This window comes from Sedimentisphaera cyanobacteriorum (assembly GCF_001997385.1).
Taxonomy (GTDB): domain Bacteria; phylum Planctomycetota; class Phycisphaerae; order Sedimentisphaerales; family Sedimentisphaeraceae; genus Sedimentisphaera; species Sedimentisphaera cyanobacteriorum.
The window spans coordinates 2,076,173-2,133,843 of the sequence record NZ_CP019633.1 but is presented as its reverse complement, the minus strand read 5'-3'; the positions used below and the strand labels follow the sequence as shown (position 1 = coordinate 2,133,843).

At 46.8% G+C, this 57,671-nt stretch carries 47 protein-coding genes, 1 tRNA gene, 2 pseudogenes and 1 riboswitch (1 of these 51 cut by a window edge); of the genes and pseudogenes, 14 read left to right on the top strand and 36 right to left on the bottom strand.

The annotated features are described in order from the left end of the window. From L21SP3_RS08715 to L21SP3_RS08670, 10 genes are all read right to left on the bottom strand, one after another. On the bottom strand, window positions 1-791 hold the 5' end (the start) of the coding sequence (locus tag L21SP3_RS08715) for a S41 family peptidase (protein WP_077540646.1). 1,459 nt of this gene lie to the left of the window's left edge; 791 of the gene's 2,250 nt are visible here — the first part of the coding sequence; the start codon lies at window positions 789-791; the stop codon falls past the left edge of the window. 262 nt (window positions 792-1,053) lie between these two features. Next, window positions 1,054-1,602: a flavoprotein gene (locus L21SP3_RS08710; protein ID WP_077540644.1), complete on the bottom strand. Its 549-nt coding sequence runs from the start codon at window positions 1,600-1,602 to the stop codon at window positions 1,054-1,056. Between the two features lie 11 nt (window positions 1,603-1,613). Continuing rightward, window positions 1,614-1,817, bottom strand: a complete 204-nt coding sequence (locus L21SP3_RS08705; protein WP_077540642.1) for a DNA-directed RNA polymerase subunit omega — start codon at window positions 1,815-1,817, stop codon at window positions 1,614-1,616. Between the two features lie 16 nt (window positions 1,818-1,833). Further along, complete coding sequence (gene gmk, locus L21SP3_RS08700; protein ID WP_077540640.1) at window positions 1,834-2,388, bottom strand: guanylate kinase; 555 nt, start codon at window positions 2,386-2,388, stop codon at window positions 1,834-1,836. After that, on the bottom strand, window positions 2,378-3,259 hold the full coding sequence (locus L21SP3_RS08695; RefSeq protein ID WP_077540638.1) for a YicC/YloC family endoribonuclease: 882 nt from the start codon (window positions 3,257-3,259) through the stop codon (window positions 2,378-2,380). The genes gmk and L21SP3_RS08695 overlap by 11 nt, the downstream gene beginning before the upstream one ends. Window positions 3,260-3,361: 102 nt before the next feature. Further along, the gene (gene secG / locus L21SP3_RS08690) at window positions 3,362-3,892 is read right to left on the bottom strand and encodes a preprotein translocase subunit SecG (protein WP_161488160.1); all 531 of its coding nucleotides are present in this window, start codon (window positions 3,890-3,892) and stop codon (window positions 3,362-3,364) included. 122 nt (window positions 3,893-4,014) lie between these two features. After that, window positions 4,015-4,851, bottom strand: coding sequence for a triose-phosphate isomerase (tpiA, locus tag L21SP3_RS08685; RefSeq protein ID WP_077540634.1), 837 nt, complete (start codon window positions 4,849-4,851; stop codon window positions 4,015-4,017). A gap of 55 nt (window positions 4,852-4,906) precedes the next feature. Next, a complete protein-coding gene (pheA, locus tag L21SP3_RS08680; protein WP_077540632.1) occupies window positions 4,907-5,983 on the bottom strand; it encodes a prephenate dehydratase in 1,077 nt (358 codons plus the stop codon). Between the two features lie 374 nt (window positions 5,984-6,357). Beyond that, a complete protein-coding gene (locus L21SP3_RS08675; RefSeq protein ID WP_077540630.1) occupies window positions 6,358-8,238 on the bottom strand; it encodes a DUF4914 family protein in 1,881 nt (626 codons plus the stop codon). Window positions 8,239-8,537: 299 nt separating this feature from the next. After that, the gene (locus L21SP3_RS08670; RefSeq protein WP_227806758.1) at window positions 8,538-8,939 is read right to left on the bottom strand and encodes a DUF2294 domain-containing protein; all 402 of its coding nucleotides are present in this window, start codon (window positions 8,937-8,939) and stop codon (window positions 8,538-8,540) included. 416 nt (window positions 8,940-9,355) lie between these two features. On the opposite strand from L21SP3_RS08670, the gene L21SP3_RS08660 reads away from it, so the two are divergent. The 7 genes from L21SP3_RS08660 to L21SP3_RS08625 all read left to right on the top strand — a co-directional run bounded on the left by L21SP3_RS08660 (window position 9,356) and on the right by L21SP3_RS08625 (window position 22,204). Beyond that, window positions 9,356-11,746: a glycoside hydrolase family 2 TIM barrel-domain containing protein gene (locus L21SP3_RS08660; protein WP_077540626.1), complete on the top strand. Its 2,391-nt coding sequence runs from the start codon at window positions 9,356-9,358 to the stop codon at window positions 11,744-11,746. A gap of 297 nt (window positions 11,747-12,043) precedes the next feature. After that, entirely contained in the window at window positions 12,044-12,472 is a 429-nt protein-coding gene (gene rplM, locus L21SP3_RS08650) for a 50S ribosomal protein L13 (RefSeq protein WP_077541911.1), read from the top strand. Window positions 12,473-12,491: 19 nt separating this feature from the next. Further along, the gene (rpsI, locus tag L21SP3_RS08645) at window positions 12,492-12,989 is read left to right on the top strand and encodes a 30S ribosomal protein S9 (protein ID WP_077540622.1); all 498 of its coding nucleotides are present in this window, start codon (window positions 12,492-12,494) and stop codon (window positions 12,987-12,989) included. Between the two features lie 125 nt (window positions 12,990-13,114). Continuing rightward, the gene (locus L21SP3_RS08640) at window positions 13,115-14,251 is read left to right on the top strand and encodes a 4-phosphoerythronate dehydrogenase (RefSeq protein ID WP_077540620.1); all 1,137 of its coding nucleotides are present in this window, start codon (window positions 13,115-13,117) and stop codon (window positions 14,249-14,251) included. 174 nt (window positions 14,252-14,425) lie between these two features. Next, window positions 14,426-15,595: an aldose epimerase family protein gene (locus L21SP3_RS08635; RefSeq protein WP_077540618.1), complete on the top strand. Its 1,170-nt coding sequence runs from the start codon at window positions 14,426-14,428 to the stop codon at window positions 15,593-15,595. A gap of 215 nt (window positions 15,596-15,810) precedes the next feature. After that, window positions 15,811-19,647 carry an alpha-mannosidase gene (locus L21SP3_RS08630; RefSeq protein WP_077540617.1) on the top strand — a complete coding sequence of 1,279 codons (3,837 nt, stop codon included), beginning with the start codon at window positions 15,811-15,813 and terminating at the stop codon, window positions 19,645-19,647. Between the two features lie 397 nt (window positions 19,648-20,044). Then, the gene (locus tag L21SP3_RS08625; protein ID WP_161488159.1) at window positions 20,045-22,204 is read left to right on the top strand and encodes a LamG-like jellyroll fold domain-containing protein; all 2,160 of its coding nucleotides are present in this window, start codon (window positions 20,045-20,047) and stop codon (window positions 22,202-22,204) included. Between the two features lie 373 nt (window positions 22,205-22,577). On the opposite strand, the gene L21SP3_RS08620 is transcribed toward L21SP3_RS08625, so the two are convergent. The 3 genes from L21SP3_RS08620 to L21SP3_RS08610 form a co-directional block, all read right to left on the bottom strand. After that, window positions 22,578-23,930 carry an SUMF1/EgtB/PvdO family nonheme iron enzyme gene (locus L21SP3_RS08620; RefSeq protein WP_077540613.1) on the bottom strand — a complete coding sequence of 451 codons (1,353 nt, stop codon included), beginning with the start codon at window positions 23,928-23,930 and terminating at the stop codon, window positions 22,578-22,580. 279 nt (window positions 23,931-24,209) lie between these two features. Continuing rightward, a complete protein-coding gene (locus L21SP3_RS08615) occupies window positions 24,210-24,800 on the bottom strand; it encodes a hypothetical protein (protein ID WP_077540611.1) in 591 nt (196 codons plus the stop codon). Window positions 24,801-24,853: 53 nt separating this feature from the next. Then, on the bottom strand, window positions 24,854-25,132 hold the full coding sequence (locus L21SP3_RS08610) for a hypothetical protein (RefSeq protein WP_077540609.1): 279 nt from the start codon (window positions 25,130-25,132) through the stop codon (window positions 24,854-24,856). A gap of 598 nt (window positions 25,133-25,730) precedes the next feature. Between L21SP3_RS08610 and L21SP3_RS08605 the strand changes: the two genes are divergently transcribed. After that, complete coding sequence (locus L21SP3_RS08605; RefSeq protein ID WP_077540607.1) at window positions 25,731-27,542, top strand: peptidoglycan D,D-transpeptidase FtsI family protein; 1,812 nt, start codon at window positions 25,731-25,733, stop codon at window positions 27,540-27,542. On the opposite strand, the gene L21SP3_RS08600 is transcribed toward L21SP3_RS08605, so the two are convergent. Next, on the bottom strand, window positions 27,508-28,548 hold the full coding sequence (locus tag L21SP3_RS08600; protein WP_077540605.1) for an FAD:protein FMN transferase: 1,041 nt from the start codon (window positions 28,546-28,548) through the stop codon (window positions 27,508-27,510). The genes L21SP3_RS08605 and L21SP3_RS08600 overlap by 35 nt on opposite strands. 103 nt (window positions 28,549-28,651) lie before the next feature. On the opposite strand from L21SP3_RS08600, the gene L21SP3_RS08595 reads away from it, so the two are divergent. Both L21SP3_RS08595 and L21SP3_RS08590 read left to right on the top strand, forming a co-directional pair. Continuing rightward, window positions 28,652-30,310, top strand: a complete 1,659-nt coding sequence (locus L21SP3_RS08595; protein ID WP_077540604.1) for a sigma-70 family RNA polymerase sigma factor — start codon at window positions 28,652-28,654, stop codon at window positions 30,308-30,310. Window positions 30,311-30,524: 214 nt separating this feature from the next. Then, window positions 30,525-30,600 (top strand) — tRNA-Asn (locus L21SP3_RS08590). 900 nt (window positions 30,601-31,500) lie between these two features. On the opposite strand, the pseudogene L21SP3_RS08585 reads toward L21SP3_RS08590, so the two are convergent. Further along, a pseudogene (locus L21SP3_RS08585) lies at window positions 31,501-31,728 on the bottom strand (integrase core domain-containing protein); the annotation flags it as partial. Between the two features lie 20 nt (window positions 31,729-31,748). On the opposite strand from L21SP3_RS08585, the gene L21SP3_RS12385 reads away from it, so the two are divergent. From L21SP3_RS12385 to L21SP3_RS08565, 4 genes and pseudogenes are all read left to right on the top strand, one after another. Beyond that, complete coding sequence (locus tag L21SP3_RS12385) at window positions 31,749-32,042, top strand: DUF5372 family protein (RefSeq protein WP_077540602.1); 294 nt, start codon at window positions 31,749-31,751, stop codon at window positions 32,040-32,042. A 222-nt stretch (window positions 32,043-32,264) separates the two neighbouring features. Beyond that, the gene (locus L21SP3_RS08575; protein ID WP_077540601.1) at window positions 32,265-32,726 is read left to right on the top strand and encodes a helix-turn-helix domain-containing protein; all 462 of its coding nucleotides are present in this window, start codon (window positions 32,265-32,267) and stop codon (window positions 32,724-32,726) included. A 110-nt stretch (window positions 32,727-32,836) separates the two neighbouring features. Next, a complete protein-coding gene (locus tag L21SP3_RS08570) occupies window positions 32,837-33,028 on the top strand; it encodes a hypothetical protein (protein WP_123785173.1) in 192 nt (63 codons plus the stop codon). Further along, a pseudogene (locus L21SP3_RS08565) lies at window positions 33,025-33,591 on the top strand (recombinase family protein); the annotation flags it as partial. The gene L21SP3_RS08570 and the pseudogene L21SP3_RS08565, both read left to right, overlap by 4 nt. A 515-nt stretch (window positions 33,592-34,106) precedes the next feature. On the opposite strand, the gene L21SP3_RS08560 reads toward L21SP3_RS08565, so the two are convergent. From L21SP3_RS08560 to L21SP3_RS08455, 21 genes are all read right to left on the bottom strand, one after another. Next, window positions 34,107-35,183: an integrase core domain-containing protein gene (locus L21SP3_RS08560; protein WP_077540599.1), complete on the bottom strand. Its 1,077-nt coding sequence runs from the start codon at window positions 35,181-35,183 to the stop codon at window positions 34,107-34,109. Window positions 35,184-35,202: 19 nt separating this feature from the next. Further along, entirely contained in the window at window positions 35,203-36,720 is a 1,518-nt protein-coding gene (locus L21SP3_RS08555) for a cobyric acid synthase (RefSeq protein ID WP_077540598.1), read from the bottom strand. Continuing rightward, window positions 36,704-37,240, bottom strand: a complete 537-nt coding sequence (gene cobU / locus L21SP3_RS08550; protein ID WP_077540597.1) for a bifunctional adenosylcobinamide kinase/adenosylcobinamide-phosphate guanylyltransferase — start codon at window positions 37,238-37,240, stop codon at window positions 36,704-36,706. The genes L21SP3_RS08555 and cobU overlap by 17 nt, the downstream gene beginning before the upstream one ends. Window positions 37,241-37,261: 21 nt before the next feature. Further along, complete coding sequence (locus L21SP3_RS08545; RefSeq protein WP_077540596.1) at window positions 37,262-37,816, bottom strand: cob(I)yrinic acid a,c-diamide adenosyltransferase; 555 nt, start codon at window positions 37,814-37,816, stop codon at window positions 37,262-37,264. Between the two features lie 12 nt (window positions 37,817-37,828). Further along, complete coding sequence (locus tag L21SP3_RS08540) at window positions 37,829-38,839, bottom strand: FecCD family ABC transporter permease (protein WP_077540595.1); 1,011 nt, start codon at window positions 38,837-38,839, stop codon at window positions 37,829-37,831. A 2-nt stretch (window positions 38,840-38,841) separates the two neighbouring features. Beyond that, window positions 38,842-39,645: an ABC transporter ATP-binding protein gene (locus tag L21SP3_RS08535; RefSeq protein WP_077540593.1), complete on the bottom strand. Its 804-nt coding sequence runs from the start codon at window positions 39,643-39,645 to the stop codon at window positions 38,842-38,844. Further along, entirely contained in the window at window positions 39,638-40,540 is a 903-nt protein-coding gene (locus tag L21SP3_RS08530) for an ABC transporter substrate-binding protein (RefSeq protein ID WP_077540591.1), read from the bottom strand. The genes L21SP3_RS08535 and L21SP3_RS08530 overlap by 8 nt, the downstream gene beginning before the upstream one ends. 3 nt (window positions 40,541-40,543) lie before the next feature. Next, window positions 40,544-41,104 (bottom strand): histidine phosphatase family protein, encoded by a 561-nt coding sequence (locus tag L21SP3_RS08525; RefSeq protein WP_161488158.1) that lies wholly within the window; start codon window positions 41,102-41,104, stop codon window positions 40,544-40,546. Beyond that, on the bottom strand, window positions 41,101-41,880 hold the full coding sequence (locus L21SP3_RS08520; protein WP_077540587.1) for an adenosylcobinamide-GDP ribazoletransferase: 780 nt from the start codon (window positions 41,878-41,880) through the stop codon (window positions 41,101-41,103). Before L21SP3_RS08520 ends, L21SP3_RS08525 begins: the two co-directional genes overlap by 4 nt. Continuing rightward, a complete protein-coding gene (gene cobT, locus L21SP3_RS08515) occupies window positions 41,877-42,887 on the bottom strand; it encodes a nicotinate-nucleotide--dimethylbenzimidazole phosphoribosyltransferase (RefSeq protein ID WP_077540585.1) in 1,011 nt (336 codons plus the stop codon). The genes L21SP3_RS08520 and cobT overlap by 4 nt, the downstream gene beginning before the upstream one ends. A 20-nt stretch (window positions 42,888-42,907) precedes the next feature. Continuing rightward, window positions 42,908-43,690, bottom strand: coding sequence for a prepilin-type N-terminal cleavage/methylation domain-containing protein (locus L21SP3_RS08510; protein WP_077541909.1), 783 nt, complete (start codon window positions 43,688-43,690; stop codon window positions 42,908-42,910). A gap of 12 nt (window positions 43,691-43,702) precedes the next feature. Continuing rightward, window positions 43,703-45,316, bottom strand: a complete 1,614-nt coding sequence (locus L21SP3_RS08505) for a hypothetical protein (protein ID WP_077540583.1) — start codon at window positions 45,314-45,316, stop codon at window positions 43,703-43,705. Between the two features lie 145 nt (window positions 45,317-45,461). Further along, window positions 45,462-46,094: a PEP-CTERM sorting domain-containing protein gene (locus L21SP3_RS08500; protein WP_161488157.1), complete on the bottom strand. Its 633-nt coding sequence runs from the start codon at window positions 46,092-46,094 to the stop codon at window positions 45,462-45,464. Between the two features lie 448 nt (window positions 46,095-46,542). Next, a riboswitch (cobalamin riboswitch) is annotated at window positions 46,543-46,746 on the bottom strand. Window positions 46,747-46,983: 237 nt separating this feature from the next. Continuing rightward, on the bottom strand, window positions 46,984-47,769 hold the full coding sequence (gene istB / locus L21SP3_RS08495; RefSeq protein WP_077540580.1) for an IS21-like element helper ATPase IstB: 786 nt from the start codon (window positions 47,767-47,769) through the stop codon (window positions 46,984-46,986). Beyond that, window positions 47,753-49,252, bottom strand: coding sequence for an IS21 family transposase (istA, locus tag L21SP3_RS08490; protein ID WP_077540578.1), 1,500 nt, complete (start codon window positions 49,250-49,252; stop codon window positions 47,753-47,755). Before istA ends, istB begins: the two co-directional genes overlap by 17 nt. 635 nt (window positions 49,253-49,887) lie before the next feature. Then, entirely contained in the window at window positions 49,888-50,310 is a 423-nt protein-coding gene (locus L21SP3_RS08480) for a pyridoxamine 5'-phosphate oxidase family protein (RefSeq protein WP_077540574.1), read from the bottom strand. Then, entirely contained in the window at window positions 50,303-50,836 is a 534-nt protein-coding gene (locus L21SP3_RS08475; protein ID WP_227806757.1) for a flavodoxin family protein, read from the bottom strand. The genes L21SP3_RS08480 and L21SP3_RS08475 overlap by 8 nt, the downstream gene beginning before the upstream one ends. Beyond that, entirely contained in the window at window positions 50,805-52,310 is a 1,506-nt protein-coding gene (locus L21SP3_RS08470) for an ABC transporter ATP-binding protein (RefSeq protein ID WP_077540570.1), read from the bottom strand. The genes L21SP3_RS08475 and L21SP3_RS08470 overlap by 32 nt, the downstream gene beginning before the upstream one ends. A 366-nt stretch (window positions 52,311-52,676) precedes the next feature. Further along, a complete protein-coding gene (locus tag L21SP3_RS08465; protein ID WP_077540568.1) occupies window positions 52,677-55,223 on the bottom strand; it encodes a GIY-YIG nuclease family protein in 2,547 nt (848 codons plus the stop codon). Continuing rightward, a complete protein-coding gene (locus L21SP3_RS08460) occupies window positions 55,216-56,784 on the bottom strand; it encodes an Eco57I restriction-modification methylase domain-containing protein (RefSeq protein WP_077540567.1) in 1,569 nt (522 codons plus the stop codon). Before L21SP3_RS08460 ends, L21SP3_RS08465 begins: the two co-directional genes overlap by 8 nt. Continuing rightward, window positions 56,768-57,424 carry a DNA methyltransferase gene (locus tag L21SP3_RS08455; protein ID WP_077541907.1) on the bottom strand — a complete coding sequence of 219 codons (657 nt, stop codon included), beginning with the start codon at window positions 57,422-57,424 and terminating at the stop codon, window positions 56,768-56,770. The genes L21SP3_RS08460 and L21SP3_RS08455 overlap by 17 nt, the downstream gene beginning before the upstream one ends. Window positions 57,425-57,671 lie beyond the last annotated feature (247 nt).

Genomic DNA, 57,671 nt, shown 5'->3' with positions numbered 1-57,671 from the left:
ACTTTGATTGTCCGCTTGAGCATAATCAGCTCGATGCCCTCTGCCCTGTTTTCGGCTGTTTCGCAGGGAGAATCAATAAAACTGCTTTTCACAGTCATCTTCTCAAGAAGGTTATCAGCCTTGTCCTCATACTCCTGATTATCTTCATAGAGAGTATTCAGCCAGTAGTAGCAGCCGGTATAAGACTCTGCCCATTTGCCTTTGTCTTCCAGTTCAATCGCCTTGGAGATTGCAGTTTCCTTGAGGTTTTCCATCAGCTCGCTTTTAAGCAGCTCCTCATGCTGCTTGTCTGATGCGTATTCCTTGACATTGCTCATCGCAACAAAGAAATCGATTAGAGCTTCTGTTTCGCTGTCTTTTTCTTCCTCATCCTGGCTGTTTGGAGCGGTCGGAGGAGTTATGTTTTCAGGGCTATCAGAGTCCTGCTCGTCTTCTGCATCCTCTTCTTTTTCTTTTTCCTCAACGTACTGCTCAGCAAATTCATCAAGCTTGAGGATATTTGATTCCTTCCCGTTAAGGCAGTCGTCAATGAGTTCTTGGAGCTCTTGCTGCTTCTCGCTGTATTTGTCTTTGCGGAATTTCTCACGGCTTTCAGAAAACTTCTCATAGCTGCCCAGAAGATTTTCGGCCTTGTCAATGCCCTCTTCCGAGCTGTTTTGAACTATTTTCTCCGCCTTTTTGAAATTTCCTTTTGAAATTGCAATGCAGGCTTTGTTTAAGTCTTCTCCAGCGTATGCAGCTGTAAATAAAATCAGCAGAACCGCAGCAATTATGCTTAATCTGTTTCTCACGATAAAAACCCGAAATTAATGTTAACATTTTACAGAGTATTTTACAGATAGAGCTGTTAATGACAATCAGCTTTTTGAACTTTAAAAAAATGCTTGCGGAGTTTCCGCAGCAGTTATTGTATTATCTATTCAGATTTTCCGGTTCAGTTCGCAGTTTTCTGAAATTAAGCGATTTTTAAACAGCCGAAATCACCGGCTTTTGCGAAAAGTCGGATATGGTTTGTATCAAAGCCGGATGAAAAATAAAACGCAGTTCACTGAGCTACTCGCCCTGCCCCATATGACTGCAAAGCTCTTCCACAATCTCTTCAGGCTCTGTCATTCTGCCTATATTGCTTGTCCCGCAGGCGAGATGGCCGGACTGCGGGCCGATGGTTTTTACGCCAGAATCCTTCAGGAGCTGGATATTCCTCTGGGTTGCAGGATTGTTCCACATATTATTATTCATAGCAGGAGCGATGAAAAGATTTCTGTCCCAGCCTGCGCATAATGCCGAGCTGAGAAGATCATCGCAAATGCCGTGTGTCATCTTAGCAATAATGTTTGCTGTAGCAGGGGCTACGAGAATCAAATCGCTGCTGTTTACAGGATCCAAATGAGTGATAATATTATCTTTCGAATCCCACATAGATGTGTAAACTGGCCCTGCGCTTACCGCCTCAATGAGCTTGGGCTGGATAAGTTTGCAGGCGTTCTCGGTCATAATGGTTTTCAGCGATGCGCCTTTTTTACGAAGCCGAGAAGCTACGTCCGCTGCTTTGTAGGCTGCTATCCCGCCTGTTATTCCGAGAAGTACGTTCTTACCCTGCATAATGCCTTCTTCTAATCTTCTTCTATTTCGTATGTTATCTTATCTTCGAGAATTTCTTCAACAACGATCTCTATCACTGTTTTGTCTGCTGTATCCTCGATAAGCGGGCGTGCCCCGTCCATAATCTCGCGCATCCTCTTTTGTAGCAGAGCCGAAAGCTTAAAGCTCCCGCCAACCTTTTGATATATCTCGTCTCGTTTTAGTGCTTCAATCATAATAAAGACCTTTATTTTAATATGAGTTTATTATTGTCTGTACTTTACTTACGGCTTTATCAAGCACGTCATTCACTACAAAATGCTCGTAATGACTTTTGCCGATTTCAATCTCTTTGTCCGCCTCTTCAAGCCTTTTGCTTATAATCTCTTCGCTGTCTCTTGCTCTGCTGCGTATTCTCTTTTCCAGCTCTTCTCGTGAAGGAGGCATTATAAATATCATCGCAGCCTCCTGCCACTTATTTTTCACCTGCAGCCCGCCCTGAACGTCTATCTCGAGAATCACGTCCTTCCCGCTTTCCACAGCTTCCTGCGTTTTGTCTGTGGGCGTACCGTAAAGATTGCCGAACACCTCGGCATATTCAAGGAAAAGTCCCTTTTCGATGCGTTCTTCAAACTCGCTGCGGGTGATGAACCAGTAGTCAATCCCGTTCTTCTCGCCCTTTCCGGGCTGTCTTGTAGTGGCAGAAACGCTTAATACAGCGTTAGACTTATCGAGCCTTTTTACAATAGTGCCCTTGCCTACACCGCTCGGACCGCTTACTACAAAAAGTCTGCCATTATTCGACATTCTGAACCTGTTCTTTAATCCTGTCTATCCGGCTTTTCACATCTACAACAAGCTGGCATATCCCGGCATCCGAGGCCTTGCTGCCTATCGTATTTGCTTCCCTAAACATCTCCTGAGCAAGAAAATCCAGCCTCTTGCCGACTCCCCTGCCATCCTCGCTGATATCACGAAACTGCTTTATGTGCGATTTCAGCCTTGAAACCTCTTCCGAGATATCTGAGCGGTCTGCAAAAACAGCTGTTTCCCTGATCAGGGTGTTCTCTTCAACGCTTATCTTCCCATCTTTCAAGAGCTCATTAATTCTTTTTCGGAGCCTCTCTGAATATTCCTTAACTACAATCGAAACCTTCCCGGCAATGTCGTCCAGGAAAGATTCAATCTCATCGCAGTTTTTGAGAAGATCCTTCCTCAGCTCCTCTCCCTCTTCTCCTCGCATTGCGGTGAGCTTGTCGCAGGCGTTTGTTACTAACTCAACAGCCGCATCCGTAATCTTTGCTTTCTGCTCATCATCTATATCATAAGCCTCTATCACGCCGGGAAGATGCAGAAGGTTGGCGGCGTTTATCCTAAGCATGCTGCTCTTATCTGAAAAGCTGCTCAGCTGTTTTATATAGTAGTTCAGTGCAGACTGATTGAAGTCTATCAGCGGCTTCTCTTCAAGGGATTTAACTGAGAGCGTGAGGGTTATATAGCCTCTCGTGAATTGTTCCCTGAGCAGTTTGTCAATCCGTTCTTCCAGAAAGCAAAGCATTTCAGGGATTTTCAGGCTGGTTTTGAGAAACTTGTTGTTCACCGCACGAACCTGTACAGAAAAAGCCATCCCGCAGCTCTCAAGGTAAGCCTCGCCGTAACCTGTCATACTGTAAAGCATTGCAAAACCTTTAAAATAGATGAATGCTTATTTCAAACTACACGAGCAGCAGAGAGTTTTCTCACTGCTGCCCTGTAATTATTTTTTTATATATAAGCAGCTTTACTCTGTATTGTCCTGCTGCTCGGCTGCCTTTTCTGCGGCCTCACTGCCAATCGATTTGAGCTGCTCTTCTGCTTCACCGGCGCTTTGCTCGGCAGACTGCTGAATTTCATCAGCAGAGCTTTCAAGCTGACTCTCAATATCCTCACCGGTTTGCTCAGCTTCCTGCTGACCTGTTTCGCTCTGGCCGGATTTTTCTGCCTCTTCGTCTATAAGCATAGACTCATCAACAGCCTCAATATCCGGCTCTTTCTGTTTGAGCTGTTCCAGATCACTGGGGCGGTAATATTTCGCCATTACCACACTGAAAATAAGGAACACCGAAACAAGCCCTATCGTTACCCACGTAAGGAAGTCTCCGGTCTTAGTTCCCAGAAGGCTCGTAGAACCGGCACCGCCGAATGCAGAACCTAGCCCTCCGCCTTTACCTTTTTGTATAAGGATGATAAGTATCAGCAGAAGGCCAGAGAGAGCCCATATCACCGCTATGATACTCATTATTACCGGTACTTTGGCAAATGGTAGAAGCATTTGTTTTCCTTTAAAATTTCCTTCAAAGGCCGGCGAACAAACCATTGTATAAGGCCGGTTCGCAAGGCTTTTATTATTTCTTTAAAAAACTGAAAGGGTATAAAGGCACAATCCCCTTATACTTACTTATAAAGCTCTTCGGTTATTTTCACCATTTCATAGAAGCTGTCAACCTTGAGCCCAGCGCCGCCTACTAAAAGCCCGTCAACATCCTTGCAGCTCATCAGCTCTTTGGTGTTCTTAGGCTTAGCAGAACCGCCGTACTGGATGATGATATTTTCAGCAGCTTCTTTGCTGTATAGCTCGGCGATTACGCCTCTTACAAACTCGTGAACTTCCTGCGCCTGATCTGATGTGGCGGTTTTACCGGTACCGATAGCCCAAACTGGCTCGTAAGCGATAGTTACGTTAGCAAGCTCCTGCTCGCTGATGCCTTTGAGCCCCTCGCGAAGCTGCCTTTCGCAAACTTCACTGGTTTTGTCGGCCTCTCTTTTGAAAATCAGGCAGATATGACGGTTCAACATTTCGCAAACTTCACTGGTTTTGTCGGCCTCTCTTTCCTCAAGAAGCTCTCCAATGCACAGAATCGGTTTCAGTCCGGCTTCAAGTGCAGCTTTGGTTTTCTTGTTGATAAGCTCATCGCTCTCGCCTATTACATGCCTTCTCTCTGAGTGGCCTGTGATAACGTATGAACAGCACACATCTTTGAGCATCTCGCAGCTTATCTCGCCAGTGAATGCGCCGTTGCCCTCGAAATATACGTCCTGCGCGCCAACTGCAACGTTACCGTCAACAGAAAGGCTTTTCGCAACAGACTGAAGATAAACAAATGGCGGGCATACTGCCACGTCCACACCCTGAATATCTGCGATTGCCTTTTCGAGCCCTGATGCCAGCTCTAATGCATACTGACTGTCGGTATTCATCTTCCAGTTTGCTGCTATGAATGGTTTTCTCATTATAATATGCTCCATTTATCTGTTTTAGAAGTAGTATCTTATAAAAGTTTATTTACTAATCCGGTTCGCCCGTATATCTGGGGAAACTGCCAAGTATCTGAACCTGTATTGTCCTGTCGTGCAGTTTTTCAAGTGCTTTGATAATATTTTCATCGGTTTTGTGCCCGTTTATATCTGCGAAGAAGTGGTATTCCCAGTTCCTCGTTTTATTCGGGCGGGATTCTATTCTCGTAAGATTGATGTCGTATTTATCGAACACGCCGAGCACATCGAAAAGTGCTCCGGGTTTGTGGGGGGTTGTGAATACGACTGCAGTTTTATCGTCGCCTGTTTTGGGCGTATCGCGGCTTGAAATAATCAGGAATCGGGTTACGTTGTCCGGCTTGTCCTCGATTTTCTCATAGAGCACGTTGAGGCCGTATATCCTGCCTGCAAGCGAGGAGCCTATCGCAGCGCATTTCTCAGATTCTGCGGCCAGCTCAGCTGCTCTTGCGGTAGAGGCTTCGGTGATAATCTTTCCTTCGAAATGATTCTCTGTAATCCAGTTGCGGCATTGCGCAAACACCTCGGGCTTTGAGTATATCTTTTCAATCTCTTCAAGCCTGCACTTGGCGAGCAGGTTGTGGTGGATGGGCATTTCCATCTCTGCGCATATCATAATCCGTGTTTCGAGGAAGGCATCGAGCGTTTCCACAACGCCTCCGCCTGAGGAATTCTCCACGGGAACCATACCGAAATCGCACTGTCCGCGGGCAACCTCATCAAAAACGCCCCTGATATCTGCCAGAGGTACATAATCCACGCTCTGACCGAATTTCTTCATGGATGCCTGATGCGAATAGCTGCCTTCAGGGCCGAGAAACGATATCCTAAGCGGCCTTTCAATAAAGAATGACCCACTCATAAGCTCACGCCAGACTGCAACGAGTGTTTTATCCGGAAGCGGGCCTTTATTCAGCTCGCATATCTTAGAGAGAACCTGAGATTCCCTGTCCGGAGCGTAAACAGGCACGCTCCCGTCACGCCGCTTAAGCTTGCCTACATCCACGACAACCTTAGCGCGCTCGTTGATAAGCTCCACAAGACGGGAGTCTATCTGGTCGATTTTTTTTCTGAGATCTTCAAGTTCCATAATAAACCTGCGAGGTTTTCCACCTGCCGGAAGATTCTATATATAGTTCTGCTGCGAATAAAACATACTAATTAAAAAGGAATTTGCGAAAAATGCGCAAACTTTCCCCAGCAAACCACGGACTTATAACAAAAAAACGTTTTTTAGTCAACAAAAAACGCCCATGATTTCACCCAAACACTTGAATATTCCCGTTTTTTAGGCCGGACGCATTTAAAAGGGCAAAGCTGCGGGAAGGGGAGCCTAAAAGTCTGTAAACGTTTGCAGGCAGTAATCAGAACTGCTCAGCCCTGCAATCGCATCAAACATTAATCCCCTTCCCGCGCTTTAGTAAACGTAATAATGGGCAGATACAATAAAATCCTGTCTTTGCCCTATTGCGATGCCGTTTTTATCAGCTTTTGGTAATCCTCTAAGCTCCCTTTATCGAGACAGCAGTTAATAATCTCGCGTCCGAGCGGGTTCAGGTCTTGATGCATATATTTTTTTAGCTCACTCTCAAAGAAGTTCTGCAGGATCTCTGAGCCATTGTCATACCCTTCGGTACCTACTTCCGGCTGCTTTTCAACCTGAAGCAGTTCGCGAGGTACGTTAATCCCTTCAATTCGAATGTTATTCAGTGCATAGCCAAGCAGAGGCAGTCTTGATGATTTGAGCTGGCCTGGACGAAATTGAGCGTGCCCGCGTCTTGCCAGATAGTCTCTGGCGAGCCACTGAGGCATAAAACCTGTCTCCCACGCACCGATATGCTGGTTGGGAGTGAGGATGTAACGGGTTCGGGTTGAATCGACAAATTGCTGGAGCAGCAGGTTTGCCTGATCCACCTTTCGTCCTGTTGTAAACGGCCAATAACTGCCCACACCTTCACTGCTCATCGCACCTTCATCAACAATGCTCGGATTCGAATAACCACGCGGAGCGACAAGACGCCAGAGCCAAGCCAATGCAGGCGGAAGAATATGGAACAGCCCAATGATTCCGTAGGTTGGTTTGTCTTTTGTGCATGGAGGAGTGCGCACGCCGAAGGAGCGGATATCGACGGCAACATTGCCCTCAACAGAATCAGGTACTATTCGTCTCGGGAGAACAACCCTCGGATTCGGACAAGGAACGCCCGGCTCATCCTCAAGGTGCTCCCATATAAGAGCTGTGCCTCCGGAAACCACATCAATATTCAAAAACAGTAAAGACTTCGGGGGATGTACTGTAAGATGCTCGAGGTCGTGGTCAGTCCCGTAATTAGTGATATGATTTACGCGTACAAACCATCCGTCTTCGGCATCCATAACCCGCAGTTTGCCGTCATCCTTCTGAAAGGAGGAGTGGCACATCGCCATATCATCGCATACCGGATGCAGGTCGCAGGTTCTGCGGATTTCGAGAAACTTTTGTTCGTCGGTAATTATATTTCTGCCAATCTGAATTTGCCCGTCCGGGAGACGATGCGGCTGCTGGAGCATCTCGCTTTTACCCCCGCCGCTGGCACCTTCGTGCATAAATGTAACGATGTTGTCGTAAGGCGTTACAACCTCCACCGCAGAGCAGTGCGCTGTAACCCAGTTCTCGCGAACACCCATATTAATCAGAGCCCCGTAAACACCTTTTTTGGCACTTGGCCCAGGGTAGAGATTGTATGAGAACATCTCGTGCTCTTCAACGCGATTGTGGACTACTACCTGACGGCCTTCAAAGTGGGTATGCCGGAAAGGCGGTGCAACATATATAATAAAGGAGGGCTTGAAAGAACGATTAAGCTTCCTTACATCAAGAACGCCTTGGAGCAGTCCAAGACCAAAAGCAAAAAAGCAGGCGTTAGCAGGACAGACTGCCAAAGCATCTCCCCCTAAGCCGCTTGAGCCCATTTCAAAGGCGAAAACTGCCAAATCCTGCTCAGAGAGCCAGTCGAAGGTTTCTTGACGGGTCTGCTCAAAAGAATGGCCGAAACGGTCATGGAATTTGGGCTTATCAGAAGGATTCTCATCAGCCACAACCATGCAGTTCGGATCACGCCGACGCATATATGCCTCGGTATAGTTCGCGCTGATCCCGTTCTTAACGCGAACCACATTAACTTCATCCATTTTCCGGCCGTCCGGGAGAGTATATGAAACTGTCCATTCGCTGTTATCGCTGCTGCCGCAGGCAAGACTCTCAAGGTCTTCAATACCCGAAGCGAACTGTACAGAGGGCGCTTTAGCAAATATATCTGCTAATTTATCCGAAAGTATTAAATTATCTGGCATATTTGTCTTCATTTTTTCTGTTCCTTTAACTGCATATTAATTTCAGAGCCGACAGTATTTTTAATTCTATTATATTTCTTTGGAATTATTCGGGAAGGGATATTTGGTTGATTTTCATGGCAAAAAAAAACCAACGATCCCTTCCGAGGGGTCGATGGCGTATCGACTGCTTGCCATCCGTTTATTCACAAATCACACGCAGTTAATCTGCCAAACTATAAAGGCCCCGCTTTGAACAGACATTATATGCCTCTTCGCTGTGCTGCCAGAATCGTAAGTTTATAGACAATCGTATTTTTGTCAAGCTTTTTTTACTGATGAACGCTGTGTTGTTCAGCCGCAGATTCAAAGCTCTCAGAGAGGCTGAAAACAATCACTTTCTCCCCTGTTACTGTGCTGATATCTGTGTGCATACTTGTCGGATCTATACTCAGCAGGTCTTTTATGATCGCTTCAATAAGTGTTCTGCCTTTCTCGATCAGTTCCTTTCTGACCTGCTTAATCAGCATACGCCCTGTATCTCCATTATTTACCTTGGCCAATTGCTTTTCTGCAGGCGTAAGCACGCCTCGCATACGTATCATTACCATATCCTCAAAGATGAATGTCCTGATCTCTTTAGGGCCTCGCCCCATATACTCTTTTTCAAATTGGATTACAGCTTCGCTGATTTCCGCTTCCAACTGGCCTTTGGTTTTATTAATTTTAGGCATACCTTTAATTTGTGAATTAAGTGTTAATAATCTAAGAGAATTGTAGTCTAATTTTTCTTCAGGTCAATGATGTTACAAAAGCAGATAATCTTAAAAAAGAATTGGCTGGCTTTGTTTTTAGGCCTTACAGTCCTCTGGTTCCGGCGTGATGAAAAGGCAGCGGCTCGAAGTGCTTATTAATTCTGAAGGGGCAAAAGGAAAAACTGCTACATGAAGGGATTTGTCTAAATTAGAGCTGTTCAAAGACCGGCCAGAGGTATATGAACAATATTTTGCGCATCTTTTTTTTGCAAGCAAAATTTTATTTGTCATACTTTCTGCGAATCTTTACATTAAAAGACTAAGCGAGCTATTAAAAACTTATGCATCGCTAATATGCAGCAGAACAACTATTATTTAATTCAGGACTTTCGATTATGCTGAAATCTTATCCCAAAACCGTTTTATGGTGTTTTTTGTTATTTTCTGCGTTTTTTTGCACAAAAACGCTCGCAGAAGATTACCCTGCAAGGCACAATTTTAACAGCGAATGGCGTTTTCATCTCGGCGACGGCGATTTTAAGTCTCCCGAGTTTGATTCAAGCTCTTGGCGCAAGCTAAGCCTACCGCACGACTGGAGCACAGAAGGCGAGTTCAGCAAGGATAACCCAACCCGCAATGCGAACCTTCCCGGCGGTATCGGGTGGTATATAAAGAAATTCTCAATACCCGCAGAACATACAGAAAAGCAGGTTGAGCTTGAGTTTGGCGGGATTTACCGCCACAGCGAAGTGTGGATTAACGGCCGGTCGCTCGGTATGCAGTACGACGGATACACAACCTTCTATCACGATATCACAGATTACGTAAACTTCGGGGCAGAGAATACGGTCGCTGTGCGGGTTGACAATTCAGAGCACCCAAACTGCCGCTGGTATTCAGGCTCAGGGATTTACCGCAATACTTGGCTTACCTTCAGAAACCCCCTCCATATAACCAACTGGGGCACATATATCACTACACCCGAGGTAAGCAGTAAAAAGGCATCTGTGAAGATCGAAACTGCTGTAAAGAATGACGGAAAAAAGAAGGACTTTTCCCTCAGGACAGAAATATACGGCCCTGAAGGGAATAAAATAAAGCAAATTTCAACAGAAAAAACAGCCCGTTTCAAAGAGAAGCTGAAAATAAATCAGAAAATCGAAGTTGATTCGCCTAAGCTTTGGTCAACCCAAAGACCGCAGCTCTACAAAGCAGTTAGCATTGTTTCCTCAGATGGGGAAACCAAGAGCCGGCGAGAAACGAGATTCGGCATCCGCCGTCTGAGATTCGATGCTGAAGAGGGCTTCTTTCTCAACGGCAAAAACCTTGATTTCAAGGGCGTATGCCTTCACCACGAAGCAGGCACTCTCGGTGCAGCAGTTCCCAAGGGCGTTTGGCAGAGGCGTCTGGAAAACTTAAGGGATATTGGCTGCAATGCGATAAGAACCGCCCACAACCCTCCTTCGCAGGAGTTTCTCGATATTTGCGATGAGCTGGGATTTCTTGTGATGGATGAGTTTGTGGATAAATGGGAAAATGAGAAGTTCGCAGACGAGCATTTTCGTGAGGAGTGGCGTGATAATTATCTCAACACCATCAAGAGAGACAGAAACCACCCCTGCGTTGTTATGTGGAGCGTTGGCAACGAGAATCTTCCCGCTGGAAGCAAAGAGCAAAACGGCTATCTCAAGATGCTTGGCGGCTTTGTCAGATACCACGACCCTACAAGGCCTGTGGTTTCAGGTATGCGAAGAGGCGGAGATTACAACGTTGAAAAGAAAGTGGAGAATATTCTCAAATCCTGCGAGTATATGGATCTTATCGCCCTAAACTACGGCGAGCAGTGGGCGGATGAGCTGGCCGAGACCAATCCGGACAAGCCGTTTGTGAGCACTGAATCCTACACATATTTCAACAGCAGTGATAAGAGGCGTTATGCAAAGATTGAGAGCGCACCTTGGCTCGATGCCGCTCGCAGCGATTTCAACACAGGTGTTTTTCTCTGGGTTGGGATAGACTATTTGGGCGAATCAGGCTGGCCGAAGATCGGCTCTAAAGCAGGGCTCTTCGATATAGCAGGCTTCAGGAAAGCAAGCTCTTATCTCTACGAGGCATTCTGGTCTGATAAACCAAGCATTTATGCAGCGGTTTACAAGCAGGACCCGGACGATTTTTCTAAAACTGGGCAGTGGGGCTGGCCTAATCTTACCGAAAGCTGGAATTTCGAAGATAAGCAGACAGCAGACCTCGCTGTTTACACAAACTGCAAGAAAGCTGCTTTGTATCTTAATGACAAAAAAATCGGCGAGAAAAAGCTCGCAGATTTCCCGAACGGGATAGTCAAGTTTAAGGGCGTTTCTTACGAAAAAGGCGTTCTGCGTGCTGCCGGCATCGAAAACGGCGAAGAAGTTTGCAATTATGAATTGAAAACCTCAGGCGAGCCTGCAAAAGTTAGGCTTACAGCTGAAGACACCCCCAGAGAAGACGGAATCTGCCACATAAGAGCAGAAGTCGTGGATTCTGAAGGCAGGGTTGTTAAACACGCCGAAAATGAGCTGGAATTCAGCGCAGATGGCGGAGGCGAAATAATCGCCTTATCAAATGGGGATGTAACCTCTCACAGAAGCTTTTCAGAAACAAGCCTCTGGTCGGCATACAAGGGCAGAGTTTTGTGCATAGTAAGAGTAGAAGGCGAAAAACCGCTTAGAATTAAAGCAGGCTCTGAAGGGCTTGAATCCGGAAGAATACAGATTTCACCGGCAGACAGCTCCGGCAGCAATAGATAGGAAAACCCCAGAGCGTTTTGGGTAAGTAATTGAGCGGGGCAGCTTTTATGCTTCCCGCTCAATTTTTTTGCAAAAAAAGCAATAAATCTGTTGAAATTTCTCGGCCGTTAAATAATATTACCCTTTCGTGTAACAGTACAGCCAACGCTTTTGCAGTGATTTCGGCGGCTGTAAGCGGTTCTGCAGATGTCCACAGTTTCGCAGAAGGGCTTGCTGCTGTTCCTTGATTAACCCGTTCATTTAATTAGGACACTGCAAAACGGGCAAGATGATAAAAATATGTGGAGAAAGCTTGAAATGAAAAGTTTTATGGCAAAAAAGGGGCAGGTGGAGCGCAAATGGCTTCTGATTGATGCAGAAGACAAGGTGCTCGGCCGTCTGGCAGCAGAGGTTGCCCCGATACTGATGGGCAAAAACAAGCCTACATACACCCCCCACGTTGATACAGGGGATTATGTAGTGATTGTTAATGCTGATAAGATTAAGCTTACCGGACGCAAGCAGGAAATCAAATTCTATGACCACTACACCAGATATCCGGGCGGCAGGAAGATTGTTCCGTTCAGCGAAATGATAAGCAAGAAGCCTGAAGAAGTGGTTAAGCTTGCTGTTAAAAGGATGCTTCCAAAGAACAATCTCGGCGATGCTATGCTCAAGAAGCTGAAAGTGTATGCCGGCCAGGAGCACGGACATGAAGCACAGAAGCCGGAAAAGTTGGAATTATAATTGAAAAGGGTTTATAAGAATGAATGAAAACACACAAACCCCGCTCATTGATCCATCAATTGCAGGGCAGAGCGATGCTCAGGCAGTTCAGGGCTCTTCTCAGCAGAAGAAGGCAAAGCCGGATAAAGGCGGATTTTTCTGGGGCGTAGGCAGAAGGAAAAGCTCTGTTGCCCGCGTGAGGATCAAACCGGGTTCAGGAAAGCTGACAATAAATGAAAAGAAGCTGAAAGAATTTTTCAGGCTTCAGCAGGATCAGGAAGCCGTTCTTGCACCGCTGAAAGAATGCGATGCGATGAAGAGCTTTGATGTTTTTATTAATGTCGAAGGCGGCGGTACTACAGGCCAGGCAGGGGCGGCTCTTTTGGGGCTTGCAAGGGCAATGGCAAACTACGACGAATCTTCGTTCTCAAAGCCTCTGCGTGATGCAGGACTGCTCACAAGAGATGGAAGAATGAAAGAACGCAAGAAGCCGGGTCAGCCGGGCGCAAGAAGAAGATTCCAGTTCTCAAAACGTTAATCTTCTTACTCAACTGTACTACAAAGCCGCATTGGACATCCCAAGCGGCTTTTTTTACGTCTTCAAAGTCTGTTCAATTGTTTTTATCCTTCAAATTTTCTTCTTAATTATATATAATTCCAGCTATGAAGATATTAGCAGACAAACACATCCCCTTCATTGAGAAGGCTATCGAGGGGCTTGGCGAAACCGTAATAAAGCACGGCAGCGATATGAGCCCATCAGATTTCAAGGATATAGATGCCTATCTTGGAAGAAGCGTTAGAAAGCTCGGGGCAGAAGAGCTTACAGGAAGCAGAGTTCAGTTCACCTCAACCGCTTCAGTTGGCACAGACCACGCAGACACAGATTATCTTGAATCGCAGGGTATAGCGTTTGCCTCAGCTGCAGGCTGCAATGCTGTGAGCGTAGCTGATTACGTTACTGCTGCAATACTCAATCTCGCCTGCAGGCGCGGCTTTTCGCTTAAGGGCAAGTCTATAGGGATTATCGGAGCGGGGAACGTTGGCTCGAGAGCTGCCAAAAGGTGCGAGGGGCTCGGGATGGATGTGGTTTTGAACGACCCTCCCCTCAAAAGGACAACAGGAGAAGAAAAATACCGTCCTATACATGAAATGCTGGGCTGCGATTTTATATCATTTCACACGCCGCTAATACGCTCGGGCATTGATAAAACACTGCATTATTTCAACGCTGATTTTGCATCCAAAATCAGGCCTGGTGCCGTGCTTATAAACACCTCAAGAGGGGCTGTAGCTGATACTCAAGCAGTAATAAAAGCCCTTGATTCCGGACGGCTCAGCGATGCGGTGATAGATGTATGGGAAGGCGAACCGAAAATATCCGCTCCGCTTCTGGAAAAGGCCTTTATAGCAACCCCGCATATCGCCGGCCACGCTATCGAAGCCAAAATCCGAGCGATGAGGATGGTGGTGAATGCTATGTGCGAGCATTTCCAGATTCCGAAGAGAGTGGACGAAAAAGACTTCCTCCCGCCTCCGGAAGTGGAAAAAATCGAAATCGGGAAATCTGGCAGCGTTGAATGCCGACTGAACGAAGCGGTTAAAAATATCTATAACATTGAAAAAGACGACAGCTCCCTTAGAAAAATTCTCTCAATGCAGCACCCTCAGCGGCCGGACTTCTTCGACAGCCTGCGCAAAAATTATCCTGTAAGAAGGGAACTGAGCACAGTAAAGCAAGTTGTCTGCCCTAAGGAAATAGAGCCCCTGTGCAAAGCGGTTTTCCCGCCGGCAGAATGAGATGTAAAAAAGGCAATAAAAACACAAGTTCTTAAAAAAAGTTTTGTAAAAACGTTGTTTATATTGTTATTATATTAAATAAAAGCTTTCAGACTGTATTTCTGCTGGACTAAAAACCAGCATCGTCTATAATATTACTGTTATATTGTTAATCAATTTTAGGAGCTTATTAAAATGCTGTTGCGTAAACTTTCAATCTTAACATTAGTGCTTAGCGTTGCGGTGCTTTCATCATGCACTGAAACCCAGAAAAAAGACTCACCCAAGAAGTGTCCCAAGCAGAGCCTCAAGCCCTCTATTGAGAAGAGCTACTTCGGCACCACCAAAGACGGGCAGAAGGTGTACGAGTATATGCTCGATAACGGCAAGGGCATGGATGCAGGAATAATCACCTATGGCGGGGTTATGACTTACCTCAACGTACCTGACAAGAACGGCAAGAGCGATGACATTCTCCTCGGCTTCGATAATCTCAAGGATTTCGAAGAGAAGAGCGATTATTTCAACGCCCTTATCGGCAGATACGGCAACCGTATTGCAAAAGGCAAATTCGAGCTGAACGGCAAGACCTACACCCTCGCCACAAATAACGGCGAGAACCACCTACACGGCGGAGACAAGGGCTTCGACAAGCGGGTTTGGTCTGCTACGCATTCAGTAACAGAAGATGCCGCAAACCTCACCCTAACCTACCTCAGCAAAGACGGCGAGGAAGGATACCCGGGCAGCCTCCGCTGCGTGGTAACATATTCAATAACTGCAGATAATGAGCTTGTAATAGACTACAAAGCCGAAACAGACAAGGCTACACCGGTTAATCTCACTCAGCACAACTACTACAACCTCGATGGACAGGGCAGCGGGAAAATCCTCGACCATAAGCTTATGATCAATGCCTCAGAGATAACTCCTGTTGATGAAGGACTTATCCCCACCGGAGAGATCGTGGATGTTTACGGCCCTTTCGACTTCACAGAGCCAAAGAAAATCGGAAAGCACATAAACTCTGCCGATATCCAGATGAAATACGGCAAAGGCTACGACCACAACTTTGTTCTCGATAAAGGCAAAGGCATGGGGCTCGCTGCAAAGGTTTACGAACCCGACAGCGGCAGGATTATGGAAGTTTGGACAGAAGAGCCCGGGCTGCAGTTCTACAGCGGCAATTTCCTCGACGGAACAATTGTGGGCAAGGAAGGCAAAAGATACGTTCAGAGATGCGCATTCTGCCTTGAAACCCAGCACTTCCCCGATTCACCGAATAAGCCTCAGTTCCCATCTACTATCCTCGAACCGGGAGAGGTTTACAACACAAAAACAATCTACAAATTCAAAACTAAATAAATACCGAAAAAAGCATAACACACAGCGGCAGGTCTTGGCGGAACTGCCGCTTATTTTTTGTGATTTATTTAAGTGCTTTAAACCGAAAAGCGGCAAAACTGAAGCTTACAGATATAAACACAGCTTTAAAAGAAGTGCTAATTGATTATATTTATTACTGGGCATATTGGTGTGTGCCCGTACAAAAAATAATTCCATTTTGAAGGGTTCAAAAAATGAGTATCAAATCAACTGCGGGAATAGTACTTTTATTCCTGATTTTCACGGGGGAATTCTGTTTGGCACAATCACGAGATCTAAGCAAAGACAAAACACTTTACGCTGTAGGCTATGCGCATCTGGACACGCAATGGCGATGGGACTACAAGCAAACTATTGACGAGTATATAAAGGCCACACTTGATGACAATTTCAAGCTTTTCGAAAAGTATCCTGAATACGAATTCAACTTCACCGGCTCAGTACGCTACAAAATGATGGAGGAGTACTACCCTGAGAAGTTCGAAAAGCTCAAGGAATATATCGACAAGGGACGCTGGCATGTGGTTGGCTCATCGGTGGACGAATGCGATGTGCTTGTGCCCTCGCCGGAATCAATAATCCGCCAGATACTTTACGGCAACGAATACTTCCAGAATGAATTCGGAAAACAGAGCGAGGATTTCCTCCTGCCGGACTGCTTCGGATTTCCGCATTCTCTGCCTTCTGTATTTGCGCATGCCGGACTGAAAGGCTTTTCCACACAGAAGCTTACATGGGGCTCAGCTATTGGCATCCCGTTCCCCGTAGGGGTTTGGGAAGGTCCGGACGGAAATTCAGTTATAGCGGCACTCAACCCCGGAGCGTATGTTTCGAGTGTGGATAGAAGAATGGATACAGATCAGGAATGGGTAAACCGCATTAACAACACCGGTAAGCTTTCCGGCGTTTATACCGACTACCGCTACTACGGTGTAGGCGATAGAGGCGGTGCTCCCAGAGAGGAAGACGTTAAGAAAGCAGTATCAAGCCTGAACAATGATGATTCAGAAGTTGATGTGGTTTTGGGCTCCTCTGAGCAGATCTATCACGATATAACTCCCGCCCAGAAGGAAAGGCTTCCGAAATACAAGGGAGAGATGATGCTCACCGGCCATTCCTTCGGCACGCTCACCTCTCAGTCCTACGTGAAAAGGATGAACAGAAAGAATGAGCAGCTCGCAGATGCCGCCGAGAGGGCAGCCTGCGCTGCGATGCTTTTCGGCGATAAGTATCCAACCGACAGGATTCAGGCCGCCTGGGAACGTGTGCTTGCCAGCCAGATGCACGACATCCTCCCGGGCACATCCATCCCGAAGGCGTATGAATACTCATGGAACGATGAAATAATCGCAGCGAACTTCCTCGCAGATGTTCTCACAGATTCAGTTCAGTCTGTGGCTTCTAAGCTTGATACAAAAACCGAAGGCAAGCCTCTGGTGCTTTATAACCCGCTTGAGTTTGCCCGTGAGGATCTGGTAACAGCGGAAATTCAGTATTCACACGATGCGCCGGAGCATATAAGGGTTTATTCTTCCATCGGCACAGAAGCGCCTTCCCAGATAATCGAGAGGACAGGTTCTTCTCTGAAAATCGCTTTCTGCGCAAAGATGAAGCCTGCAAGCTTCGAGGTGTACGATGTGCAGAGTTCATCCCAGCCCTGCAGTCTGAATACAGGCGTAAGCGCAACAGGACACAAGCTCGAAAATTCCTTCTACACTGTAACAATAAACGAAGCGGGCGATATAGCCCAGATTTACGACAAGCTTGCTGACAGGAATATGCTTAAATCTCCTGCAAGGCTCGAATTTCTCGAGGGCTCTACGGAGCAATGGCCGGCATGGAATATGGACTGGGAAGACAGGGCTATCCCGCCGCTTGGGTACGTTGATGGGCCTGCTGAAATTGAGATTGCAGAAAACGGCCCTGCATCTGCTGCAATTCGGGTAAAACGGAAGGCAGGAAATTCCTTCTTCACCCAAACGATAAGGCTCTCTGCCGGCAGCGGCGGAAGACGGATTGAAGTGCACAGCGATATCGACTGGCAGGAATCTGCAAAGGTGCTCAAGGCCAGCTTCCCGCTTACTGTGAACAATCAGATTGCCACATACACCGAAAGCGCAGGAACAATACAGAGGCCAACAAACAACCCCAGAATATTCGAGATGCTCTCGCATCAGTGGTTCGATCTAACCGATACTTCCGGGGACTACGGCGTTTCAGTGCTTGAGGACTGCAAATTCGGCTCAGACAAGCCATCCGAGGACACTCTTCGTCTAACGCTTCTCTACACCCCGGGCGGGGATGTACACCGCTATACAGACCAGTTCACTCAGGACTGGGGACGCCACAACTTCGTCTATGCCCTCTACGGCCATGAAGGTTCTTGGCAGGACGGGCTCACCCACCAGAAGGCAAGGCGGCTCAACCAGCCCATCAGAGCCTTCAATTCAGGCAAACACAGCGGTTCGCTCGGCAGAGAATTCTCAATGCTGAATATAAGCTCCGAACAGGCTGCCTTAAGGGCAATGAAAAAGAGCGAAAAGGGCAGCTGGACAATACTTCGCTTCCAGGAGCTTTTCGGCAGGGACACAGGCGAGGTAGTCTTCGATACGGCATTGGACATCTCACAAGCACGCGAGGTGGACGGGCAGGAACGCCCCATAGGCGATGCTCAAATAAAAGACGGCAATCTATGCTTCGAGCTTCATAGAAACGGAATTCGCAGCTTTGCTGTTAAATTCGCAAACACAGGAGAAGAGAAAATCCAAAGGATCTCTGAGCCTGCAAAACTCGCATTCAATACCAAATGCGCATCAAAAGACGGCGAAAATTCAAGCGAAGGCTTCGGCGAGGATAATAAGACGATACCGGAAGAAATGCTTCCCGAGAAAATCGTCAGCGGTTCAGTAGAGTTTGAGCTTGCCGCAGACGCCTCAGCGATGGAGTGCACAGGGCAAACCGTAAAGCTTCCAGAAGGCGATTTCAGCCGCGTTTACCTTCTTGCTGCTGCTAATGAGGACACCGAAGCCAGCTTAAAAATTGCAGGGGAAAGCAGACCTTTCTCAGTTCAGAAATGGACGGGCTTTATAGGCCAATGGGACAACAGGATATGGCATCCGGAGATTCCGTCCATGGTTTCAGGGATAGAGAAGGGCTATATAAAGAGAGATACGCTCGCATGGTTCTGCACGCACCGCCACGATTTTTCAGGCGAAAACGAGGCATACGACTTCAGCTACCTCTTCAGATACGGCTTCGACCTGCCTTCCGGCTGCACGGAGATTACCCTGCCGGATGCCCGGGAGATAAAGGTGTTTGCCCTCAGCCTGAGCAGAGAGCCTCAAACAATAACACCCGCTGCCTGCCTCTACGATAATTTTGATGGCAGAGAAGAAATCCAGCTTCGCAATGACAACCCCCGCCTTACAGGAAACTTCAAAAACCCCGTTGAAGGCAAGGAAGCTGCAGGGGATGTATGGTTTGAGAAGGCCGGCTCATACGAGCAGCTTACAGTTCAGCCCAGCGGTTCAGATTTTGCCGACAGCACCACCGGCAGCGATGTTGAGTTTTCATTTGTGAATGAATTCCGCTTTGATGTGCGTCCGAACGACCTAACCGAGGGAACTATGGATATGCTCAACGATTCAGAAGTTCCTGAAGAAATAGACCAGCCATCAAAAAACGTTTTCTTCGACAACGGACGCGGCAGATTTATCGCAGATTTGAAGCAGAAAGCCAAGGTGGAAAAGGTTAATACCTTCTCCCGGCACCACTCCGACAGGTCTCCTCAAAGATTCAGCCTCTGGGCGGGCTCTGAAGAGGCCTCCCCGAAAGCCGATCTCACAAAAGAAAACCCGAAGGGCTGGAAGCTTATCGCCGATGTTGATACCTCCGAGCTCGGCGAAGGCGATATACACGCAAGCTCTGTAGATTTTCCAGATGGGATGGAATGCAGATATTTGATGTGGCTCACGGATTACCGCGTTCAGGGGACATTCTTCAGCGAAATCGATATTATCGCAGAAGACTAATCGCCCCGTTAGGATAATATTTCAGAACATAAAAGCGCAGCGTGCAATAACGCTGCGCTTGTTTTCGGCAGGGGAATTTGATTAAACCACGAAGCACACCAAAGGCGCGAAGATTTTTTGTAAATTGCTTTATAACATAGCTTTACATTCATAAAACTATCTGTGCCATCCGCAGGAATCCGCGGAAAAATTTACCAAAAACATACCCTCTTAGTGTTTTTACCATAACGCTTAAAAATATTTTTTTAGGAAATTTTTTTTACAATAAAACATTTAGTTAAGAACATATTGTTATAAAAGGGTTAATTAAATTCGAGAGGTGATTATGAGATATATCCCCAAAAAAGCATTTTTCCTATTGATATCGGCAGCCTCAGCTTTTGCCGCGGCTGAACAGGTGAATATAAATTATGTATCCGGGCAGGATAAAACGGTGAATGAGATGCTCTTCGGCTACAACACTCTTTACTGCGTTCCCGATCAGCCGGAGGACGGCTGGATGCCGGACGAACGCTGGCAAGACCAGTATCTGCCCCAAACTATGGAAGATTTAGGAGTAACCTCCCTCCGCTATCCGGGCGGGCACATTGTATCATTCTGGCACTGGGACGACCCGTTCTCCGGTGGCTGGGAAGATTTATGGGACCCTTCAAGAACATTCGACTCAAGGGCGGTCAGAGAGCAGCGATATTCGGGATATATGGATCTGGATGAGTATATCCAGCAATGCAAAAACCTTGATATAGAGCCGATTCTGGGGGTAAACGTGCTTGCAGGCTATAAATTCGACCGAGTGCAGGATTCAATAGATGAGGCGGTGGCAATGCTTGATTACTGCGAGCAGAATGATTTCGATGTAACTTACCTCTATCTTGATAATGAGGTTGGCCATCAGGGCGGGCTTCCCAACCATATAGATGCGGGGGCTTATCCGGAGCTTGTAAAGCAGTTTTCGATTGGTATTAAAAACGAATACCCGAACATAAAGCTTATATGCAACTATATACACGGCCTCTCACATTGGACTGTAAAGGACTTGGTGAGAGATTACGGGCAGTATTTCGATGTTATAGACAAGCATTTGTATTACAATACGGGTGCTTGGGGCGAATACTCGCGAAGCGAGTGGCTCAATGATTTCACCGTTGACGGATACAAATCAGAAATAGACAGCTTCCATCAGTTCTGCAAGAATACGGGCATGGAACATATTGAGCTTGGATTTCTTGAATGGAATTACGGCGGGTCTGGAGGTACGCAAAGCGATAACGGCAATTTCTTCGATCAGGCGATGGTGATGTCTGAGATTATGATGATGTTCATTGAGAAGAACGTGGATATGGCCTGCATCTGGCCGATCTACTGGCCGGGTTCAGGCAGAAATCTTATTGAGTTTGAACCTTACAAACACAGGCCGAGCTTCACTGCAATGCAGATGTTCAAGGATATCCAGGGTCAGAAGGTTCACACTTTTGACTCAGACCATCAAAACGCCATTGTGCTGGGGGCTCTTGCTGAAAGAACAGAGAATTCTAAAAACCCGAAGATAGTAATTCTGATTCTAAGCAAAGACAGCAGCGAAAGCAGGGATTTTACGATAGACCTTGGGAATATAAGCCCCGATTCTGTTTTTGCAACATCAATGGCCGAGGGCGATAACGGCTGGCACAGATCGATTAGGATGTCTCCTTCTCTGAATCAAGATAATCAGATCACTTTTTCAGCTCCAGGAATTTCGCTCACCAAAATAACAGCGGTTATGAGCAAATCGGATATAAACGCAGACATGGAGGTTGATATCGAAGACTTTATGCTCCTCAGCGAGGAATGGATGTCTTCCCCGGAGAATATATTCGCAGATATCGCACCTTCTTCCTCTGGAGATGGATTTGTGGATATGATAGATTTATCCGCCTTTTCCAAAGACTGGCCGGGATTTTTTAATAATATGTTCTGCTGGTGGAAGTTTGAAGAACAAACAGGCACGCAGGCCTCAGATTCAAGCGAAAATTCGAGATTCGGCACTCTTTCCGGTACGAACTTCCAAGAGGGCTCTGTGCTGGGTATTTCCGACAGCGGGCTTTATTTCGACGGAATTGACGACAAAGTTACATTAGATTTAGGATACAGCGATTGGCCGGAATATACGGTAAGCCTTTGGGTTAAGCCTGAGCAGCTGGGACAGGCAAATTACAGCGGCCTTTTCAACACAAGCAGCAATAACAATGCAGATACCTTCCAGATTGACGTTGACGGCACAAACCCGGGCAGCTACAGATACCACGGCTCTGAAGACGGGATAATCGGTGCGGTTGAAGATTCATGGACGCATATTGCAGTTGCCTGCGAAAATGAAACCACAAAGCTGTACTATAACGGCAGTTTGGCAGGCAGTATAAACGCAAGCGACACGCAGATAGACAGGATCCAGCTCGGCATTAACCGCAGCGGACACCTGCCTTTTGAAGGCATCATTGACGATTTCAGGGTGTATGATAAAGCATTGAGCGATGATAAGATACAAAATCTGTATTTTTCCCCGCTTCCCCAGAGGTAGTAAGGGGACAGCTGCCTATTTCTTGTGGTAGAAAAAATATATTAACCACGGAGGCTCACAGTAAAAATAGGGGACAGCTGCCCTTTTTCCCCTCCGGGCGGAGTTTCAAATAAATATCTCTTGTCTTGATGCACTTTGTGGTTTTAACACATTTTTATACAGTAAACAGGTAACTGCCCACTATTTCAATTGCCGAGTGAATATCTCTGGTGTCTGGGAAATTTTTTTATATGATTCATTACCCAAAGGGTGAAATCATAAAAATCCTGTATGATTTTCAATTCCCGATTTTTCAATTTTCTCGCGAGCAGCGGCTAACGCCCCTGCACCCCAAAGTGTAAAAGAAAAAAGAGCAAAGTGTTAAATCCAGAGACTACGGACGAACGACACGAAACCCGTCGTAGTAGTTAGTGCTGTACGGGTCGTGGCCGTACCGGTACGAGACGGCACAGTTGCTGACATTGAAGCCCCAGCTGCCGCCGCGGAGAACACGGTAGTCTTGACTGGTTGAATACCAACTGTCCGTCCATTCCCACACGTTGCCTGCCATATCGCACAAGCCGTAGCCGAACTCATCGTAATAGCCAACAGGCGTCGTATAGGGATAGTTTGAGAAATCCAGCGGGTTATCCCAGTCATAATTCGCCTTGCTGTGGTCGATGCTCGTGCCGCAGCCGTAAGTGTAGCTGCCGTCATAATCAGCAGCCGCCTGCCATTCCCACTCCGTGGGAAGCCGCCAGCCGTAATAGGCGGCGAAAGCCGTCGCGCCGTACCAGCTAACCTCTACTACAGGATGACTGCTCATATCGTAGCCGTCCCTTGTGCGTACACTGAAAACGCCGCCGCTGTAGGTTATTTGACTATCACTATCCGCGGCATAGGTATCAAAGTAAATTTGCCCGCTGTAAGAGCCGCTTGTGCCATAAACTATATTGTTAGCTCGTACCTCAATATCTCCCGATGCAAGGGCTTCATTAAGATATTGGCAATACTGCGCGTTGGTTGTCTCATACTTGCTCATATAGCCGGTAAAGCCCTCATGCCCGCTAACGCCGGGGTCATCTATATAAACCCATGTGATATCAGGGGCGGTTACTTCCTCGCCAAGAGAAACAACAAAATCAACTGTTGAACCGATAGCCACACTCTGCCCCGCGGGCGGCGACTGATCCATTACAAGACCGACAGAAACGGTATCGCTGTAATCTTCGGTTACAGTTCCCAAAACCAGCCCCGCATCGGTTATCTGCTGCTCGGCATCGGCTTGAGGAATTTCCACAAGATTCGGCACAAGGGTATATCCCGGCATTACTTCAAGTAAATGTTTCGCGTAGAGGCTGAAATCAACAGTATCAACCAATCCATCACCATTGACATCAGGGTCGTAAACAGTAAAGCCTTCATCAAGAATGAATACGCCGCCTTCAGAATACACAACAACCGCCCAAATACCCTTATCGATGTTTTCGGACAGGTCAAACTCCGCTTCTACCTGTGTATCGCTTAATACAGTAAAGCTACCGGCGCTTAATAGCTGACTGCCTTTAACCAGCCACACACCAACGACAGCATCGGTGGTGAAAGACGTGCCCTCACAATCCAATGTAATGACTGCGTTTTGCCCCTTTAACGCATTAGCAGGGCTCACACCTTCGATCGAACCGGCAAATAAAGCCGCGGAGGCAAACATTAAAACAAACGACAACAAAAATAACTTTTTCATCATACTTCCCTTTCAATCCAATATTTATAATTATAAGACAGCACAACGCCGCCTTTTGTTTACAACGATCAGGCTTGAGACCTAAGGCTGGAGAATGTAAAATGGCAAACCACAGCCCTCACAGCACAAACCATCAACAATATAAGCAATAGTATTGTAAAAATACCGCAAGAAGAGACCTAACCCTTTTTCCCTCCGGGCGAAGTTTCAAATAAATATCTCTTGTCTTGATGCACTTCGTGGTTTTAACACATTTTTATACAGTAAACAGGTAACTGCCCGCTATTCCCCAATCCATTTTTCGCTGAAAATGAGCAAATCTGCGATGTCTATTTTTTCTGCACTGTCGCCGTCAATATCAAGATTGCAGGCTGAATTCCAATTTAAACCGCCAAGCTCGCTTAGCCAGCAAACAGCGAAAACAGCAAAATCTTCATAATCAACAACTCCATCGGAATTGAAATCTCCGACCAACCCTTCAGGCTCTTTGCCGATTATAATATCGTCATAAAGCACTCTGTAATTTCCTGCAGATTCAGGGATGCTGTGCCCATACAGCTCAACACCCTCAAAGTTGTCTCTATTAATTCCGCTTAACCCGTTTTGAGCATTTACGGTAATGTCAATTCCGCCTGTACCTTGAATATTTAGCGACGAAGTTTTCTGCTGCCAATTGATATTGTAGGTGAGAGTGTATGTGCCGCCATTTACGAAATTGCCAATTATAGGATATGGCCAAGAATCATAATTTACGTAAACTATCTTGTAATGAGAAGGACTAACCGATGAGCCGTATGGCTTTTGCAGATCAAAATATATATTCCCAAGCCTGGAACCAATGGCATTAGAACCTATAAATCTTACCCCGCCCAAACCGACATAGCCATGTCCATAACTACCAGGACTGTATGAAGGCGCTCTTAATGTTACAGAAAAAGTAAACTCATCACTTCGGGTAAGTCAAATGGATATGTGCATATCGTTCCGGCAGTTGTCGAACCCTCGCCGCCCGCATAGAGTGACTGAGCGTCAAAGACAGGGTTAACATCTGTGATGCCGGCATTTTCCGTTCCTGCAGTCCAAGGCGCAGGCAAGCCCTGAGATGCCGTATAATGCGGCGGCTCAAAGCCGATAATTTCAAAAGAATACACATTTACCGAAAGCAGTAAAATTGCCAAAAACACTGAAACAGTCAAATTCCTCATAACTCACCTTTCGATTTATGTTAATTAATTATTAGAGCATAAACTTTATCTTATATTTCATTCTACCAAACTTAATACGTTTTTCAAGAAAATTTTGCTCTTTGCACATTTGTCTGCGGCAATATTTTTGGGCGGGTAATTTTTTTAAACCACGTGGGATTGGATTTGAACTACGAAGGGCTCGAATGGCACGAAGATTTATTGTAATTTGTTTGAAACCACGAAGTGCTCGAGGCCCGCGAAGTATTTTGATATAAATTGTTTTATAGAAGGGCTTTACATTCTTAAAATTATCTGTGCCATCAGTGCAATCTGTGGATAATTTAATTTCGCTGCGACATAAATCCGCGAGATCGTTTACCAGCTAAGCCCATCAATTCAGCCAAAACCATATCCTAGTGTGTTTCGTGGTAAAAAAAACATAATATCTGTGGATAATAAATTTCGCTGCGGGCTCGCAAAATCAACTGTCCGCCTGTTGCGTCCGCCTTCTGCCCTTTTTGCCATTGGATTTGATTTTGCTATTGTATTGGACAGCCAAACCTTAATTGCTAAAATTAAATCGGCTTACTAACACGCAAAAACGCAGGAAACGCCCTTGAAAAAAAACAATCACAGGATGAATCTTATATTTGCCTTAATCCTTGCAGCGGCCTGCGCTGCGGCGGTTAAGTGCGTTATGATAGTTTCAGAGCACAGGCCTGCTTTTGAGAAAAGGCTCGATGCGTTCGAGCTTACAGTTAATAAGCGGACAAGAAGGGGCGTAATCGTTGATGCAAGGGGCAATCTTCTGGCGGTAAGCAAGCTCAAGGAGGATGTGTTTATAGACGGGGAAGCTATGCTGAGCCCTTACAAGAATGAATCACGCCGGCATTACACCGCCCGTTACGAGACTATCGCAAAGCTTGAAGAGCTTCTGGGGCTGCCGGATTGCAGCATAGAGAAGAAAATTTACAACACCCCGAAAGACAGATACAGGCATATTGTCGTAAAAGAAGGAATATCTCAGCAGCAGAGGACGAAATTCGACAAGCTCTTCGAGTATCGCTGGGATGAAAACTCCGATGAAATAACCCGCTCAAGATTATACGGCACGGGCATAGACTACCGCTGGCAGCGCGAGTATCCGATGGGGAGGCTTTTCTGCCATACTGTGGGGTATGCAGGCCAGCAGAAGGCCGGCAGCGAAGGGCTCGAGCGGTATTATTTCGATCTGCTCTCAGGCGAAAAAGGCGAGCAGAAGTTTCTGGTAGATTCAGGCCGAAGACCTGTAAGCAGGCTCAGCGGGTCGAGAGGGGCTAAAAACGGCAAAAGCATTATACTGAATCTCGATTCTGTAATTCAGATGTTCGCCCGTGAGGCGATTGAGAAAAGGTGTAAAAAGTTTAAGGCGGAATCCGGGTTTGCAATAGTTATGAATCCGCAGACAGGCGGCGTGATGGCGATGGCAAACTACCCGAACTACGATCCCGAAAACCTCGAGGAATCTGAGCCTTCAAGCCGGCGGAACAGAGCAATTACCGACCTCTTTGAGCCGGGCAGTGTGGTTAAGCCGCTGATTATGGCGGGAGCCGTTGATATGAACGCTGTGAGCAAGGGCAGAATAATAGACTGCGAAGACGGAATGTTCTACAGAAGAGGCTCCGGGCGAATTAAGGAATACAACTACCATCGCTACGGAAATCTCTCTCTCAAGGAGATTCTGGTTAATTCGAGCAATATCGGGATGGCAAAGATCGGGCTTATTCTGGGCAAAGAAGGGCTTTACGAATGCCTCGAAAAGATCGGCTTTACCTACAAAACCGATATAGACCTCCCGGGAGAGAGGAGCCCGGAGATAAGGTCTTTGGACAAATGGACGGGATATTCAGTTACAAGGATCCCGTTCGGGCAGGAAATCGGGATTACCGGAATACAAATCCTCAGGGGCTACTGCGCAGCAGCAAACGGCGGACGGTCTGTGCGTCCATACCTTGCCAAAGCGGTGATTGACAACGACGGGAATACCGTACAGCAGCTCGGGGCAGACTTTGAGCGATACGGAAAGATCTTCTCTAAAGACACCTGCGATTTTATAATGGATGCCCTCGCCGGCGTGGTAAACTCAGAAGACGGGACGGGAAAGAATGCAGCAATGGAGGAATACACCGTTTTCGGCAAAACCGGCACCGCCAACATATACGACCCTGCCACCGGTCAGTACAGCAATAAGCATTACACTGCTTCTTTCGTGGGCGGGGCTCCGTTTGAAGAGCCGAGGGCTTTGGTGCTCGTATCCATAAGGAAGCCGGACAGGAGCCTCGGGATGGGCTATTCCGGCGGAAGGGTTTCAGCGCCGGTGGTGAAGGAGATTCTCGGAAAAACGCTGGATTATCTCAATGTTCCTCCTGAGAATACCGCTGAAGAATAAGCTTATCCCAGCCGGATGATTTTATCCGCTCTTCGCCTTTCGAGGCTATCGCAAAACACTCAGCACCTTCAATGGATTCTATAAGCTTAAGCCCCTGATCTCTGCCTAAAAGAGAGAGCGAGGTTGCAAGGGCGTCTGCATCTGCTGCATTATCCGCAAAAACCGTTGCGCTCTTGAAAAGCAGGCTGCCTTTGCCCGTAGAGGCATTAATTATGTGGCTCGTTTTGATTCCTTCGATTTCGTAGAAGCGAAGATAATCCCCGCTGGTTGCTATGGCCCCCGAGTTTATCTCAAGTATGCATTCAATATCATTCTGCCCGTTTGCCTCGGGGCTTCGAACGCCAATCTTCCAGCCGCCTGCACTTGCGTTTTTGCCGAAGCAGAGGATATCGCCGCCTGCGTTTATCAGCCCGCCTGCTGCGCCGGCCTTTTTCATCGCCTCTTTGGCCCTGTCTAACGCATAGCCCTTGGCGATCGCACCAAGATCGAGCTTCATCCCGCTTTCAGCAAGCTTTACCCGCCCTTTTCTGCGGTCTGTTTTGATTTTCCGATAGTCAACGAGCGATTTTGCCATGCTGAGCTTTTCAGGCGAGGGCTTTTGCCCTTTTTCAGCTGCCCCGGCCCATAAATCAATTACCGGAGCTATGCTAATATCGAATGCCCCGCCCGTTTGGCGGCTGAATTGCTTGGAGGTTTCGATCGCCTCTATAATATCTCTGTCTGACTGAACCCAACTTCCGGAGTTTGAATTTATCTTGGAAAGCGCTGAGGAGGGATTGTGCCTGTCCATAAGTTTTTCGATGCTTTTGATCTTCGTAAACCCTGCTTCAATTGCCCTTTCCGCTTCGCTTTCAGAACGTGCTGAGGCAGTAATCCTCACAACAGTATCCATGTGCAGTCTGCTGCTGCTTGTGCTGGTTTTTACGCTGTCACGCCCGCAGCCGGCCAAGATAATCAGCAGAGCTAATGCAGCAAGAATGCAAATTGTTATTTTTTGTTTGTTCATCCCCGTCTCTTTGCCTTCAGGCTCTCAAAACTGTCAGGCAAGTTTGTTTTGCCTTGATATTTCGATTATAATCGCTTTGCAGAGTTTATAAACGGAAAACATTATGGCTGATTTCAAAACGGACAAAATCAAAGAACTGCTTGCAGATGTACGCTTCTCGCCGATACGGGTGAAGCTGGAGATGCTCGAGAAAGCCGAATCGCTATACTTCCTCCTCGATTCCGGCAAGCAGTATCCTTATGAATTTGTCTGCAGCAAGATAACAGGCTACAACCCGGGCGGAGAGGGCGAAATCGAGATCCTCGAAGGCAGCAGTGTTCAGGCGGATGTGAGGCTGTTTGTCCTTGAGCTCAGCAAAACAGTAAGCCAGCCTGCGGCAATGCTTAATCACCCGGCATATTCGATTGCCTCGCTCTCTGAGATGCTCGGAGTGAGCGATAAAACAATCCGGCGATGGAAAAGGTTCGGGCTTATAGTCAGATACCTCGTATTTGAAGACGGCATCAAGAAGCTCGCCATTACTCAGCAGGCCTTCGAACATTTCAAAAAGCAGAATCCGGAGATAATAACAAAGGCCTCCAACTTCAACAGGCTTTCAGAAGAAGAGAGAAAACAAATCCTCGAGCTTTCAAAACAGCTCAAAGAAAAACGTCCTGAGATCGCAAGGAGCAAAGCTGCCGAGCTGATATCTGAAAAAATGCACCGAAGCTTTGAAACAATCAGAAGCAGCCTTCAAAACGCAGAACAAAGCGAGCAAAGCAATATCTATCTCCCGAGAAAGGGCAGGGTAAACAGTAAAATCCAGAAACAGATCAGCGAGCTGTATGCCGGCGGGGAGAGCGTAGGCGATATCTGCAAGATGCTCGGATGCAGCCGTTCCAGCGTGTACAGGGCAATCAATCGAAGCAAGGCAAAGAGGATTGAAGCTGTAGAGCTGGGTTTTGTTGATTCACCTGATTTCCAAAAACCCGCTCAGATGAAAAAAATCGAAGAGAAAAAGATATTTCTGCCTTCACACGTTGAGGTGAGCACATCTCCTGATGATGTGAACAGATATATCAGCAGGATAAACAGAATAAAGCCTGCAACAAGAGACCATGAACTCGAGATGTTCAAGAAATACAACTGTTTGAAAAAGCTTCACCAGCAGGAAAAGAAAACGCTTAATCTTTCCTCGCCTTCAGGGAAGAAGCTTCAGAAAATGCAGAGCAGACTCGAAGAGATAGGCAGGATAAAGCATGCTGTTTTTCAGTCTAATCTGAGGGTGGTTATAAATATAGCCGCTAAGCATATCGGCAAACATATTTCTTTTGCTGAACTGATAAGCGAGGGGAATATGGCTCTTTTCAGGGCGATTGAAGGCTACGACTACACAAAGGGCTTTCGATTCTCAACGTATGCCGGCTGGGCGGTGGTGCGGAGCTTCGCAAGAATTACGCCTTCTGATTCGCTGCCTCTGGAGGATTCGATGCATACGGATATGAGGAATGTGGATGTAAGCTCTGTGCCTGTGGTTGAGCAGGCGGGGCGGGATCTCGATGAGGTTATATCGGCAAATCTCGATCCGAAGGAGCAGTTTGTAGTGAAGAGCCATTACGGCCTCGACGACCCCTCACTGATTAAGAAAAAGAAGAAAACGCTCAAGCAGATTGGGAAAGAGCTCGGCGTAAGCCAGGAAACCGCAAGACAAATCGAGCTGAAAGCCCTGCAGAAACTCCGCCACTGCCTGTCCGTGGATATGTTCGATAAACTGCTCAAATAGACATGCGAAAATACGGGCAGGCGCGCAGGCGGATTAACCGCTAAGCTGCACAGTTCAAAGATCAGTCGGCTTTAGGTTGCTGCCAAATCTTATATGCTAAGCAAATGAGAACGAAAAATTTCAACGTTTTTACTTTCTTTTTTGATTTACCTGCTTGACAGCGAACGCCAAATTAGTAGTATATCCCGTCTATTGCACGCTGAATAGCGATTATTCCTCGATAGCTCAATCGGTAGAGCGAGCGGCTGTTAACCGCTAGGTTGTAGGTTCGAGTCCTACTCGAGGAGCCAAAAACAACCAGTGGCGTAAAAACCACTGCTAACGATTAACGAAGAAGCCCGGTCATGAAAATGGCTGGGCTTTCTCAATATCCGCATATTTGGCGTAAAATTGGGGGGTTTCGGGTGATTTATGGCTTAAGGCGGTTCTATCCTACCGCTCTCTGTTTTCTTTGGGCTGCCAATAAAACGGTAAATTCTCCGCCGAACTGGCCCGGAACTCTCTAAACCTCTCTGCCAAAAGTTCTATCGTTTTGCTCTCTTACCATAATCGCTCCATCTTCGGGCAAATCACGTGGCAGACGATTCTATCTTTTCAAAACGTACCCGAATGTTTCGGTTGAGCTTCTGAAAAACCCTCCAATTACAAGCCTGAAGGTATCGCCGGTTTGCGGAATGACCGGCAGGTCTCTGGACAGCGACAGAGTACTCGAAGGGACTCGAACCCTCAACCTTCGGATCGACAGTCCTTGGCTGGGCGCGTAAGTGCTTTTTAGACAAGGGCTTAAATGGCGTTTTTGAGCGTCAATTGAGGGTTGCAAGTGGTTGACAACTCAATAACAAGTGGCTGACAAGTCAGTATCCACTGCAAATTGACGAACTTTTTGACGAACTCATAAAATACAAATGGCCCCTAAAGCTTTCATATTTCAATTCTAAGAGCCTTTTATATTTTTGTGACTTGAACAGCATCTTAATCTGCTTAAATTAGAAATTTCAGAAGCGCTTCAAAAGTGGTCTCATCTGGCAAATAGTCGGTATCTGTCCTAGAAAGAACAGGTATCTGTTTGTATGGCACCGATTCATTAGACAGAACCCATGGTCAATTCAGACCGTATGTAGCTTTACCATAGCAAGGATAGACCTTCTCTGTTTGCTTCTAAATCAAGACACTAAATTGTCACATTCTTTTTATGCTGCTCTTTTCCAGTATTTTAATAATCCGCCAAGACGCTCATGACAAACGATTTCACCATCACCTTGAGGTTGTGGATCAATCATATTGTGTTCGAGCCCGGTATGCGGGCGGCTTGTATGATAATGAGTTATATACTCAGAAACAATATGCCTCAGGTGTGTTTCACCCATGATGATCATCTTGTTAAGGCACTCATGTTTTATGGATCTTACAAAGCGTTCCGCAAAGGGATTTGACTACTATGTCAACTGCACCCGATGGGAACGATCAGGTGCGATATTGCACGATCACCCATCCTTTTCATCCTTTGTACGACACAAAGATTCAGATCGTTTCGCTTAAGCAAACCTGGGGCGAAGATCGAGTATTTTATCGTCAGGAAGATGGGCGATTGACATCCATACCTGCTTGCTGGACAAGCATTTATGAACCTCATCCATTTAATTTCATCTCTCAAGGCCGCAGTGCTTTCCGGTTCAGGGAACTACTTGAACTCGTTGGGCTAATCGATGATTTCATGGTGGAGGGCAAATAATGACATGCCCAATAATCCCAATTGAGCGCAAAGTAAATTATGCCTTTTGTGTAAATCTTATTATGCCGGCTATCAGCTTCCCGAAACAGGCCTTATTTGTGTTTAGATTAGCTTTAACGGCATTATCCTGTAGTGATTTACGACATTTTTTACTTGACAACTCCCTGATTTCCGGCATAATAAGACTAACAGTTAAAATGTCTTGTTTAGGAGATCGATATCATGGAAGATTATGGCGATGTAAAACTGGAAGCACTTGGTCAAAACGGCACATTAAATGCGCATCCGGAAAACGTTGCGGACGATCTATTTTCAGGCAGCGAGTTTTTCGACCCAAGGGATATGCTGCAGGTCAAGTACGAAATGCTTCGACGGGTGCGGCAGGATGGAGAATCAGTTTCGAAGGTGGCAAAAAAGTTTGGTTTTTCTCGTGTTTCATACTACCAGATACAGCATGCTTACGACCAGCACGGATTAGCCGGTCTAATGCCGCATCAGCGAGGTCCCAGGCATGCCCACAAATTAACCGAAGATGTAATGGCATTTATCTCAGCCTGCAAAAACAAAAAAGCGACTCTTCAGGCAACGGATCTAGCAACTCGTATAAAACAACATTTCGGATTAAGCGTACATCCCCGCAGTATCGAACGTGCACTGCAGCGTCAATTAAAAAAAGGGCTGTAAATTTATCAGAGTCTGGCGAATGCTTTGACCATTGCCTTGAACGTTACGAGCAATTACGCCAAATGATACTGGAGGGCAGAGACTACTGTTGCCAGGGATGGGGGCTGTCGTTGTTGATACATCGTGGATTTTTGGCATGGGTATATGCCTTCTCAAAAATTGAATCATCTCAGCAGCAAACGGTTGTACCTGCCATCTCTGTACCCGATACAAATATAGCTGTACCTGATACGATTCGGAGCCGAATGGTGATGACTATCTCAGAGATGGTTCTATCGACATTGCAGGAGGTGGCATTATGATCAGCGATACTCATCATCAAAAAGTACGTCCCGAACATCTCAAGCGTGACGCTTATTTGTATATCCGACAATCAACAATCCATCAGGTATTCCATAACACAGAGAGCACCAGAAGGCAGTATGATCTTCGCAGGCGAGCCACTGCATTGGGATGGACCGATGACAACGTAATTGTCATTGACAGTGATCTGGGGCAATCCGGTGCATCTGCTAAAGATCGTGAAGGCTTTCAAAAGCTTGTTGCTGATGTCGGAATGGGCAAGGCAGGTATAGTTTTAGGCTTGGAAGTTTCTCGTCTTGCCCGCAACTCCAGTGACTGGCACCGTCTTCTTGAGATATGTGCTTTAACGGACACTTTGATATTAGATGAAGATGGTCTTTATGATCCCAGCCATTTTAATGATCGCCTGCTGCTTGGGATGAAGGGTACAATGAGCGAAGCTGAACTCCATATGCTGCGAGCTCGTCTTCGAGGAGGCATTCTAAACAAAGCCAGCCGAGGAGAATTGCAAGTACCGCTGCCAATAGGTTTAAGTTATGACCAGTCGGGTAAAGTTATCCTAACGCGAAGGGACTCGAACCCTCAACCTTCGGATCGACAGTCCGATGCTCTATGATTGTAAGTTGTTGCCAGAAAGAGGTTAATGCAGTGTCAATAAAGACTTATGAAAACCAAGGTAGAATCAAAGTTAAACTAAAGTAGTACTAAAGGTGCATATTTGGTACGCGTTTTGGTACGCGTCCCTTAGTTCACACGATATATTATAAAATTGAATGTCCATATCTGTTATAAATCAAAGGCCTCTAAACGGCTTACGATGCTCTCTAAATCTTCCAAAGCTTAAGGGGCCTTAAACATCCTCTGAAGCATTTAAAATTAACCGTTCCAGTAGCGCTTCAAAAGTCGTATTATCCTGCAAATTGGCCAGACCTGCCTTTCAAAGAACAGATGCTGGTTAAAATGCATCTGTTCCTGAGATCAGATAGCCATCAATTCAGACACTATGCAGTTTTATCATAGTGAGTATAGACCTTCTCTATATGCTCCTTAATCAAAACACCAAATTGTTAAATAACTTTACGCCGCTCTCCTCCATGATTTCAGTAATCCGCCGAGTCTCTCATGGCGTACTATCTTGCCTTTGCCTTGAGGCTGCGGATCAATCATATTATGACCGAGCCCGGTGTGCGGACGGCTCGTATGGTAATGGATTAAATACTGATCGATACAATACCTCAGATGCTTCTCACCCATGATAATCATCTTATTGAGACATTCGGATTTTATGCTGCGAACCCATCTCTCAGCCATGGGATTCAAATTCGGTGAAGCAACGGTTGTCCTTATGGGCTTCACACCGGAGTTATCAAGGATGTCACGAAATTCCTGGGTGAATAATGGATCTCGATCCATGATAATAAAACTCTTGCCCTTACTGAATCCATTGAAAGGATCTGTCAGATTCTTTGCTATCTGCTTCATCCAGTCACCGTATGCCTGAGGAGTGATACCAAGAATTTCAACTCTTCTTGTTTTATAGTCAATCGCAAACAGAACCATATAGCGAATTATGCCCCCTAAGGTTAACACCTCAATATTGAAGAAATCGATTGCTATAAGTGAGCCCCATTCAGCACGGATAAATTCGTTCCATGTTGTTTTAATAGGTCTGTCTGGAGCAGGCTCGATGCCGTGCTCCCTTAATACTCTGCTAATAGTAGCCGGTGAAACTTTGTAGCCAAGGTACTTAAGATAGCCATGAAGCTGTCTGCAGCCAAGATGTTTGTGGTCTTTGGCCATTTTTATAATAAGCTGTTTAAGTTCATCAGATATTCGAGGCCTTCCGAACTTCTTACGATTCTTGCTGCCATCATACTTTTTCCCTGCCAGTTTTCTAAACCATTTGAGCAGCGTATTTGGCGAAAATACACAAGAAATTTCAAACAGCATCTTCCTTCCAACTCGCTTGGCAAGAATAGCCAATCTCCGTCTTTGTTTATTACTTAAGATGATTCGCTTTTTGCCCGTAGCTTTTAAAAGCTCGTGCTTTAAGATTTTGTTCTCTTCCATGAGAAAATTTATCGCCTCCTGCTGCTGTCGATTGATCCAGCCTGCAAGCATCATCAACAGCATCGTGTAAGGCTTGGTTTTCATTTATGCTCCAATTGACATATCAACTTTTAAGTATTTTTTTAATGTCTGCATACTTTTGAAAATGTTTCGCCAGCAGGTCATATTGTTCTTCTCGAAATTCAGGCAAGGAAACACTTGATGGTTCATCATAAAAATTGAAAATTTCTGGTTTCAGTAAAGACAGATAAGCTTTTCTGAAAACCGGTTCATCGAAAAGTCCGTGTAGATAAACACCTTGAACTTTTTCATTGTCTGTTTGCCATCCATCGGTAATATTAACATCAATTTCATTTCTGCTTCTCAGCATCATTACCGGTTTACCTCTTCCAACCGGTTTAGTTAGCCCCATGTGGATTTCATATCCTACGATATTTATATTCTCAAAACCCATCCAGTAACCAGTAGTTCTGGTCGTAATTTTTTGGGGATGCAATTTCGTTTCAACATCAAGTAGTCCAAGGCCCTTGGTTTGTCCCGGCTGACCTTCAATTCCTTCTAGGTCATCTATAACTAATCCAAGCAGTTGGTAACCGCCACAAATTCCAAGAATTAGGCCATTGGTTTCTTTGTATTGTATAACAGCATCAACCCATCCAGTATCTATCAGCCATTGCATATCGCTTCTGACATTTTTGCTGCCTGGCAAAATAAGCAAGTCATAGCCAATCAGATTTCGAGGCTTTGTAAGGTAATGAAAATTGACGGTATCTTCACGAATTAGTGGATTAAAATCTGTAAAATTTGATATATGCGGCAGCCGGATACAGGCGATATTGATTTTATTTCCCACGGGACCAGTTTTCGGATCAATGATTGTTTCGATAGGCATTCCATCTTCCGAGTCAATTTCAATATGATAGAAAAAAGGAACAAGACCAAGAACTGGAAGATTTGTTTTTTCTTCGATATACTGTATTCCATCATCAAATAAGCTCGCATCACCTCGAAAACGATTGATAATGATTCCTTTGACTGCTCGACGATCTTTTTCAGGTATGATGTTCAATGTGCCAATTATTTGTGCAAAAACACCACCTCTGTCAATATCAGCAACAAGAATTACCGAGGCCTCTGCTGCATGAGCAATTTTGAAATTAACAAAATCCTTTTCCCTCAAGTTTATTTCAGCACATGAGCCTGCTCCTTCCATAACCACCACTTCGTATTTACTTTTTAACCTATTTAAACTTTCAAGGGCTTTACCAAAAAGAAAATTAGTATCAGCAAAATAATCTGAGGCCAGGCAGTTACCGAATGGTTTCCCATGAAGAACAATTTGTGCTCCGGTATCAGTACATGGTTTAAGCAGTACCGGATTCATATCGGCGGTGGCTTCAACCCTTGCTGCTTGTGCCTGGACGATTTGTGCTCGACCTATCTCATGTCCGCTCTTTGTAACAAAAGAGTTATTTGACATGTTCTGAGCTTTGAATGGAGCAACCTTTAATCCCCGATCACTCAAAATACGACACAGTGTCGTAGCAACTATACTTTTACCGACATCAGAACCTGTTCCTAATATGGAAATGCATTTTGCCTTTTTACCAAACGTTTTCATAATTTCCTTTTATTGCCACAGATATTCCGCTGACCATTAAAACTACTGTGTCAGCGATTTGAGCTATTTTCTTATTCAGATTTCCGGCCTGATCCCGAAATTGTCTTGTCAATTCATTTCCGGGCACAATGCCCATGCCGACTTCATTGCTGACAATAACAAGCTTACATGGACATTTACGAATACTTGAGGCAAATTCATCAATGTAGTTTTGGATAAGATGCAGTTCTTTTATTTTGTAAAAAAGATTTCCCAGCCAGACAGTCAGACAATCTATTACGGCTATTTCAACATTATTCTCTAAATCAGATATTGCTTGTGACAAATTTACAGGCTTTTCGATTGTTTTATAATCTGAGCCTCGCTGATTCTTATGTGCTTGGATTCTATCAGACATCTCCTTATCAATTGCCTTGGCAGTGGCGATAAATACTCTGTTTTTATATTTTGAGGCGCAATCAAGAGCGAAACTGCTTTTTCCACTGCGAGCACCACCTGTTACAAATATAATTTGATTCATGGCTATACCATTAAAGAAAACTTATTTTTCAATTCCCGCTCTTGCCTGTATTCCATTTTGATAGTAGTGTTTGACCTCTCTCATTTCAGTTATAAGGTCGGCAACTGCAAGGATTTCTTTCCTTGCATAACGACCTGTAATAATAAGTTCCGTACCAAATGGTTTTTCATTGATAAGCTCAAGAAGTTCATCAGCAGTAATAAGGTTGCATTGTACAGCTACATTTGCTTCGTCGAGAATAATAACATCATACTCTTCAAATTTTATTATCATTTCGATATCTTCAAGCCCATGATGGGCAGCTTCTATGTCTTCCTGCCCAGGATTTTTGTCAATGAAACAACCTCTGCCATATTGCCTTACGGTAATGAGTTCAGAAAATCTTTCCAGTGCTTCAATTTCACTGTAAAGCATACCTTTGATGAATTGGGCAAAAAAAACTCTCAGTCCGGCACCTGCGGCACGAACAGCGAGGCCAATGGCTGCCGTTGTTTTACCTTTTCCATTGCCGGTGTAAACCTGAATATATCCTTTCTCAAGTGAATTTGATTTTATTTTCTCAAATTGGACTTCCATAAAAACCTCCTGTTATCTTTTAATCAATAAGTATATAAAACATGGTCCGCCGATAAGAGCCGTGATGACGCCCACCGGTATTTCGGTTGGAGCGATAAGCGTTCTGGCTATTGCATCACACAAAACAAGAAAAGCACCCCCAAGGCAAAAACAGCCAAACATAACAATTCTATTATCAAAGCCGGATATCTTTCTTGTGACGTGGGGAACGATCAAACCGATAAAACCAATTGGCCCGGCTGCTGAGACAACAGCAGCGGTAGCAATAGAGCCACCTATAAAACAATATTTCTGAACGCAAGCCACATCAACTCCGTGCCCCATAGCCATTTCATCACCGAGTGAAATATGATTAAGACTTCGGACATGATATCCTATCATTGCCAGAGCAATCACAACCAACGGAATAATCGAATAAAAATTGTCAAAGCCAACAATATCAAGTCTTCCCATGGTCCATCTGTCAAGTGAAACGAGCAAATGGGGTTTGGTCAGGTATCGAATGAGTATTATAAATGCCCCGCACATGATGCTTATTGTAACACCGGCTAAAAGCATCGTGTACATTGATAGCCCCGCTTTACGACGTGAAGCAGTGTAAATAAGCAAACCGATTACTCCTGCTCCAGCCATCGACATTAGTTGTACCGATCCTGCTTTTCCGAGTATTCCGCTTATGGCCGGAAATGCAATAGCTAGATAAGCACCGACCGCAGAACCACCAGTTACACCAAGCGTATATGGCGTAACCAGTGGATTGCGAAGAATTATCTGAAAAGTATTGCCTGCAACAGCTAAGGCTGCTCCTGTTATAAATGCGAGAAGCACACGCGGCAGTCTTTGATATATAAAAATATCGGTGTCGATCTGGTGTATATTTCCACCTCGTATATCCTGAAGAATTAATTTTATATCCAGTGATTCGGCACCAACCAAAGGGCAAAAAAGAATTACAGTAATCGCAAATAATAGATATAGGCAAAAACCGCAGGAACTTGCTGCTATGATATTTTTCCTTGTCATATTCAGGCAGACTCCTCGCTAAAATTGTAATATGGCAATAATGCAGGTTTCTGATTGTGCGGATGTCTGAAAATCGAAATATTATCAGAATAAGCATTCATTTGGCCGAGACGTTCAAAGGCCTTTTCGACCGAATCATAAATTTCTTTTTTACCCTTATCCAATAAAAGAATTTTGTCACAGAATTGACTCGCCAGATTCAGATCATGAGTGATTGTAATAATGGTCATACCTTTTTTACTGAACTCTGCAAGCAAATTAAAAAATGAAATCTGATGATGTAGATCCAGCCCTGTTACCGGTTCATCCAGCAACATGATATCTGGCTGCTGAGCTAAAACTGACGCAAGTAAAACTCTCTGGCGTTCACCACTTGACAATTCATTGATGGACCTGTCTCTAAAAGTCAATGTTTCGGTCGCATTCATACAGTGATCTGCTATTTTTCTATCCTCTGCCGTAGTTAACCCTAAACCTTTTGAGTGGCAGAAACGACCCATTAAAACGACTTCTTTAACAGTGAACTCAAATGCGGAATTAACCTGTTGAGGCAGGTACCCAATTTTTCGGGCAAGTTCTCTTCTTGGGATTTTTGTAATGGATTGATCTTCAAGAAGTATCCTGCCATTATCAGGCTTCAATATACCTGCGGCTATTTTTAATAAAGTGCTTTTGCCTGAACCGTTGGCTCCTGCAATACCTATAAAATCACCTTTACTTATATCCAGGCTAATACTATCCAGCCTCCAGGATGAGCCTGAATATGAGTAACTGATATTATCAATATTTAGAAATGAGTTACTCATCGAATAACTCCGGATGTATCAGTCTTGCCAGTTTAAGAGCCGCCTGGCCAACTCTTGGGCCGGGTTTTAAAACCAGATCTCCATCGATGACATAAAGTTTTTTGTTTATTACAGCATCGAGTTTGCCGAGTTTTGACCAGTCTTTAAGTGCATCATTTGGGTCACAATTTTCGCCTGCGGAATGGGAATACGGCTCAATAATAATGTCGGGCTGACGCTTCATAATCGTCTCTTTGGAAATTACCGGATAATCCTGTCCTATGTCACTGAAAATATTTTCTCCCCCCGCAATCTCAATTAGCTCACCTAAAAAGGTATCCGGACCGACAGAGGTAATGCTTGCAAGGGTGCCGGGTGTTCGGTAGAGTGAAAAAAATACTTTTTTCTTTTCCGTGGATGAAAGTTTAATTTTGATAGTTTCAAGTTCATTATTGATCTTATCGCATAATTTCTCTGCAGCAGCAGGACAACCTAGTTTACTACCTAGCTCAGATATACCCTGATATATTTCACTGATATTTCTGAGGTTGATATTTATGTATTCGATGTTCTTGTGGTTACAAAAGTCTGTTATATCTTCACATTTACCTTGAATTATTATAAAATCCGGATTGAGAACACTGATACGTTCGAAATTGGGATTAATGACTCCGCCGACCTTATCAATATTTTCAGTTTCCGGTGGATAGTTACAAAAATCGCTAATAGCAATAAGTTTTTTGTCGCAGCCAAGTTCGAATATGATTTCTGTAGCTGCTGGGTTGATTGAAATTATCCTGCTGGGGACAAAATTATTTTGTTCTGCGGACGGCTGATTATGCTTAGTTATAAAAACGCCAACAAAGCAAACCCCAAGACATAGGGCAACTAATAAAAATATACTGTGTTTTTTCATCTCTTAAATTTCCATACAATTATTGTAAATAACATATTTTCCATATTCAGGAATCAGATCAAGCCATTGTTTAACAGGGAGTTTTTTCAGTGTTCCCAGCAAAGCGGCAATGGTTCCTCCGTGGGCAATTACCGCGAAAATTCCTTCTTCTGGAATATCTTCGTACCACGACATGATTCGGTTGCGGAAAGCATACGTTGTCTCGCCGTTTGGCGGAGCAAACGATTCAGGGTTTTCAAACAGACCGTTAATCTGATTTCCGTTCTCAGCATAAATGCTGTCCCACTTTTTAAGTTCCCACGTACCAAAATTTCTCTCTCTGAGGCGAATGTCTGTGATGATTTTGGCGTTCGATTTAGTTGCCAAAAGTTTCGCCATAAAGCTCGTTCGTTTAAGATCGCTGTGATATATTGCATCGATTAGATACTTACCGACTTGTTCGGCAACCTTGGTGCTCTGTTTCTGGCCAAGTTCGCTTAGTTCAATGTCGCTTGCACCATAACAGATTCCTTGATATTTTTCATGTACCTGGCCATGACGTATAAGAATAAGTGTGTGTTTCAATTTAATCCCCTCCAGCTTGCCGCGGAGACTACCAAAACAACTATTTGGGCCATGTAGCAAATCATACCAAGGCAATCGCCTGTGATGCCTCCAATAAGCTTATGAATTTTTCGTAATATAACACCCAGTAAAACAGCAATAACTACCAGTGAAACCAGCATTTTTGCCGGTGTTAAATATCCCCAAATAATAAATACAGGGAAAATCAGTAAAACTGCGATGATGACATCCGCTATTTTAGCATTATGACCGGCTTCTTTGGCAAGGCTTTCTCTGGACTCTACAGGTTTTAAAAGTCCAACTGAAATAACGGTTGCAAGCCGTCCTATAGATGCTGAGGCAGTAATTACTACTATTTGAAACAGAATTCCATCAAGAGAAGCTATTGCCAGTATGCGTAAGACAAGAGCTATAATCAATGCTGTTGCTCCGTAACTGCCAATCCTGCTGTCCTTTAGTTTTCTCAAAATATCATCTTTTGTCCAGCCTCCGCCAAACGCATCAAAGTAGTCTGCCACCGCATCTTCATGAAATGCACCCGTGACAAATAGTTCCACAGTAATTGCAACTGCAGCGGCCAACAAAGCATTAAATACAAACTGACATAGAACAAAAATACCAGCAGTAATCAATCCTATCAGCATCCCGACCAGCGGCATAAATAATACAACCCGCTGAAACACTTTCTGCTCTGAAGGCTTGCTTCCATTCGGAACGGGAATTCGGGTTAGAAATTGTACAGCAGTGAAAAAAGGCAGTATCAGGTATTTATTCATCGCTTAATCCCCGCAGATTCAAATGTTGCCATTTTTGCCATAACATCCGCTGCGGAATCTAATAAAGGCATGACCAACAAAGCACCCGTTCCTTCTCCTAATCGCATTGACCAATCCAGAAGCGGCTTTAATTGCAGCTTTTTCAATAATACTTTATGGCCCGGTTCAGCTGAACAATGAGATGCTATCATATAATCGCGGCTGCCTTTAAATAACACTTCAGCAATCAGAGCTGCTGCTGTGGATATGAATCCATCTATTACCATAACGGTTTTTAGCTCAGCGGCTTTGATATAAAATCCAGCCATTGCAGCAATTTCAAAACCACAAACAGATGCAATATCTTCAGCCAGGTTACCATTGCTTTGCGTTCTTATTCTTTTGATTGCACTACAAACAACCTGAATTTTTCTGGATAATATTTTGTCATCAGCTCCGGCTCCTGGGCCGATTACATTTTCTACCGGTACATCACACAATATAGCGGAAAGGCAGGAAGCCGCAGTTGTGTTGCCGATTCCCATTTCACCAGCAGCAAGTATTTTTGCTCCATTCTTGACAGCATTTTCTGCTTCTTCTTTGCCGATTTGCATCGATTTTTCAAATTGTTCTTTAGTCATAGCCGGTACTTTGGCAAGATTGGCTGTACCTTTAGCGATTTGCACACACCTGTAAAATTTACTGTCTTTTTTGTTTTGACATAATGAGCCGACATCTACAAGTTTCAGTTGCGTCTGGGTTGTTTTGGCTAATACACTACTGGCAGCTCCTCCGCTAAGAATATTATCAATCATCAATTCTGTAACTTCAGCAGGCCATGCAGATACACCTTCTTCGACTACGCCGTGATCAGCGGCAAACAAAACTATTTGACGTGGTCTGGTTTGCGGCTTTAATGTCTGCTGGCAGAAACATAGCTTTGCTGCAACTTCTTCAAGTCGCCCGAGGCTTCCCGGCGGTTTTGTTAAATTGTCAAGGTGGGTTTGTATTTCTTTGATGTTGAGCATTTTTCATCCATGATATTTATTCACTCCAGATCGTACAAAGAATTATCTTCCGAAAGAAAACCGCAATTGTCGCTGATATATTCACTGTTGATACGCGTGTTGGTATACCTTTCCTTTCTTGATTCACAATGGCCATCGGCAAATGCTACGTTTGTTTTCCCCAGGTGCCGAAAGCCCTGTGTTCCGGCATATCGTACTGAATCACTGATATCCTTTTCACGCGGGTTGGAAAATGGGGCTCGCATGAATTTATTGGCCTGGTTGTCGCCGTACTGGCCGTCGCCGAAGACGGCGCACTCAGCCGGACGGCGGATATCGGTGATCCTCGCTGTTGGGATATATTCGGAAGGTGACCAGCCGCCAACCGGTTCAGCCCAGCCAAGATAGCTGGTGTTGTAGTTGTAGCCGGTATACCTGTCGCCTTCCCACATGGCCGGCCCCTTAAATGAAGGACACTGCTGTATTTTTTCAATGCCCTGGCCTTCCCAGATCAGCCCTGGGGAATAGTCCCAACTGTTAGTTGCCATATTATATCTGCGAGTGAAATCCCAGGCGTAATGTACATAGGGATTGGCATTGGGGCCATAGACATCCAGCAGAGCAGGCGGGAAATGATCGTTATTGTTTGTCTGATACGAGCTAACCGCAATAAGCATCTGACGCATATTGCTCAGACATACAATTCTCCTGGTCATTTCCCTTGCTCGACCAAGCGCCGGCAGGAGAATTGACAGCAGCAGAGCAATTATCGATATTACCACAAGCAACTCGACCAGCGTAAAGCCCTTCTTTTTATAAGGCATCACATTTCTCTCTTATTCACAATCAAATGTGCATTCAAGCCAGTTGTCCGCCAATACAAAGAGATCCTGGTAATCTATGAAATCATCCTCTTCCAGATCCGCTCTGTGTGCCATTACGTCGGTCTGGGCGGAAATATCATCAAGCCAGAATTTCGCAAGCACCGCATAGTCCTGAAAATCAACTCTGAAATCCTGATTGATATCGCCTTCAAGCGGCAGTGGAGCGACAGCAAAAACCTTGAAAATTTCGACATCGGCAACAGTAAGCAGTTTGGCAGAAGCGTCGTAATCAGATGGTGTCAGAACCGCCCAATCCTCGCCGGTCCATTGATAGACCGCCAGATCGTTGGCATCTCCGGTATAGGCATCGCCGACATAAAGGCTCAATTCTCCCAAAGCCCAAGGCTCAACTTCCGGATCAAGAATTACCGCCGCATTGACATCATACGCTGCCAGAAATTTTGCAGGCCCGCCGGGATACTCCGACAGATCGCTCCTTGCCCCCGTTTGAAATGTCAGCGGGTTGTCGGGGTCCATATCCCAAACCGAAACCCTGACAAGCTCTTTAGAATCATCATTTGGATCGACGAAATCCAGCTGACTCAGGCCTACCTCGAGATTAAAGAACGCAACCGACATCTCGTCTCCGAGTTTAACCGGTGCCACATCGGCGGCGGCGCAGATCTCGCCCTGATAATTGTCGGGGTCGCTGAATTTGATATATTTTACCCATTCGAGATAGACGGGGTTTTCATCTTCGTCCACCAGCCAGTCAAGATCAAATGGCGTACCGCCTGCCGAACCGGCGTAGAGTTTGATGGCATCGGCGACTGTCTGATTACCGAAATAGCCGACGATCCACGGGTTGACCGGTTTTGCCCAGTCGAGTTCCTCGCCAATCCACTGGTGATTAACGCTGTCCCACTTATAGGGCTGGGTGGGAAAGAAATTATCCGCTGTAATAGCGATGTCACCCGGCGCCCATGTAAAGGTGTACCACGGACCGTCGAGCGACTGGGCGACGCTGATCGTTACTGGTTCCGAAAAGACCGCGCCCGCTCCGCTGCCCGGAAAAGGCCCGCCGCCGCCAAAAGCCGAGAGTGTGTAGGTATCCATATTGGAATGTTCATAGACCATAATGCCCGTTGCGAAAAATGGATTGCCGTGGACTATAAAATCGATTCCGTAGGGATTGTTCGAGTTGTTGTCGATGATCTCTTCGAATTCGACAACGATCTCCGCTCCGCCTTTGAGTCCGCAGCCGTTATTCGATGTCAAAGCCGAATTGTAAGGTGTGCCGTCAAGTGAGTAATCATTGGTGCCTTTTGACCACGCCGGCCAGACCATATTGATCTCGCGGAAATTGCCGCCCGGCGGGTTCCACACGGTATCATCTCTGTCCAGCGTATTGGGTTTGCCCAGCACGGCAAGCGGACTGTTCCAGAGCGCACTGGAATGAAAAGGCCCGTGCGTCATATTGTCGCCGCTGCCGGGTGCGTACGTTGCGGTTATACCATCCCAGTTAAAGACAACCTTATCCGCCCATATATCCGCCGCCTGTGCCGTACCCGCAACAGGCCCGATCGCCATAAAGACGGCAAATGCTGAAAATATAATTGATCTCATCTTAAAATCCTTCACGATATCGTTGTGAACTTTAAATTATTGTTACATTATTTTGGTTAAAGAAAAATACATTTTTATATGTTTGCCGTTTTTTTTAATGGCGGCGCAGCGTTCAAACTGCGCCGCCGAGAAATACGTCAAAAACTTAAGCGTGCCTTTTCCTTCTAAGCAAAAGTCCGCCCATTCCCAGCAGAGCAAGCGTCGCCGGCTCGGGAACGATCGGCACATCCAGGAAGTATGCGTTGGGGTTCCCGCCGAACCAATCAATCGCGTTGATGCCTTCGAGCTGACCATCCGCAAGCAACTCCTGGTCATATCCGGCCTGATTGGCCTCCCAGTCACCCAATGTGGTCCAACCCCCACTCATCGCACCCCACTGTGCATAGGGATCGTCCGTGCTGGCAAGATTCCAGCTTCCTATTTGATCGGCGTGCGTATGGTTATCGACACCGTCGTTGTAAACGATGTCGTTGAGGAACGCCCCGCCATAACCGGAGCTTACGGTGAATACGCCGTCATCGTGCAATGCGTCAAGCATATCCGATACGTACGCCGTGCCGTCCCAGCGGTAGCCGAACGCGTGCGATTCAGTTTGGTAGGGACCTGAATAGATATTCCAGTCCACGACCAGAATCGACTCGTTTGCCCCGCTGCCAGCCCAACCTTCCACATCCACCCAGACATCCTTGCCGGAACCGCTTTCAAAATAGTACGGCGTCGCAATTGCTGGTGTGACAAAACAGCAGCTAATAACTGCTAAACAAATTAACTTCTTCATGGTTTTCATCTCCTAATCTTTCTTTAGTTCATTAAATTACATTTTCATTCTTTAGTATCATTACCAGACCATCTACATCATCATCACCTCCAATCCAAAGCGTTGAGAGAAATCAGTAATGAGGCACCGAAAACCTGGTTGGGATTTCCAAAGTTTTCCTAAGAGAGGTGATCGCAAGGCAGATTATTGCAATTTTACCTGATTTGACTTACAATGCGTTTGGTAATGGGAAGCCAATTCAGGTTTCTCTCAAGGGGCGTCGGCATCTCACTGTCGGCGCCTCATTTTTCACTTTTTCTCACGTTTTAATCGATTTTACCTTTCAAAATTTCCAAATAAAAAAGCCGCTGCTCCTGCGTAAGGAGCAACGGCTTTTAACCTTCTTTTGTCCATATTATATGTACTAATTTACAATAATCCGGCTTAATGCTGTTCTTTACGCGAGAACTTTACTAAATTCATCGTAACAGGTATTCTGACTCTCATCCTGCCTGACAACACCTTCCCATTCGACTTGAACAGTGGTATAAAGCTGTCAGGGTTCCCGGCTGATGCCGGGTCGGACGATCACAGCGGCGCGACCGTCGCGGATTTTCACCGCGTTCCCTGTAAGTATTTTATCTCAAAACACTTTACCATCCATGATAAATTTTCCAAAGAGCTCAAAGTCGAAGTATATGCCTTGAACTTTAGGATGTCAATATAAAAAATAAAAAGGCAAAATAGTGTTATATTTTAACAGTTATTTGGCTTATCATGCTATAAAGTTCTGCTATTTAGATCTAAGGAAGTCAGCCTTATAAACGGCGGAGTAAAATTGTCCCACCTGGCGGAGCAATTTTGTACCACCTGATTTCTGTATAGCCGGGACCGCCCCGGCTGTCAATCTTCAATTCTCGGCAGCTCTTTTCTGCTGTTTTGCCAGGCGTTTACGGCTCTGATCAAGCCGATAACTACTACCGTTGGCCTCGATGATATGGACCCGGTGCGTGAGCCGATCCAACATCGCCCCGGTGAGCCTCTCGGAGCCGCACACTTCAGTCCAGTTCTCGAACGGAAGGTTGGTCGTCACGATCAGGCTCTGCCGTTCGTAAGCCCGGCTGACGACCTCAAAGAGCAACTCAGAACCGGCTTTGCTGAATGGCACATAGCCCAGTTCATCCAGGATCAGCAGGTCCTGTTTTTGGAGCTGTGTCAGCATTCGCTGCAACTGCCGATCTTCCCGAGCTTCCAGTAACTGTGTCACCAATGCCGTGCATCCGAAGAATCGGACTTTGCAGCCCTGACAACAGGCAGCGAACCCCAGTGCAGTGGCCAGATGGGTCTTGCCCGTTCCGCTGTTGCCGATCAGTAATACATTTTCATATTGATCAATGAACTCGCACCGTAATAACTCCCGGACGAGCGGTTCGTTGACGGACTTCTGTGAGGCAAAGTCAAAGCTGTCAATGGTTTTGAGCAACGGGAACTTCGCTGCCTTGATTCGCCGGTCCATCGCACGCCGCTGCCGGTCGGCAACCTCTTTTTCGCACAGCCGCAGCAGGTAAGTCGGGTAATCACATTTTTCCCGGCTGCAGGATTTGGCCAGCAGCGGATATTCTTTAAGCATGGTCGGAAGTTTCAACTGCTTGAGATGATGTTGCAGCAGCACGGTCGATTTACGCTCTTTTGACATGACAGCCTCCCTGTGTCAGTGAACGATAATCGGCAACTGAGGTCTGACGAACCACAATGTGACGAAGATGGTCCCGCCCGGCAAGGCTGAAGGTCGTAAAGGCATAATCTTCAGCCGTCAGCAGGAACTGCTGCACCGCACAATAACAGTAGATCCGATGATTGAGGGCCTTGCAGATGGCTTTCGATATTTGTCGGATTGAATATTTGTTCAGCAAGAGCAATATCTGGATATATTCCCTGGTGCCGTTTTCACGATTCGCCTCAAGACATCGGCGATACGTGTTAAAACATCTCGGCAGCGACCAATCCTCCAGAGGACGAGCATGATCCAGGGAACCCGGCTTGCGTTCCAAAAGCTCTAAATAGTGCATCGGATCGAATATCTGCCGTTCTCGGTCCCAGCAGCGACGGTGCCTGGCGATGAGCCGGTCCTGTTGATAGACCTCGATAAAGCTGACTGACGCCTTGATCGTCGTCTGATGATGAGCTGAACTTACCGGGACTGAATAATCGTTGGTGTCATAACGGACAAGTGATTCACTGCTGGCAAATGTCGATGCCGATTTGCGGTAGTCAAACGTGTCATCCGGCAACGCGATGGCTGCGACACGGTCTTCGGCCAGCAACTGTTCTTTACTGAGAGAACGTTTGCCGCGGAGGATACGCTTCAGGTCGGATTGGCAGCAGTTATACAAGAGCCGATTGAGGTCATCGTAATCGGTAACCTGCGGCACGGGGACCATGAAGTTGAGCCTGGAATACTTGACACTGCCTTCGACAATACCCTTCTCGTTGGGTCTTCGAACGTTACAGAAGTGAGGCTCGAACAGGTAATGACTGATGAGTCGCTTAAACTCACTGGTATATTTGCGTTTATGATGTTTCAGTATCTTTGTAATAGCTACACGGGTATTATCATAAATGATCCGCCTGGGAACACAGCCGAAGAACTTAAACGCCCGTACATGGGCCTCCAGAAAAGCTTCGGTACATTCACGGGGAAACGCCATTACGAACATCGCATCCGAATGAACCATGGTCATGACAAAGAATACGATTTTTTTCAGGGTGCCGTCGAAGCTGGTCAGGGCATGGCCGAAATCCACCTGCGCCTCGCCCGGTCGCTGGCTCAGTGGCATGAACACTTCCCGGGAAGTCTTTTTAATCTGGCGGACGGCATCTTTGACGATCGTGTAACTGCCGGTAAATCCTTCAGACTCCAGCGTCTCTAAAATCTTCTTGGCTGTGTGACGCTGCTTTTTAGGCATCTGCTTGTCAGCGTCAATGATCTCCTTGATGCGACCCAGATACGGACCAATCTTGGTCTTTCCAGCCGGCTTGGTACGCCGGTAGCCCGGCGGCTCACTGTTGTCCCGGATTTTACGCAGGGTCTGCCGGTGAATACCTGTCTCCCGCTCCAACTGACGGAGGGAAACCTCTCCATTACGAATTTGACGCCTTAACTCGATCCATTGATCCATATCTGTGTACACTCCTGTTTTCTCCCATAATAACCTACTGCAAATGTCCTTTGAATCTCTGCTTGCAGTCTATTATTACAGGTATTTCGGTTACAGGGGTACAACTTTCAACCGCCCGCCAGGTGGGACAATTTTGCTCCGCCGTTTATACATATGTTACCTAACCTCCTGTTAAAGCTTAAGTTATAACTATACCTCTCCGTCCCCCTCATTTTCGTGAAAAAACTGTAATTTGGTGCCGCCAAAATCAAAATCTGAGGACGACACCATCATCAAGGAGCAAATTATATAGGTGGCATGAGGCCTTGGTTGCAATCTGCTAGGGATAGCCAGTTCAAGGCGACGAATTTTCGTTGGGGTGGCAGTCATACACCTGCCATCCCATTTTACAAACTGGGCAATTGAGAGCATTGCCATGCCTTAAAAAAACCTGATAAGACAGCCCCGCCAAAGGCATAAAAAGTGTCTTAACTGTGAAACGGATTTGTCCAAATCACACTGAACCCGTACAGTTGTAGTGTCTGCAAATCTTAATGGCTTGTGGTGTCCTATAAAAAACGGACAGAAAATGCCAATTATGCTTCAAAAATAATTTTTTGTCACTTTATTGTTTTTTCTGAACGCGGGTAGTTAACTCAGCTACTCCTCCCTGTAATCTGAGAGATCGTGCATTTGAGATAAGGCGAACGTTGTTCCGTATTATTGCATTTTTCTGTAACTGTGGTGTAATCAGTATTCATAACCTCTCCGAGTAGCTCCCAGCCTTTTCGAATTGCATCAGAATCAGTTATATTTTGGCCTGTTCCAAAGAGGCTCACTCCTGCCCATTTGGAAAGATCGCCACTGGCCTGAGTTATTTTTAGGATTAGGTTCGGATTATGCTTTAGGTTTTGCATTGTCCTACCTCTCGGGTTGATCATAAAGCCAATGTATTTGCCATCGATAAAATAGGTGGCTTCGATTGCGTAAGGAAGCCCATCAGGAGTAACCGTGCAAATGGTTGCCCAATTTGAATTCTTTACGAGTTCGTTAATTTCCGTTTCGGTCATTTTACGCATTGGATTGCCCCTTTAATTCTTCGATCATTTTTTTAAAAGTCTCTGCGGCATTTCGGCAGTCCTGATCGTTGGGGTGTTTGGCAGCTTCGGCTAACCTGGCCTTTCTTTCATCATTCATGGCATGGGGGTGTTCCGGCTTGTCTTTTGTCATTTTAGCCATCATCTCTATGAGCTTAGGGTCAACCTTGCCCTGACAAATAAATGATCCGAGAATTGTATTGTCATTTAATAATTCGCATGCTTTCTGCAAAGATTCCGCAGCATGTTGAGAATCAGGATAGGCACCCAGTGTCAAAAATATTCCAATACTTTTTTTATGGATTTTCTGCATATAGTTTTGTATTGCCTCATCGGGCATTCCTTTATCAACCCAACCGCCAACTGCAATGAAATCGTAATGATCAGAAGAGGGGGCGTTTTCCACAGGATAAAGCTCCGTGTCCTGGGGCAATGCCTTATGGATCGCCTCAGCAATTATTTTTGTATTTCCGGTTTTACTTGAGTAAACAACCATGCATTTCATCATTATGCCTTTCTGTTCTGTCAAATTTCAATAGTTTAATAAATAATTCATTATATTGATCGCGTTCTAACGTTTTGGCAACGGTTCCATTTTCCATCCAGGCTATCTTGTCGCAGCATAGCGAGACCAATTCGATATCATGTGTAATGATAATGACAAGTATGCCCTGACTGCACAGATTCTTAACTTCCTGAGCGAGCATTTTCATCCTCTTCATATCCATGCCGCTGGTGGGTTCGTCGAGGATTATTATTTCATTATTCATTGCAATTGAGGCGGCAATTGCCAAACGCTGTTTTTCGCCGCCGGAGAGGGTTTGCGGGTGACGGTCTTTCAAGGCAATCAGACCATATTGCCTTAAAATATCTTTTGCTTTATCGGCCTCCGTCGCATTGTCTTTTGGATTAAGAAGTAATTCACCAAGAACCGTATCAGAGAATAACTGCTGTTCAGCCTGCTGGGTAACACATCCGATCTGTCCGATTCGGCTTTTGTGCTTTAAAGCAGTGCCGTTGATTTTAATGATTCCATGGCTCTCTTTTTGCAAGCCGGTCAGTAAGCGAGAAAACATTGTCTTACCAACTCCATTATGCCCCATAATGGCAATGCATTCGCCTGCGTTGAATGAAAAGTTCACGTTGTTGAGAATGTCTTTTTTATTTCCTGCTCCCCCTGAAAGACGGCTTACATCCAGTACGGTCCGCTGTCTGAGATTATTATGTTCGGAATCAGTAATTTTCGGAGGCTTAGCCCATATGCGTAAACCAATTTCATTGCGGAATTGAGATGAATTCAGTATTTCCGGTTTTCCGTCATAAATCAGTTGTCCGTCTTTAATTACGATCACCTGATCGGCAAGGCCTCTTAAATACCACAGTCGATGTTCGGAAACGATAATTGTCCTGCCTTGATTCTTTAATTTGGCCAGCAGTTTTTTCAATTCATGAATTGAGGGGATATCGAGATTTGCCGTCGGCTCATCCAGAAGAAGCAGTGGCTGATCCATCGCAATGATAGATGCCAAGGCCACCTTTTGTTTTTCGCCGGAGGACAGGGTGAAAATATCTCGATTTCTAAGAGACTCGATCTCAATATCTTCTATGGCTTTATCTATTCGTTTTTTTATTTCCTGCCGGTCAAGACCTGAATGCTCAAGGCCAAAGGCGATTTCATCTTCGACCGTAAGCTGGAAAAACTGGGTATTGGGGTTTTGAAATACGGTGCCTGTCAACTCACTGATTTGCCAAAGTGTTTTTCCGGCGGTTTCTCGTCCGGCAATCCATATTTCTCCATCAAGCTTCCCTCCGTAGTGCTGCGGAGCCAGGCCGTTGATGCAATGCACAAGCGTAGATTTTCCGCTGCCGGAAGGCCCGGTCAAAAGCACCAGCTTGCCCGGTGAAATATCCAGATTGATATTGCTTAAAGCAGGTTTCTCCTGCCGGGTATATGTAAATGTTAAGTCTTGTATTTTCAGCATTACAATTACTCAAAAGTCTGCTGCACAATTATTTTCAAATCCAACCGCTGGATTCGACGGCTGTCCGGGAGCCCGATAAATCGGGACTGCTTCCCAGACACCTTTTCTTATTTTCAATTCTTCCGGCCAGTTGAACACGGTGGTAACGGGGGGCCGCTTTTTAATTATCCCATCCAACTCGCAGCGGGCAAACGTGTATTAAAAGATGGCTATTGGTTTTTGGACTTTGCCGTCAAGAACGCGCCGCAATAGCGGTTTACCGTAAAGGCGGCATAGAAATTGACCTGCCTTGAAGGTTATCCATGTTCCCTTTCTATCCAACGCCCAGCATCAGCGGCGCGCAGCGTCGTCCGGTGCAGCGCCTTGTTAGCCCATTCTTTGAAATTCATATCCGGCACCTGCCTGTACGTTCTCGAAAACCTTCAGTGCATCCTTGGGAGTGAGGACTGTATCGTAGAGGCCGATGTCTTCTCCCTCGTGCCGGTTGATGCCGGTATAACTCAGACTGGCGTCTTCGTAACGCTTGAACTTGTAGACGGCGTCGTTCATCAGGGCGCTGTTGAAGACGCCGAGGCTCACCAGCAACTCGAAATCCTTCACACTCAGGCCCGTCACCTTCTTGAACAAGCCCGGCTCCAGTTGGGTGATCACGTCCTTCAGGCAGCGCTCCCGATAGTCGGTCAGATACATGAAGATCGGAACGCGCGTGGCGAACTTGATGAGCTTCTCCTGTATCTGCTTGCGCTTGCTCTTGAATTCCTTCTCTTCCTCGGTCAGTTCCTTCTTCTCTTCCTTCGTCATGTCCTCGTCGTTCTTTTCCTTACGCGCCTTCTTCACGGCTTCCGACTTGTTGATGATCGTCTCGATGTCCTGATTGAGGTTGCGGAATCCCTCGATGCTCATCAGCGCCTTCATCGCCGCTTCGTCCGCCATCAACCGCTTCAGCGTGTCGTTGTCCACATTCACCAGCAGCGCGCTTTCCCAGCGCCGCGCCAGCAGCGTCGCCGTCGTCCCGCTCATCGCCATGTCGAGAATCCCCGCCGCGTCGATCTGCTTCATCGAACTGCCGTCATAGGCCAGCACCGGGAGGAAGCTGATGAACTCCTCGACCTTCTTCTCGGGGTTGGCCTCGTCCACATTCAAGCGGCAACTGTAATCGGCGATCTGCCGCAAGGCACGGTCCGGCGCAAAGTCGAAGACGTAACACTCCTCCTTGATGATCTGCTCGCGGTTCGGCGCGTCGCCGTCGGGGTTCGCCACCGTCCAGGGCGATTGCACCCGAAAGGCCGCCTGAAAGTAGGTCTCCGGCGTGGAAGCGTTGCGCAGCATGAAGATGCCCGTCCAGGGCCGCACCGTCACGCCGGTCGTCAACTTCCCGCATGACAAGGTGATGGTCTTCGATTCCAGCGGGTCTTCCATGGCGTCCAGCACCGGCGGCAGCGCGGCGACGCCGATTCCGGCGGCGCTCCCCGCCGCCACGAGGATCTTATAGTCCTGATAGAAGCGATTCTGCTTCTTCGCCAGCAGGTTGCGCATGGCATGACACGCCGCCACGCTCGGCAGGAACCAAAAGGTATGCGATAGGAGATTCAGCAGCCGCGCATCGGAATACGGCATCGGCGGCTTCTTCGTCCCCAGCTTCAGGTTGTCCACCGTCGCCGCCTGAAACGCGCCGCGGATCAGGTCGAGCCACTTCTGCACTTCGTCCTCATACTTGAACTTCGCGTGTTCGCCCACCCCCTCGGCGGAAAAGAACACGTTCAGGTCGAACTCGTCGAACTCGCCCTGCATGGCGATTTCCCGGATCGCGTCGGGCAGCTGATAGGTCATGAGCACCATGCGCGGCAGGCAGGCGTAGGGGTTGTTCTCGCCCTCCCAGTCCCGCTTGGCGCGCTGCTCGTCCGAATAGGTCCAGTTGAAGATTTGCTCCTCGATGAACTCGCCCGAGGCGATGGCGCGGAACGGCGTGCCCGACAGATACAGGTAGTGCTCCGTCGTGATCGGCATGATCTCTTCGTCAAAGTCTTCCAGCCCCTCGCCCTCGGCGAAGGCCATCTCCTTCTTGTCCTCTGCCTCGAACAGTTCCTTGGCGTTCTCGCGCCAGGCGCCGTAGTGGTATTCGTCGAAGATCACGCAATCCCAGTTCGTCGCGTGAACCCATTCGTTCTTGGTCTTGATGCCGCCCGTGCTCTTGTTCTTGCCCAGGTAGTCCTGAAACGAGCCGAAGCAGACGAAGGGCTTCCCCTTGTCTGCCTCCTCATAGGTCAGGCCGCCGGGCTTGATGAACTGCCAACCCGCGAAAGCGACGTGCTGCTTCAGGTCCTCTTCCCACGCGCTCTGCACCGCCGGCTTGAAGGTCAGCACCAGCACCTTGCGCCAGTTCATCCGCTTCGCCAGTTGATAGGCGGCGAAGGTCTTGCCGAAGCGCATCTTGGCGTTCCACAGGAAATGCGGCGGCTTGTCGCCGTTGGCCTTGTCCCTGCGCCAGGCGGCGAAGTAGGCCGCCGTCTTCTCGACCGCCGCTTCCTGCTCGGGGCGCAGGGCGAAATCCAGCGACCGGTTCTCCTCGTTCAGTTGGCCGGTGCGCACGGCGATGATCGCCGCCTTGACCTGCTCCACCGTGCAGCGGAACCACTCGCCGCCCTCGTTCTTCACGCCGTTGATCCGCAACATGCCGTGGACGTGATGATCGGTGAAGGTGGTCCCGTCGTTGCGCATGGCCGGTTCTTCGAGCACGATTCGGTAGGGCGGCTTGCCGGGCCGCAGCGTCGGATACTGCTGCGCCACGCGGCTCTGCGCGTCCACAGTCGTATAGCCCACCTTGAGCAGCCCGGCGTATTGCGGGTTGGTGTCCTCGTAGGCGTAGATCGTGGGCCGCGATTTCGGGCGCGGCGGGAAAAAGCCGTCACTCATCGTCCGCCTCCCCGTCTGACGCATCTGCCTGTGCGTCGCACGCAGACAGGTCCTCCCCGTTCGCCTCCATCGGGCGGACCATCGATTCAATGAAGGCGATTTCGTCTGCGGTCAGGCCGTACTTCTTGTAGAGCTTTTCGTCGGTCCAATGCCTTGAGAAGTCTTGTATTGGAACCAACGTGAATACTCCACGAGGCGAGTCTTGTGTATTCTTCTTCAGGAGAACAAGAAAGCGAAAGAAGCGAGTTCTAATGTACGACAATACAGCCTGTGCAGTTTTCTTCGAAGCATATGGCCCAATCACCAAGTATGTCTCAGTGCAACAACTACCAGGTTCGCCCAAGAACGGCTTATTAAGAATTTGGTGCGGGAAATCTTCCCCAGCACCATATGCACGGGTCAGATAGATCTTCCATCTGTTGATCCACTCAGTCCGCTCGGGGATATTTACTCGCTCAATGTAGCCGAATTGCTTGTTGGCGTATATCTTGACTGCCGCTTCGAATCGGTGCTTCTTGAACTGTCGGAAATCAGTAGGTAGTCCAAAAGGCTTTCTTGCGCTAACTTCTTTGTCGAAGGTAGCCTCTGAATGTCTGCGCACCTTGTTTAGAATCGGAATAGCCTCGTTGTATCGAATAAAATCAGAAATGCCCGATTCGAGCAATGGTCGGATAGAACATGTGCTCACCCCTCCGCGTATTGTAGTTACCGAACAAGGACCTGTATAGTCCCTTACCCAGAGGAAGTAACACACTCCCCCTTTGATAGAAACTCCGGGGAAGCATTCCGCTGATACTGGGTAGTCGACAAGGTGTTGCATTCGCTTATCTTGAAGCATCTCTGCCCTAAATTCGTCCAGCCCCTTCCCGCCTGAAAACCAGCGGCTTGGAACGATCATCGTCAAATAACGAGGGTTAAGTTTCTTCGCTTGCTGGATGAACCGATGGTATAGAGGCATGGCGCTGGCGGCAGCGCCCCCGTCGCTCAACTGGTAGGGCGGGTTGCCGATGATGACGTCGAATTTCATATTGAATATCTCCTCCGGTTTTTCGGTGTGGATGAACTCGTAGGCGTGGGTTTCGAGTTCTTCTCCGCGCTTATAGTTTTCCTCGTTCGCCCCGCAGAAGACGCAGCGGCCGTTCACCCAGGTATGCTCCACGCGCCCGAAGCGGATGTTGCCCTCGGGGGCGTCGAAGGTCTCGCAGACGGAATACTTGCCGTTGGCCGTCTTGGAGCAATAGACCGAGCGGCGCGAGAGCAGCGCCGTCAGTTCCGTGATGGCCAGGCCGTAGAGCTGGTGCTTGAAGATGTGGTTCATCCGCTCCTGCCGGTTGGGGATGCGCCGCTCCAGCCCGGCGTCGAGCCGCTTGGCGATCTCGCGCAGGAACACGCCCGACTTGCAGCCCGGATCGAGAAAGGTCGCCTGCGGGTCGCTCCAGAGTTCCGGCGGCAGCAGGTCGAGCATCCGGTTGACCAGCCCCGGCGGCGTGAAGACCTCGTCGCTCGACAGGTTGGCGATGCAGGTCAGCACGTCGGGGTTGTAGTTATTGCTTGTCAGCATCGGCCACCTCCAGGAAATGCGCCAGCGGGTATTCCTTCTCCGGCGTGGGGATGAACACATCCTCGCCCAGGTCGGAGAACAGCGGCAGTCCCCGTATATGCTCATGTTCCAGCAGACCGTGAAAGGTGAAGTCGCGGCGTTTGAGGAAACTGCCGTTGACCGGCGACCATTCGGAAAAGACGATGTAGCCCGGTTGCTCGCCGACCGTCTTGAGGGTCAGCGCGTCGCCGTGAACGATGTTGCGTTCGAGGATGAAGCGGACCGTTTCGCGGCATTGGTCGTTCGTCTTGCTTGAGAAGAGCCGCAGGTAGTTCCGGTCGAAGATGCCGAACAGCCGCTGTCGGCACTGCTCGATGTTATCTTCAAGAATATCGATGCCGTAGATACTGGAGACGGCGAGCACCGCGTTGCGCTCGTATTCCAGTTGGCTCTTGGCATAGCGCTTCTCCACGACGCGCAGCTTCCGTTCGAGAATCTCCGCCAGAAAGTTGCCCGCCCCGCAGGCCGGTTCCAGAAAGCGGGAATCGATTCGCTCGGTCTCCTGCTTGACCAGATCCAGCATGGCATTGACCTCCCGCTTACCGGTCAAAACCTCGCCATGATCGGCTACCCTCTGCTTTGATTTGACTTGTTCTTCCATCGGCATAATCTGCCATTTCCCATATCGGCTGTCCGGCTGCGCCGCCGGGCAAAACAAGTCGTATTATAGCCGGATATTATCCCGCTGCAAGGGTTTTTTTGACGGCATTTTGATTCGTTCCCAAACGCCCCGGATTGCGTCCGGAGCCCGATAAATCGGGACTGCTTCCCAGACACCTTTTCTTATTTTCAATTCTTCCGGCCAGTTGAACACGGTGGTAACAGATGGGCCGCTTTTTAATTATCCC

Bases quoted from the DNA above. Each gene is read 5' to 3' on its own strand.
- L21SP3_RS08710 (WP_077540644.1), bottom strand. From the start codon at position 1,602: ATGCAGGGTAAGAACGTACTTCTCGGAATAACAGGCGGGATAGCAGCC.
- L21SP3_RS08705 (WP_077540642.1), bottom strand. From the start codon at position 1,817: ATGATTGAAGCACTAAAACGAGACGAGATATATCAAAAGGTTGGCGGG.
- gmk (WP_077540640.1), bottom strand. From the start codon at position 2,388: ATGTCGAATAATGGCAGACTTTTTGTAGTAAGCGGTCCGAGCGGTGTA.
- L21SP3_RS08695 (WP_077540638.1), bottom strand. From the start codon at position 3,259: ATGCTTTACAGTATGACAGGTTACGGCGAGGCTTACCTTGAGAGCTGC.
- secG (WP_161488160.1), bottom strand. From the start codon at position 3,892: ATGCTTCTACCATTTGCCAAAGTACCGGTAATAATGAGTATCATAGCG.
- tpiA (WP_077540634.1), bottom strand. From the start codon at position 4,851: ATGAGAAAACCATTCATAGCAGCAAACTGGAAGATGAATACCGACAGT.
- pheA (WP_077540632.1), bottom strand. From the start codon at position 5,983: ATGGAACTTGAAGATCTCAGAAAAAAAATCGACCAGATAGACTCCCGT.
- L21SP3_RS08675 (WP_077540630.1), bottom strand. From the start codon at position 8,238: ATGAAGACAAATATGCCAGATAATTTAATACTTTCGGATAAATTAGCA.
- L21SP3_RS08670 (WP_227806758.1), bottom strand. From the start codon at position 8,939: ATGCCTAAAATTAATAAAACCAAAGGCCAGTTGGAAGCGGAAATCAGC.
- L21SP3_RS08660 (WP_077540626.1), top strand. From the start codon at position 9,356: ATGCTGAAATCTTATCCCAAAACCGTTTTATGGTGTTTTTTGTTATTT.
- rplM (WP_077541911.1), top strand. From the start codon at position 12,044: ATGAAAAGTTTTATGGCAAAAAAGGGGCAGGTGGAGCGCAAATGGCTT.
- rpsI (WP_077540622.1), top strand. From the start codon at position 12,492: ATGAATGAAAACACACAAACCCCGCTCATTGATCCATCAATTGCAGGG.
- L21SP3_RS08640 (WP_077540620.1), top strand. From the start codon at position 13,115: ATGAAGATATTAGCAGACAAACACATCCCCTTCATTGAGAAGGCTATC.
- L21SP3_RS08635 (WP_077540618.1), top strand. From the start codon at position 14,426: ATGCTGTTGCGTAAACTTTCAATCTTAACATTAGTGCTTAGCGTTGCG.
- L21SP3_RS08630 (WP_077540617.1), top strand. From the start codon at position 15,811: ATGAGTATCAAATCAACTGCGGGAATAGTACTTTTATTCCTGATTTTC.
- L21SP3_RS08620 (WP_077540613.1), bottom strand. From the start codon at position 23,930: ATGATGAAAAAGTTATTTTTGTTGTCGTTTGTTTTAATGTTTGCCTCC.
- L21SP3_RS08610 (WP_077540609.1), bottom strand. From the start codon at position 25,132: ATGAGGAATTTGACTGTTTCAGTGTTTTTGGCAATTTTACTGCTTTCG.
- L21SP3_RS08600 (WP_077540605.1), bottom strand. From the start codon at position 28,548: ATGAACAAACAAAAAATAACAATTTGCATTCTTGCTGCATTAGCTCTG.
- L21SP3_RS08595 (WP_077540604.1), top strand. From the start codon at position 28,652: ATGGCTGATTTCAAAACGGACAAAATCAAAGAACTGCTTGCAGATGTA.
- L21SP3_RS12385 (WP_077540602.1), top strand. From the start codon at position 31,749: ATGTCAACTGCACCCGATGGGAACGATCAGGTGCGATATTGCACGATC.
- L21SP3_RS08575 (WP_077540601.1), top strand. From the start codon at position 32,265: ATGGAAGATTATGGCGATGTAAAACTGGAAGCACTTGGTCAAAACGGC.
- L21SP3_RS08560 (WP_077540599.1), bottom strand. From the start codon at position 35,183: ATGAAAACCAAGCCTTACACGATGCTGTTGATGATGCTTGCAGGCTGG.
- L21SP3_RS08555 (WP_077540598.1), bottom strand. From the start codon at position 36,720: ATGAAAACGTTTGGTAAAAAGGCAAAATGCATTTCCATATTAGGAACA.
- cobU (WP_077540597.1), bottom strand. From the start codon at position 37,240: ATGAATCAAATTATATTTGTAACAGGTGGTGCTCGCAGTGGAAAAAGC.
- L21SP3_RS08545 (WP_077540596.1), bottom strand. From the start codon at position 37,816: ATGGAAGTCCAATTTGAGAAAATAAAATCAAATTCACTTGAGAAAGGA.
- L21SP3_RS08540 (WP_077540595.1), bottom strand. From the start codon at position 38,839: ATGACAAGGAAAAATATCATAGCAGCAAGTTCCTGCGGTTTTTGCCTA.
- L21SP3_RS08535 (WP_077540593.1), bottom strand. From the start codon at position 39,645: ATGAGTAACTCATTTCTAAATATTGATAATATCAGTTACTCATATTCA.
- L21SP3_RS08530 (WP_077540591.1), bottom strand. From the start codon at position 40,540: ATGAAAAAACACAGTATATTTTTATTAGTTGCCCTATGTCTTGGGGTT.
- L21SP3_RS08520 (WP_077540587.1), bottom strand. From the start codon at position 41,880: ATGAATAAATACCTGATACTGCCTTTTTTCACTGCTGTACAATTTCTA.
- cobT (WP_077540585.1), bottom strand. From the start codon at position 42,887: ATGCTCAACATCAAAGAAATACAAACCCACCTTGACAATTTAACAAAA.
- L21SP3_RS08510 (WP_077541909.1), bottom strand. From the start codon at position 43,690: ATGCCTTATAAAAAGAAGGGCTTTACGCTGGTCGAGTTGCTTGTGGTA.
- L21SP3_RS08505 (WP_077540583.1), bottom strand. From the start codon at position 45,316: ATGAGATCAATTATATTTTCAGCATTTGCCGTCTTTATGGCGATCGGG.
- L21SP3_RS08500 (WP_161488157.1), bottom strand. From the start codon at position 46,094: ATGAAGAAGTTAATTTGTTTAGCAGTTATTAGCTGCTGTTTTGTCACA.
- istB (WP_077540580.1), bottom strand. From the start codon at position 47,769: ATGTCAAAAGAGCGTAAATCGACCGTGCTGCTGCAACATCATCTCAAG.
- istA (WP_077540578.1), bottom strand. From the start codon at position 49,252: ATGGATCAATGGATCGAGTTAAGGCGTCAAATTCGTAATGGAGAGGTT.
- L21SP3_RS08480 (WP_077540574.1), bottom strand. From the start codon at position 50,310: ATGCGTAAAATGACCGAAACGGAAATTAACGAACTCGTAAAGAATTCA.
- L21SP3_RS08475 (WP_227806757.1), bottom strand. From the start codon at position 50,836: ATGATGAAATGCATGGTTGTTTACTCAAGTAAAACCGGAAATACAAAA.
- L21SP3_RS08470 (WP_077540570.1), bottom strand. From the start codon at position 52,310: ATGCTGAAAATACAAGACTTAACATTTACATATACCCGGCAGGAGAAA.
- L21SP3_RS08465 (WP_077540568.1), bottom strand. From the start codon at position 55,223: ATGAGTGACGGCTTTTTCCCGCCGCGCCCGAAATCGCGGCCCACGATC.
- L21SP3_RS08460 (WP_077540567.1), bottom strand. From the start codon at position 56,784: ATGCTGACAAGCAATAACTACAACCCCGACGTGCTGACCTGCATCGCC.
- L21SP3_RS08455 (WP_077541907.1), bottom strand. From the start codon at position 57,424: ATGGAAGAACAAGTCAAATCAAAGCAGAGGGTAGCCGATCATGGCGAG.